Annotated in this window: 49 protein-coding genes, 1 tRNA gene and 2 pseudogenes; 25 read left to right on the top strand and 27 right to left on the bottom strand. The window is 69.0% G+C overall.

Going from position 1 to position 57,671, the window contains the following annotated elements:
- The first annotated feature begins 38 nt into the window (after window positions 1-38).
- The gene (gene pyrG / locus FB455_RS30155) at window positions 39-1,769 is read left to right on the top strand and encodes a CTP synthase (protein WP_145755600.1); all 1,731 of its coding nucleotides are present in this window, start codon (window positions 39-41) and stop codon (window positions 1,767-1,769) included.
- Between the two features lie 34 nt (window positions 1,770-1,803).
- Window positions 1,804-2,409, top strand: a complete 606-nt coding sequence (locus FB455_RS30150; protein ID WP_013285591.1) for an NUDIX domain-containing protein — start codon at window positions 1,804-1,806, stop codon at window positions 2,407-2,409.
- Window positions 2,410-2,472: 63 nt separating this feature from the next.
- Here the strand turns inward: FB455_RS30150 and FB455_RS30145 are convergent, their stop codons facing one another.
- Window positions 2,473-2,724, bottom strand: coding sequence for a TM2 domain-containing protein (locus tag FB455_RS30145; protein ID WP_030274369.1), 252 nt, complete (start codon window positions 2,722-2,724; stop codon window positions 2,473-2,475).
- Between the two features lie 288 nt (window positions 2,725-3,012).
- Between FB455_RS30145 and ald the strand changes: the two genes are divergently transcribed.
- The 9 genes from ald (at window position 3,013) to FB455_RS30100 (ending at window position 11,592) form a co-directional block, all read left to right on the top strand.
- A complete protein-coding gene (gene ald, locus FB455_RS30140) occupies window positions 3,013-4,128 on the top strand; it encodes an alanine dehydrogenase (RefSeq protein ID WP_013285593.1) in 1,116 nt (371 codons plus the stop codon).
- Window positions 4,129-4,139: 11 nt separating this feature from the next.
- Entirely contained in the window at window positions 4,140-5,111 is a 972-nt protein-coding gene (locus tag FB455_RS30135; protein WP_145755599.1) for a site-specific tyrosine recombinase XerD, read from the top strand.
- A 194-nt stretch (window positions 5,112-5,305) separates the two neighbouring features.
- Window positions 5,306-6,229 (top strand): ParA family protein, encoded by a 924-nt coding sequence (locus tag FB455_RS30130; protein WP_013285595.1) that lies wholly within the window; start codon window positions 5,306-5,308, stop codon window positions 6,227-6,229.
- A 41-nt stretch (window positions 6,230-6,270) separates the two neighbouring features.
- On the top strand, window positions 6,271-7,350 hold the full coding sequence (locus tag FB455_RS30125; RefSeq protein WP_145755598.1) for a segregation and condensation protein A: 1,080 nt from the start codon (window positions 6,271-6,273) through the stop codon (window positions 7,348-7,350).
- Between the two features lie 4 nt (window positions 7,351-7,354).
- Window positions 7,355-8,359 (top strand): SMC-Scp complex subunit ScpB, encoded by a 1,005-nt coding sequence (scpB, locus tag FB455_RS30120; protein WP_145755597.1) that lies wholly within the window; start codon window positions 7,355-7,357, stop codon window positions 8,357-8,359.
- Window positions 8,346-9,116, top strand: a complete 771-nt coding sequence (locus tag FB455_RS30115; RefSeq protein WP_013477403.1) for a pseudouridine synthase — start codon at window positions 8,346-8,348, stop codon at window positions 9,114-9,116. Before scpB ends, FB455_RS30115 begins: the two co-directional genes overlap by 14 nt.
- Window positions 9,117-9,287: 171 nt before the next feature.
- Window positions 9,288-9,968: a (d)CMP kinase gene (cmk, locus tag FB455_RS30110; protein WP_013285599.1), complete on the top strand. Its 681-nt coding sequence runs from the start codon at window positions 9,288-9,290 to the stop codon at window positions 9,966-9,968.
- Window positions 9,965-11,371, top strand: coding sequence for a ribosome biogenesis GTPase Der (gene der / locus FB455_RS30105; RefSeq protein ID WP_013285600.1), 1,407 nt, complete (start codon window positions 9,965-9,967; stop codon window positions 11,369-11,371). The genes cmk and der overlap by 4 nt, the downstream gene beginning before the upstream one ends.
- Before the next feature lie 147 nt (window positions 11,372-11,518).
- Window positions 11,519-11,592 (top strand) — tRNA-Pro (locus tag FB455_RS30100).
- A 114-nt stretch (window positions 11,593-11,706) separates the two neighbouring features.
- Here the strand turns inward: FB455_RS30100 and FB455_RS30095 are convergent.
- From FB455_RS30095 to FB455_RS30085, 3 genes are all read right to left on the bottom strand, one after another.
- A complete protein-coding gene (locus FB455_RS30095) occupies window positions 11,707-12,918 on the bottom strand; it encodes a site-specific integrase (protein ID WP_145755596.1) in 1,212 nt (403 codons plus the stop codon).
- A gap of 3 nt (window positions 12,919-12,921) precedes the next feature.
- Entirely contained in the window at window positions 12,922-13,131 is a 210-nt protein-coding gene (locus FB455_RS30090; protein WP_030504821.1) for a helix-turn-helix transcriptional regulator, read from the bottom strand.
- A gap of 780 nt (window positions 13,132-13,911) precedes the next feature.
- A complete protein-coding gene (locus FB455_RS30085) occupies window positions 13,912-15,834 on the bottom strand; it encodes an acetate and sugar kinases/Hsc70/actin family protein (RefSeq protein ID WP_145755595.1) in 1,923 nt (640 codons plus the stop codon).
- A 162-nt stretch (window positions 15,835-15,996) separates the two neighbouring features.
- Here FB455_RS30085 and FB455_RS30080 point away from each other — a divergent pair, with 162 nt between their 5' ends.
- Both FB455_RS30080 and FB455_RS30075 read left to right on the top strand, forming a co-directional pair.
- Entirely contained in the window at window positions 15,997-18,717 is a 2,721-nt protein-coding gene (locus tag FB455_RS30080) for a LysM peptidoglycan-binding domain-containing protein (protein WP_145755594.1), read from the top strand.
- A 403-nt stretch (window positions 18,718-19,120) separates the two neighbouring features.
- On the top strand, window positions 19,121-20,530 hold the full coding sequence (locus FB455_RS30075) for a RelA/SpoT domain-containing protein (RefSeq protein WP_186466471.1): 1,410 nt from the start codon (window positions 19,121-19,123) through the stop codon (window positions 20,528-20,530).
- A gap of 283 nt (window positions 20,531-20,813) precedes the next feature.
- Here FB455_RS30075 and FB455_RS30070 read toward each other — a convergent pair whose 3' ends face one another.
- The 18 genes from FB455_RS30070 to FB455_RS29980 all read right to left on the bottom strand — a co-directional run bounded on the left by FB455_RS30070 (window position 20,814) and on the right by FB455_RS29980 (window position 39,420).
- Window positions 20,814-21,842: a C40 family peptidase gene (locus tag FB455_RS30070; RefSeq protein WP_145755592.1), complete on the bottom strand. Its 1,029-nt coding sequence runs from the start codon at window positions 21,840-21,842 to the stop codon at window positions 20,814-20,816.
- 203 nt (window positions 21,843-22,045) lie between these two features.
- Entirely contained in the window at window positions 22,046-22,414 is a 369-nt protein-coding gene (locus FB455_RS30065) for a hypothetical protein (RefSeq protein WP_486481618.1), read from the bottom strand.
- A gap of 184 nt (window positions 22,415-22,598) precedes the next feature.
- Window positions 22,599-23,588 carry a DUF932 domain-containing protein gene (locus FB455_RS30060; RefSeq protein ID WP_145755591.1) on the bottom strand — a complete coding sequence of 330 codons (990 nt, stop codon included), beginning with the start codon at window positions 23,586-23,588 and terminating at the stop codon, window positions 22,599-22,601.
- Between the two features lie 70 nt (window positions 23,589-23,658).
- Window positions 23,659-24,888, bottom strand: coding sequence for a MarR family winged helix-turn-helix transcriptional regulator (locus tag FB455_RS30055; RefSeq protein ID WP_145755590.1), 1,230 nt, complete (start codon window positions 24,886-24,888; stop codon window positions 23,659-23,661).
- A gap of 171 nt (window positions 24,889-25,059) precedes the next feature.
- On the bottom strand, window positions 25,060-25,653 hold the full coding sequence (locus FB455_RS30050) for a hypothetical protein (protein ID WP_145755589.1): 594 nt from the start codon (window positions 25,651-25,653) through the stop codon (window positions 25,060-25,062).
- 12 nt (window positions 25,654-25,665) lie between these two features.
- Window positions 25,666-26,394, bottom strand: a complete 729-nt coding sequence (locus FB455_RS30045; protein ID WP_145755588.1) for a hypothetical protein — start codon at window positions 26,392-26,394, stop codon at window positions 25,666-25,668.
- A gap of 87 nt (window positions 26,395-26,481) precedes the next feature.
- Entirely contained in the window at window positions 26,482-27,177 is a 696-nt protein-coding gene (locus tag FB455_RS30040; RefSeq protein ID WP_145755587.1) for a hypothetical protein, read from the bottom strand.
- Between the two features lie 308 nt (window positions 27,178-27,485).
- Window positions 27,486-28,337, bottom strand: coding sequence for a replication-relaxation family protein (locus FB455_RS30035; RefSeq protein WP_145755586.1), 852 nt, complete (start codon window positions 28,335-28,337; stop codon window positions 27,486-27,488).
- Between the two features lie 202 nt (window positions 28,338-28,539).
- On the bottom strand, window positions 28,540-31,005 hold the full coding sequence (locus tag FB455_RS30030; protein WP_145755585.1) for a type IV secretion system DNA-binding domain-containing protein: 2,466 nt from the start codon (window positions 31,003-31,005) through the stop codon (window positions 28,540-28,542).
- Window positions 31,002-32,753, bottom strand: a complete 1,752-nt coding sequence (locus FB455_RS30025) for a TraG/VirB4 family ATPase (protein ID WP_145755584.1) — start codon at window positions 32,751-32,753, stop codon at window positions 31,002-31,004. Before FB455_RS30025 ends, FB455_RS30030 begins: the two co-directional genes overlap by 4 nt.
- Window positions 32,750-33,643 (bottom strand): PrgI family protein, encoded by an 894-nt coding sequence (locus FB455_RS30020; RefSeq protein ID WP_145755583.1) that lies wholly within the window; start codon window positions 33,641-33,643, stop codon window positions 32,750-32,752. Before FB455_RS30020 ends, FB455_RS30025 begins: the two co-directional genes overlap by 4 nt.
- 3 nt (window positions 33,644-33,646) lie before the next feature.
- Window positions 33,647-34,627, bottom strand: a complete 981-nt coding sequence (locus FB455_RS30015) for a conjugal transfer protein TrbL family protein (protein WP_145755582.1) — start codon at window positions 34,625-34,627, stop codon at window positions 33,647-33,649.
- Window positions 34,628-34,629: 2 nt separating this feature from the next.
- Window positions 34,630-34,920, bottom strand: a complete 291-nt coding sequence (locus tag FB455_RS30010) for a pilin (protein ID WP_145755581.1) — start codon at window positions 34,918-34,920, stop codon at window positions 34,630-34,632.
- Window positions 34,921-35,463: 543 nt separating this feature from the next.
- Window positions 35,464-36,000 (bottom strand): DUF6985 domain-containing protein, encoded by a 537-nt coding sequence (locus FB455_RS30005; RefSeq protein WP_145755580.1) that lies wholly within the window; start codon window positions 35,998-36,000, stop codon window positions 35,464-35,466.
- A gap of 66 nt (window positions 36,001-36,066) precedes the next feature.
- On the bottom strand, window positions 36,067-36,756 hold the full coding sequence (locus FB455_RS30000; protein WP_486481617.1) for an SMI1/KNR4 family protein: 690 nt from the start codon (window positions 36,754-36,756) through the stop codon (window positions 36,067-36,069).
- 569 nt (window positions 36,757-37,325) lie between these two features.
- The gene (locus FB455_RS29990) at window positions 37,326-37,742 is read right to left on the bottom strand and encodes a hypothetical protein (protein ID WP_145755579.1); all 417 of its coding nucleotides are present in this window, start codon (window positions 37,740-37,742) and stop codon (window positions 37,326-37,328) included.
- A 171-nt stretch (window positions 37,743-37,913) separates the two neighbouring features.
- Window positions 37,914-38,555 (bottom strand): DUF7003 family protein, encoded by a 642-nt coding sequence (locus FB455_RS29985; RefSeq protein WP_145755578.1) that lies wholly within the window; start codon window positions 38,553-38,555, stop codon window positions 37,914-37,916.
- Window positions 38,556-38,691: 136 nt separating this feature from the next.
- The gene (locus FB455_RS29980) at window positions 38,692-39,420 is read right to left on the bottom strand and encodes a hypothetical protein (protein WP_486481616.1); all 729 of its coding nucleotides are present in this window, start codon (window positions 39,418-39,420) and stop codon (window positions 38,692-38,694) included.
- 316 nt (window positions 39,421-39,736) lie between these two features.
- Between FB455_RS29980 and FB455_RS29975 the strand changes: the two genes are divergently transcribed.
- The 12 genes and pseudogenes from FB455_RS29975 (at window position 39,737) to FB455_RS29925 (ending at window position 51,607) form a co-directional block, all read left to right on the top strand.
- A complete protein-coding gene (locus FB455_RS29975) occupies window positions 39,737-40,312 on the top strand; it encodes a hypothetical protein (RefSeq protein WP_486481615.1) in 576 nt (191 codons plus the stop codon).
- Window positions 40,305-41,147 carry a DNA methyltransferase gene (locus FB455_RS29970; protein WP_145755576.1) on the top strand — a complete coding sequence of 281 codons (843 nt, stop codon included), beginning with the start codon at window positions 40,305-40,307 and terminating at the stop codon, window positions 41,145-41,147. Before FB455_RS29975 ends, FB455_RS29970 begins: the two co-directional genes overlap by 8 nt.
- Window positions 41,148-41,577: 430 nt before the next feature.
- Window positions 41,578-42,612 (top strand): DUF4192 domain-containing protein, encoded by a 1,035-nt coding sequence (locus FB455_RS29965; RefSeq protein WP_145755575.1) that lies wholly within the window; start codon window positions 41,578-41,580, stop codon window positions 42,610-42,612.
- A 5-nt stretch (window positions 42,613-42,617) separates the two neighbouring features.
- The gene (locus tag FB455_RS29960) at window positions 42,618-43,070 is read left to right on the top strand and encodes a hypothetical protein (RefSeq protein WP_145755574.1); all 453 of its coding nucleotides are present in this window, start codon (window positions 42,618-42,620) and stop codon (window positions 43,068-43,070) included.
- 232 nt (window positions 43,071-43,302) lie between these two features.
- Window positions 43,303-43,581: a hypothetical protein gene (locus tag FB455_RS29955; RefSeq protein WP_145755573.1), complete on the top strand. Its 279-nt coding sequence runs from the start codon at window positions 43,303-43,305 to the stop codon at window positions 43,579-43,581.
- Window positions 43,582-43,822: 241 nt separating this feature from the next.
- Entirely contained in the window at window positions 43,823-44,506 is a 684-nt protein-coding gene (locus FB455_RS29950; protein WP_145755572.1) for a GGDEF domain-containing protein, read from the top strand.
- Window positions 44,503-45,807 (top strand): AcrVA2 family anti-CRISPR protein, encoded by a 1,305-nt coding sequence (locus tag FB455_RS29945; RefSeq protein WP_145755571.1) that lies wholly within the window; start codon window positions 44,503-44,505, stop codon window positions 45,805-45,807. Before FB455_RS29950 ends, FB455_RS29945 begins: the two co-directional genes overlap by 4 nt.
- Before the next feature lie 615 nt (window positions 45,808-46,422).
- Window positions 46,423-46,599 (top strand): hypothetical protein, encoded by a 177-nt coding sequence (locus FB455_RS34465; protein WP_186466470.1) that lies wholly within the window; start codon window positions 46,423-46,425, stop codon window positions 46,597-46,599.
- A 170-nt stretch (window positions 46,600-46,769) separates the two neighbouring features.
- Window positions 46,770-48,269, top strand: a complete 1,500-nt coding sequence (locus FB455_RS29940) for a hypothetical protein (protein ID WP_145755570.1) — start codon at window positions 46,770-46,772, stop codon at window positions 48,267-48,269.
- A gap of 124 nt (window positions 48,270-48,393) precedes the next feature.
- A pseudogene (locus FB455_RS34955) lies at window positions 48,394-48,976 on the top strand (TRM11 family SAM-dependent methyltransferase); the annotation flags it as partial.
- 231 nt (window positions 48,977-49,207) lie between these two features.
- Window positions 49,208-50,884: an Eco57I restriction-modification methylase domain-containing protein gene (locus FB455_RS29930; RefSeq protein WP_145755569.1), complete on the top strand. Its 1,677-nt coding sequence runs from the start codon at window positions 49,208-49,210 to the stop codon at window positions 50,882-50,884.
- 3 nt (window positions 50,885-50,887) lie between these two features.
- On the top strand, window positions 50,888-51,607 hold the full coding sequence (locus tag FB455_RS29925) for a PaeR7I family type II restriction endonuclease (protein WP_145755568.1): 720 nt from the start codon (window positions 50,888-50,890) through the stop codon (window positions 51,605-51,607).
- Window positions 51,608-51,631: 24 nt separating this feature from the next.
- Here FB455_RS29925 and FB455_RS34460 read toward each other — a convergent pair whose 3' ends face one another.
- From FB455_RS34460 to FB455_RS29895, 5 genes and pseudogenes are all read right to left on the bottom strand, one after another.
- Entirely contained in the window at window positions 51,632-51,781 is a 150-nt protein-coding gene (locus FB455_RS34460; RefSeq protein ID WP_186466469.1) for a hypothetical protein, read from the bottom strand.
- Window positions 51,782-52,027: 246 nt separating this feature from the next.
- Window positions 52,028-52,492: pseudogene (locus tag FB455_RS34950) on the bottom strand (IS701 family transposase); the annotation flags it as partial.
- Window positions 52,493-52,502: 10 nt separating this feature from the next.
- Window positions 52,503-52,988 carry an IS701 family transposase gene (locus FB455_RS34945; RefSeq protein ID WP_486481614.1) on the bottom strand — a complete coding sequence of 162 codons (486 nt, stop codon included), beginning with the start codon at window positions 52,986-52,988 and terminating at the stop codon, window positions 52,503-52,505.
- A gap of 442 nt (window positions 52,989-53,430) precedes the next feature.
- Window positions 53,431-55,893, bottom strand: a complete 2,463-nt coding sequence (locus tag FB455_RS29915) for a DEAD/DEAH box helicase (protein WP_145755567.1) — start codon at window positions 55,891-55,893, stop codon at window positions 53,431-53,433.
- 1,237 nt (window positions 55,894-57,130) lie between these two features.
- Window positions 57,131-57,421, bottom strand: a complete 291-nt coding sequence (locus FB455_RS29895) for a hypothetical protein (RefSeq protein ID WP_145755566.1) — start codon at window positions 57,419-57,421, stop codon at window positions 57,131-57,133.
- Window positions 57,422-57,671: the final 250 nt, after the last annotated feature.

Below are 57,671 nucleotides of genomic sequence, written 5' to 3'. Positions count from 1 at the left end.
GGTTCGCACGACCGCTACGGACGACACGGGAGCAGGCCTTGGCCCCAACAGCACGGACGACCAGGCACATTTTCGTCACCGGGGGCGTCGCCTCCTCGCTGGGTAAGGGCCTCACCGCCTCCAGCCTCGGCAGTCTGCTGACCGCGCGCGGACTGCGCGTGGTGATGCAGAAGCTCGACCCGTACCTGAACGTCGACCCCGGCACGATGAACCCGTTCCAGCACGGCGAGGTCTTCGTCACCGAGGACGGCGCCGAGACCGACCTCGACGTCGGCCACTACGAGCGGTTCCTCGACCGGGACCTCTCCGGCAAGGCGAACGTCACCACCGGCCAGATCTACTCGGCGGTGATCGCCAAGGAGCGGCGCGGGGAGTACCTCGGCGACACGGTTCAGGTCATCCCGCACATCACCAACGAGATCAAGGCCCGGATCCGCGGCATGGCCGACCCGGACGCCGACGGCCAGGTGCCCGACGTGGTGATCACCGAGGTCGGCGGCACGGTCGGCGACATCGAGTCGCTGCCGTTCCTGGAGTCGATCCGGCAGATTCGCCACGACCTGGGCCGGGACAACTGCTTCTACCTGCACGTGTCGCTGGTGCCGTACCTGGCGCCGTCGGGCGAGCTGAAGACCAAGCCGACCCAGCACTCGGTGGCGCAGCTGCGCAGCATCGGCATCCAGCCCGACGCGCTGGTGCTGCGCTGCGACCGGGAGATCCCGGACAAGGTCAAGGAGAAGCTGTCGCTGTACTGCGACGTCGACCGGGAGGCGGTCACCGCCGCGCCGGACGCGCCGAGCATCTACGACATCCCGAAGGTGCTGCACAGGGAGGGCCTCGACGCGTACGTGGTGCGCCGGCTCGGCCTGTCGTTCCGCGACGTGGACTGGACCCGCTGGGACGACCTGCTGGAGCGGGTGCACCAGCCCCGGCACACGATCACCGTCGCGCTGGTCGGCAAGTACGTCGACCTGCCCGACGCGTACCTGTCGGTGAGCGAGGCGATCCGGGCGGCCGGGTTCGGCCACCGCGCCCGGGTGCAGCTCAAGTGGGTGCCCAGCGACGACTGCGTGACCCCGGCGGGCGCCGCCGCCGCGCTGTCCGGCGTCGACGGCATCGTGATCCCCGGCGGCTTCGGCGTCCGCGGCATCGAGGGCAAGGTCGGCACCGCCCGGTACGCGCGGGAGAACGGCATCCCGCTGCTGGGCCTCTGCCTCGGCCTCCAGTGCATGACCATCGAGGTGGCCCGGCACCTGGCCAACCTCGACGGGGCGAACTCGCTGGAGTTCGACGAGGAGGCCGTGCACCCGGTCATCGCCACCATGGCCGACCAGGAGGACATCGTCGCCGGGCGTGGCGACCTGGGCGGCACCATGCGGCTCGGGGCGTACCCGGCGAAGCTGGCCGAGGGCTCGATCGTCGCCGAGGCGTACGGCAGCACCGAGGTCAGCGAGCGGCACCGGCACCGGTACGAGGTGAACAACGCCTACCGCGACCAGCTCACCAAGGCCGGTCTGACCATCTCCGGCACGTCGCCGGACGGGCGGCTGGTCGAGTTCGTCGAGCTGGACCGCAACCTGCACCCCTTCTTCGTGGCCACCCAGGCGCACCCGGAGCTCAAGAGCCGCCCCACCCGGCCGCACCCGCTGTTCGCCGCGTTCGTCGGCGCCGCCGTGGCGTACTCGCAGGCCGACCAGCTGCCGGTGGACCTGGACGGCGCGTCGAAGAAGGCCGGCGGCGGCGGTGGCGCGAAGGCGTCCGCGAAGTGAGCGGCCGGTCCGCGCGGGCGCGCGGGGAGGCGGCGTGAGCGGCGTCGAGCACCGGTACGAGGTGACCGGCCGCCGGGAGATCTGGTCCGGCCGGATCTTCTCCGTGGTCAGCGACGACGTCACCATGCCCGGCGGCGGCAGCGCGACCCGCGACTACGTGCGGCACGTCGGCGCGGTCGCCGTGGTGGCGCTCGACGACGCCGGTCAGGTGGTGCTGATCCGCCAGTACCGGCACCCGGTCGGCCGGCACCTGTGGGAGCTGCCCGCCGGGCTGATGGACGTCGGCGGCGAGGACCTGGCCGCCGCCGCGCTGCGGGAGCTGGCCGAGGAGGCGGACCTGACCGCCGGGCGCGTCGACGTGCTCGTCGACCTGCACAGCTCGCCCGGTTTCGCCGACGAGGTGGTGCGGGTGTTCCTGGCCCGCGACCTCGCCGACGTGCCGGCCGATCAGCGGCACGACCGGCACGACGAGGAGGCCGACCTCCAGGTGGTCCGCGTGGACCTGGACGAGGCGGTGCGGATGGTGCTGGCCGGCGAGATCACCAACGCGTCCTGCGTGGCCGGGCTGCTCGCCGCCGCCCGCGCCCGCGACACCGGCTTCACCGAGCTGCGCCGCCCGGAGGCGCCGCTGCCGCGCTGATCCGCAAACGACGAGGGGCCGCCCGGCGCACTGCGCCGGGCGGCCCCTTCCGTGCGCCTGTGGTCAGTCGCGCAGAGGGCGTCCCTGCCCGTCGACACCGCCGTTGACGAGGATCAGGATGCCGTCGACGAGGCCCCAGATCGCGCCGAAGCCGCACGTCACGAGCGTGACGATGAGCTGGATGACACCGGTCTTGGTGTCGCCCATGTAGAACCGGCCGATGCCGAAGCCGCCGAGCAGGATCTGAAGCACACCCGCGACGACCTTGCTCTTGTCGGAGACGCCCTGCGGGTACTGCTGATAAGGAGTGGTCATGAGCGGACACAATAGTGATCGGTTCACGTCCTGTCGGCCTCGCCGCTCAGCCGATGGGAAGATGTCATCGAACTTTGTCCTCTCGGCGGATGGCGTCTCCACCGGGCAGTCCGAGGCATGCCTGACACACCGTCAGGACCAGCGGGCACCGGATGTCACAGTGTCGCCGCCCGTGGGCTTCCCACGGGCCTAGACTGCCGCCGGCGGGACAGGCGGACCGCGCCGGCAACGGAGCCGGCGCGGCCGCGCAGTCGGGGGTGAGCCGCCCCGGAGGAAGGTGTCTGCATCGTGAAGGTCGGAATCCCCCGCGAGGTCAAGAACCACGAGTACCGGGTGGCGATCACGCCCGCCGGCGTCAACGAGTTCACCCGCCACGGCCACGAGGTCTTCGTGGAGGCAGGCGCCGGAGTCGGTTCGAGCATCACCGACGACGAGTTCGCCGCCGCCGGCGCGAAGATCCTGGCCACCGCCGACGAGGTGTGGGACACCGCCGATCTGGTGCTGAAGGTCAAGGAGCCGATCGCCGAGGAGTACCACCGGATGCGCGAGGGGCAGGTGCTGTTCACCTACCTGCACCTGGCCGCGTCCCGCGAGTGCACCGACGCGCTGGTCGACCGGAAGGTCACCGGCATCGCGTACGAGACGGTCGAGCTGCCCGACCGCTCGCTGCCGCTGCTCGCCCCGATGTCCGAGGTGGCCGGCCGCCTCGCCCCGCAGGTGGGCGCCTTCTACATGATGCGTACCGGCGGCGGGCGGGGCGTGCTGCCCGGCGGCGTCTCCGGTGTGTACGCGGCCAAGACCGTGGTCATCGGCGCGGGCGTGTCCGGCCTGAACGCCGCCGCCATCGCGCTGGGCCTGCAGTCCGAGGTGCTGCTGCTGGACAAGAACGTGGCCCGGCTGCGCCAGGCCGACGCCATCTACCGGGGCCACCTGCAGACCGTCGCCTCCAACGCGTACGAGATCGAGCGGGCCGTGCTCGACGCGGACCTGGTCATCGGCGCGGTGCTGGTGCCCGGCGCGAAGGCCCCGAAGCTCATCTCCAACGAGCTGGTCTCCCGGATGAAGCCGGGCAGCGTGCTCGTCGACATCGCCATCGACCAGGGCGGCTGCTTCGAGGACTCGCGCCCGACCACGCACGCCGACCCGGTCTACAAGGTCCACGACTCGATCTTCTACTGCGTGGCGAACATGCCCGGCGCGGTGCCGAACACCAGCACCTACGCGCTGACCAACGTCACCCTCCCGTACGCCCTCGAACTGGCCAACCAGGGCTGGCAGCAGGCGCTGCGCAACGACCCGGCGCTGGCGCTGGGCCTGAACACCCACGCCGGCAAGGTCGTCTACGGCCCGGTCGCCGAGGCGCACGGCATGGACGTGCTGCCGCTGGACGAGGTGCTGAGCTGACCGAGACCGCTGTGCGCGCGGCCGGCGCGGAACCCGCGCCGGCCCTGCGCCGTGCGGTCCGGACCTACCTGGACCACCTCACCGTCGAACGCGGGCTGTCCGCGAACACGCTCGCCTCGTACCGCCGGGACCTGGACCGCTACCTCGCCACGCTGGCCGCGGCCGGGGTGGACGACCTGGCGGCCGCCGGGCCCGTGCAGGTCGAGGCCCACCTGGCCCGGCTGCGCGCGGGCGACGACGACCACCCGCCGCTCGCCGTCTCCTCCGCCGCCCGCGCGGCCAGCGCGGTCCGCGGCCTGCACCGCTTCGCGCTGCGCGAAGGGCTGGCCGGCGCCGACCCCAGCCGCGACGTCCGCCCGCCCGCGCCGCCGCGCCGGCTGCCCCGCGCGCTGCCCGTCGACGGGGTCCTACGGCTGCTGGAGGCCGCCGGCCCGCCCGGCGCCACCGGCGACCCCGCCGCCCGCGCGCTGCGCGACCGGGCGCTGCTGGAATTCCTGTACGGCACCGGCGCGCGCATCTCCGAGGCGGTCGGCGCCGCCGTCGACGACCTCGACCTGGACGCCGGAACCGTGCTGCTGCGCGGCAAGGGCGGCCGGACCCGGCTGGTCCCGGTCGGCGGATACGCGGCCGACGCGCTGCGCGCCTGGCTGGTGCGGGGCCGCCCGGCGCTGCTCGCCGCCGGGCGCGGCACCCACGCGGTGTTCGTCAACGCCCGCGGCGGCCCGCTCACCCGGCAGGGCGCCTGGACCGTGCTGCGCAGCGCCGCCGCCCGCGCCGGCCTGCCGGTCGACGGACCCGACGCGGTCTCCCCGCACACGCTGCGCCACTCGTACGCCACCCACCTGCTCGACGGCGGCGCGGACGTGCGCGTGGTGCAGGAACTGCTCGGCCACGCCTCGGTGACCACCACCCAGGTCTACACGTTGGTGACAGTGGAACGGCTGCGCGAGGTGTACGCGACAGCCCATCCCCGGGCTCGCTGAGCGCCGGCGTCGGGACACCCGGCCGGCGGGCGGCCGACACGCCGACCCGCTACCGAACGTGCTGCTGGCCGGTGGCGTACAGTCGGCATCGGCGCGGGCCTCCAGGTACGACGGACCGGGGGTGCGCAGCGGCGCCGCGAGGGACGTCGGACGGCTCCGACGCCGGGTGGTCGTCGGGAGGGGGCAACGAGGACATGGCAGGAAACGGTGACCGTGCCGAGACCTGGACGTCGGAGCTCCGTGAGCAGCAGGCGACGCTCGGTGCCGATCTCGGCCCCGCCGACCCGGCCGCGTACACCATGCGCAAGCCGATCCCCGAACCCATGCCGACCGACCGGCACGGCCCGGCGCGGATCATCGCGATGGCCAACCAGAAGGGCGGCGTCGGCAAGACCACGACGACCATCAACCTGGGCGCGGCCCTGGCCGAGTACGGCCGCAAGGTGCTGCTCGTCGACTTCGACCCGCAGGGCGCCCTCTCCGTCGGGCTGGGCGTCAACCCGCACAATCTGGACCTGTCGGTCTACAACCTGCTGATGCAGGACGACGTCACCGCCGAGGACGTCCTGATCAAGACCGACGTGGCCGGGCTGCACCTGCTACCCGCGAACATCGACCTCTCCGCCGCCGAGATCCAGCTGGTCAACGAGGTCGCCCGGGAGATGGCCCTGGCGCGGGTGCTGCGCACCATCCGCAAGGAGTACGACTTCATCCTGATCGACTGCCAGCCCTCGCTGGGCCTGCTGGCGATCAACGCGCTCACCGTCGCGCACGGCGTGCTCATCCCGCTGGAGTGTGAGTTCTTCAGCCTGCGCGGTGTCGCGCTGCTGCTGGACACCATCGACAAGGTGCGCGAGCGGCTCAACTTCGACCTGGAACTCGAAGGCATCCTCGCCACCATGTACGACAGCCGCACCACCCACTGCCGTCAGGTGTTGCAGCGCGTGGTCGAGGCGTTCGGCGACAAGGTCTACCAGACCGTCATCACCAAGACGGTGAAGTTCCCCGAGTCCACGGTGGCCGGTGCCCCGATCACCACCCTCGACCCGGCCTCCTCGGGCGCGCGCAACTACCGGCAGCTCGCCCGGGAGGTCATCGCCGCCCAGGCGGACCGGTAGGTCGCACGCCGGCCGCCCACCGCGTCGTCTACGGTTTCCCGGTGACCGCACCGCCCCTCGACCCGCCGCACGGCACCGGCGACCCCGCCGTCGCCGCGGAGCTGGCCGCCGAGGTCGACGGTGTGGTGCCCGCCGATCCGGGCACCGCCAAGCAGACGAGTGGCTTCACGGTCCGGCTGGACAACTTCACCGGCCCGTTCGACCTGCTGCTCCAGCTGATCAGCAAGCACAAGCTGGACGTCACCGAGGTCGCGCTGCACAAGGTCACCGACGAGTTCATCGCGTACCTGCGCGCCATGGGCGACCAGTGGGACCTGGACGAGACGAGCGAGTTCCTGCTCGTCGCCGCCACCCTGCTCGACCTGAAGGCGGCCCGGCTGCTGCCCTCGGCCGAGGTCGAGGACGAGGAGGACCTGGCGCTGCTGGAGGCGCGGGACCTGCTGTTCGCCCGGCTGCTGCAGTACAAGGCGTACAAGGAGGCCGCGGCGCACATCGCCGAGCTGGAGGCGGTAGGCGGCCGGCGCTACCCGCGGGCGGTCACCCTCGAACCGCGGTACGCCGAGGCGCTGCCCGACCTGGTGCTCGGCATCGGTCCGGAGCGGCTGCGCAAGCTCGCGGTCAAGGCGATGAGCCCGAAACCGGTGCCCGAGGTCTCCATCGCGCACGTGCACATGGTCCGGGTCAGCGTCCGGGAACACGCCGGCATCATCGCCGACCGGCTGCGCCGCGCCGGGGTCGCCACGTTCTCGCTGCTCTGCGCCGACTGCGAGATGACGCTCGAGGTGGTGGCCCGGTTCCTGGCGCTGCTGGAGCTGTACCGGCAGGGCCTTGTCGCGTTCGTGCAGGAGCAGGCGCTGGAGGAACTGACCGTCCGCTGGACCGGCCCGGTCGACGGCGAGGCGGAGCTGACCGTCGACGAGTACGCCGGCAGCCCCGAACCCACGACCACGTCCGTCCCCGCCGCCCCGGCCGACGCCGCGGCTGCTCCGGCAGACGTTGGCGCCGGGGTGAGCGACGCCGCCGGATCCGCCGCCGTGCCGGGCGACGTCGCCGCAGATGCCGCATCCGACGCCGCCGTGCCCAGCGAGGCGGCGGACGAACACGCACCGACGCAGGAGTGAACGGATGAGCGACGAGGAACGCCGCGACTCCCTGGCCGACCAGGCCGCCGCATGGGTGCCACCGTGGGAGCGCCCCGCCCCGCCCCGGCCCGCCCCGGACGATTCCGACGCACCGGCCGAGCACCCGGACCCCGACATCCCGGACACCACCGATTCCCGGGAAGCAGATCTCGACGCGACACCGGATTCCTCGGCGGATCTTGGAAGCGAAGGGCCCTCAGAGGGGCCCATTCCTTCCAAGATCGCCACGGTTCAGGGGGATCTTGGTACGGGGACGCCCCTCGGAGGGCGGGACCGTACCAAGATCTCGGGAGAGGCCGGGACGGACGACGCCGGGGGAGACGTCGGCCTGCCCGCGCGGGACGCGGCGCCGGGGGCGGGTGGGGGAGCGGGGGCTGAGGGCGTACCCGCTAAGCGAGGACGGCGGCGGGCCGCGCCGGAACCGGTGCCCGCACCGGTCCTGGACGACGCGGAGCTGCGCGGCGCCCTGGAGGCGATCCTGCTCGTGGTGGACCAGCCGGTCAGCGAGCTGGTCCTGGCCGAGATCCTCGAACAGGCCCCCGAGCGGGTCGGCGCGATGCTCGACGAGATCGCCGCCGGGTACACCGCCGCAGGGCACGGGTTCGACCTGCGCCGGGCCGCGGGTGGCTGGCGTCTCTACACCCGGCCGGAATACGCGACGTACGTGGAACGGTTCGTACTGGACGGGCAGTCCGTGCGGCTGACCCAGGCCGCGCTGGAGACGCTCGCCGTGGTCGCCTACCGGCAGCCGGTGACCCGTTCGCGCATCTCGGCCATCCGGGGTGTCAACTGCGACGGGGTGCTCCGTACCCTGGTGGGTCGCGGCCTGGTCGAGGAGTGCGGCACCGAAGCGGACAGCGGCGCCTACCTCTACCGGACCACCACCATGTTCCTGGAGAAGCTGGGGCTGAACTCGGTGGACGACCTGCCGCCGCTCGCCCCGTTCCTTCCCGACGACGTAGAAGAGCTTGCCGATGCGACGCGATGACCGTGCCCCGAAGCCCGACGCCCCCGTGTACGAGGGCGCCGAGCGCCTCCAGAAGGTGCTCGCCGCCGCGGGGGTGGGTTCCCGGCGCGCCTGTGAAGACCTGATCTTCCGGCGCCGGGTCACAGTCAACGGGCGGGTGGCGCAGCTCGGCGACAAGGCCGACCCGGCCCGCGACGTGATCGTCGTCGACGGGGAGCGGCTCCAGGCCGACGTCCGCCTGGTCTACGTGGCGATGAACAAGCCGCGCGGGGTGGTCACCACCATGGCCGACGAGAAGGGCCGCACCGAGCTCGCCGACTTCATCGGCGCGCGGCTGGAGCAGCGGGTCTACCACGTCGGGCGGCTGGACGCCGACAGTGAGGGCCTGCTCCTGCTCACCAACGACGGCACCCTCGCCCACAAGCTCATGCACCCGTCGTACGAGGTACTCAAGACCTACCTCGCCGAGGTGGCCGGGCCGATCCCGCGCAACCTGAGCAAGCGGCTGACCGCCGGCGTCGAGCTGGAGGACGGGCCGGTGAAGGTCGACGGGTTCAAGGTGGTCGACACGCTTGGCAAAACCGCCCAGGTGGAGCTGACCCTGCACGAGGGGCGCAAGCACATCGTCCGGCGCCTGATGGCCGAGGTGGGACACCCGGTGAGCCGTCTGATCCGTACCTCGATCGGTCCGATCAAGCTCGGCGACCTGCGCACCGGGCGGATGCGGCGGCTGACCAACGCGGAGGTCGCCGCCCTGTTCAAGGCCGTGGGTGACTGACCCCGACGATCGGGGTACGGCTCCCGGTAGGCTTCGACGCGGTCCGCGGGCCGGCACACGCCGGCCCGGTGGGACGCCCGCGCGGCGCGGGCATGATTCAAGACGGAACATCCGCTCAACGGCGCCCGGCACACCGGGCGACCCGCGAGGTACGGGCTGAGGAGGACAACGGTGGAGGAAAACGTACCGGCCGGGCGATGCGTGGTCGCTGTGGACGGGCCGTCCGGTTCGGGTAAGTCCACCGTGTCGCGGCGACTGGCCACGGGCCTCGGTGCCCGTTACCTCGACACCGGCGCCATGTACCGGGCGCTGACCTGGGCGGTCCTGCGCTCCGGCGTGGAACTCACCGACGCCGAGTCGGTGGCAAAGGTCGCCGCCGAGGCCGACCTCCGCATCGGCACCGACCCCCAGGGGTACGCCGTGACAGTCGACGGCACCGACGTGTCCACCGCCATCCGCGGCGCCGAGGTGACCGGAGCCGTCTCCGCGGTGGCCGCCGTCGCCGCCGTACGCGAGCTGCTCGTGGACCGGCAGCGGCGGGTGATCGCCGACGCGGGCCGGATCGTGGTCGAAGGCCGGGACATCGGCTCGGTGGTCGCGCCGGACGCGGACCTGAAGGTGTACCTGACCGCCTCCGAGGCGGCGCGCGCGAAGCGGCGCAGCGCCGAGGACGCCGCCGACGTCGCGGCGACCGCCGCCGACCTGGCCCGCCGGGACCGGCTCGACTCGACCCGCAAGGTCAACCCGCTGCAGCAGGCCCCCGACGCGGTGGTGCTGGACACCACCGAGCTGGGCATCGACGAGGTCGTGGCGCGTCTGCGGGACATGCTCACCGAGCGGGGTGCCGCGTGAGCGAGGACTTCGAAGGCTGGGTGGAGTTGCGCGAGCCGGAGGCCGACTCCGGTGAGCCGACCGGCCCGCAGCCCGTGGTGGCAGTGGTCGGCCGCCCCAACGTCGGCAAGTCCACGCTCGTCAACCGCATCATCGGCCGTCGGCAGGCGGTCGTGGAGGACATCCCCGGCGTGACCCGGGACCGGGTGCCCTACGACGCGCAGTGGAACGGCCGGGCGTTCACAGTCGTGGACACCGGCGGCTGGGAACCCGACGCCAAGGACCGTGCCGCGGCCATCGCCGCCCAGGCCGAGATCGCGGTGGTCACCGCCGACGTGGTGCTGTTCGTGGTGGACGCCATGGTCGGCTCGACCGACGTGGACGAGGCCGCGGTGAAGATGCTGCGCCGCAGCGCCAAGCCGGTCATCCTGGTCGCGAACAAGGCCGACAACACCACCATCGAGATGGAGGCGACCTCGCTGTGGTCGCTCGGCCTCGGTGAGCCGTTCCCGGTGTCGGCGCTGCACGGCCGCGGCTCCGGCGACCTGCTCGACGCCATCCTGGACGCGCTACCCGAGGCGCCGAAGATCGTGGAGAACCGGCCGCGCGGCCCGCGCCGGGTAGCCCTGGTCGGCCGCCCCAACGTCGGCAAGTCCAGCCTGCTCAACCGCTTCTCCGGCGAGGAGCGGGCGGTCGTCGACTCGGTCGCGGGCACCACAGTCGACCCGGTCGACAGCCTGGTCGAGATCGGCGGCGAAACGTGGCAGCTGGTCGACACCGCCGGTCTGCGCAAGCGGGTCGGCAAGGCCAGCGGCACCGAGTACTACGCCAGCCTGCGCACCGCCTCGGCGATCGAGGCGGCCGAGGTCGCCGTGGTGCTGATCGACTCCAGCGAGGTGATCAGCGAGCAGGACCAGCGGATCCTCACCATGGTGGTCGAGTCCGGCCGGGCGCTGGTCATCGCGTTCAACAAGTGGGACCTGGTCGACGGCGACCGCCGCTACTACCTGGACAAGGAGATCGACCGGGAGCTGCGACGCATCCCCTGGGCGATCCGGCTGAACCTGTCCGCGAAGACCGGCCGCGCCGTCGACAAGCTCGCGCCCGCGCTGCGCAAGGCCCTGGCCAGCTGGGAGACGCGCATCCCGACCGCGCAGCTCAACCAGTGGCTCACCGCGCTGGTCCAGGCCACCCCGCACCCGGTACGCGGCGGACGCGCGCCACGCATCCTGTTCGCCACCCAGGCCGGGGCGGCGCCGCCGCGGTTCGTGCTGTTCACCACCGGGCCGCTGGACGCCGGCTACCAGCGCTTCGTCGAGCGCAAGCTCCGCGAGGAGTTCGGCTACGAGGGCAGCCCGATCGAGATCTCGGTACGCCCGCGCAAGAAGCTCGGCCCCGGCGGCCGGGGCAAGGCCCACGGCTGACCCCTGGTCGCCGCTTGTTGCCGCACGCCACCCTCCTAGGACGCTCTAGGGGGTGTGGCGCGCGGCGCGGGAGGGGCCTCTGCGCACGGTGCGAAGATCCTGCGCTAAGCTGTACCGGCTGCCGCGGGGGAGACCTGGCGGGGGCATCGGGACGTGGCGCAGCTTGGTAGCGCACTTGACTGGGGGTCAAGGGGTCGTCGGTTCGAATCCGGCCGTCCCGACAAAGAAAAAGCCCTGACCAGCGGGAACACTGGTCAGGGCTTTGATTTTCTTCGATGGAGATTTGAACCGCCCCCCGAAAACCCCCCGCTTACGCGGTGCGGCAACCAAGTTCGTCATCGGTGTGCATCGTTCTCTCCTGGCGACGATCCTTGGTTGCTCGGGTGGCTGCCGAGCCGTTCGAGGATGCCGGACACGTCTGGGGCTTCTACCGGCTTGGCGATGTAGTAGGTGTCGGTGACCTCCTCGCTGGAGTGCCCGAGTTGCGCTGCCGCGCTCTTGGTATCGATCTCCTCCTTGATGAGGGTGGCGACGGTCTTTCGGAAGGTGTGCGGGGTGACCCAGTCGAGGTCGGCTTCGGCGCGGGCCTGGCGCCACTGACGGCGGACGTTGTTGGGGGAGAGCCAGGTGCCTCGTCGGGAAGCGAAGATCGCGTCGTGGGGGTTGTCCGCGGCAGTGAGTTTGCGGGCCATGAGCATGCCGACCGCGAAACGGGGGAGGACGACCCTGCGGTAGCCGGCGTCGCTCTTGGTCCAGGGCTGTCGGAAGAAGCCCTGGCTCTTGATGAAGACCAGCGTTCCGCAGATCGTCAGGGTTGGTCGTTCGGCGGCGAGGTCCAGGTCCTCCCAGCGGAGGGCCAGGATCTCGCCGATACGGCCGCCGGTGGCGAGCATGAGGTCGACGACGTCGGCCAGGTCGCCGCTGTGCCGAGGCCCGGGCTTACCAGGGATCGGTCGCTGCCATTCGCGGATCGCCGTACGGACGGCTTGGAGTTGCTCGGCGGACAGGACGACGACGGTGCGGCGGGGTTTACGGAGTCGGCCGGTGTCGCGGACCGGGTTGGTGGGGATGGCGCCGTGGCGTACGGCCAGAGCGAACATCTGACTGAGTACGACCTTCACGCCTTTGGCGGCTGAAGGGCGGTCCTTGGCGATGTCGCGCAGGAACCGGTCGAGGCGTCCGACGCTGGCTTCCCGGATTCGGAGGTTGCCGAGGGCTGGCAGGATCGAGGTGCGAACGCTGGTCGCGTATCGGTGGATGGTTTGTGGCGCGATGCGTTCCTCGGCGGTGATCTCTTCGACCCATAGTTCGGCGAGGGCGCTGATGCGCGTTTCGCGGGTGATCTCGTCGTCGGTGGGGGTGGCACGGTCGCGGAGTTTGACCTTCAAGGCCCGTTCGGCGGCCGGGCCTGTGGTGTCGGTGGCCTCGATGTCGCGGGTGATGCCGTCGTAGTCGCGGAACCGGGCGCGTGCCCGGAATCTCTTCGGACCGAGTTTCTCGATCCGGACTTTTCCGGAGGTGCCGATGGCCAGTTCAGGTCGGGCCATGGTTCACCGCTCCGCGTCGGTGTGGTCTTCGAGCCAGCGCTCGACCTCGCTGCGCCGGTAGCGCAGGGTGTTGCCGACGCGGATGGCGCGAGGGCCCTTGCCTCGGCTGTGCCAGGCGTAGAGGGTGTTCTTGGGCTTGCCCAACCAGGCCGCGAGGTCGTCGATGGTCAGGAGCGGGTCTGGCCGCCATTCGGAGGCGGCGGGGCCGTTCATCGCCCGTCCAGGACGTCGGTCGAACCGGGCTGCCAGCGCGGCGTCGTGCGGTTGGCAGTCGGCCGGCGTGGGTCGGCACCTGGTCTGAATTCCGGGCCGGTTCGGGGTCGGGGCGGGCATGGATCGTGCTTCCTTTCGTTGGCCCGGCGTTGCTGGGGCCGGGGGTGAACGGGGTCGTCGCTACGACCCGCGGGTGCGGCATCTGACAGCTGTGGCCGTCTATCCATCCGTTGTGTCCCCCAGGGGTCAAGCCAAGGGCTGGGCTTGTCCTCGAAGAGGCATCGCAGGCTCGGTGTCGATCGCGGACGGACGGCGTCCCCCTGGTCCTGCGGACCGCTGGATGGCGGACAGAGGGCGTCAGTCGAGCCCTCGCTCGCCATTTGCGAGACGCGGTGCGTCCCCGTACCGAGCTGGGTGTGGAAACGTGCGATCCGGGGCGCGGTGCTCGCTCGCCCGGTCATCTCGATGCAGATTGGGAAGTTCTGGAGTGTTCTCATCGTCAGTTGCCTTTCGGTCAGGCTGATGTGTGGGTTGGTGCTGGTCGTGGTCTGCGATATCCGGGCGCGTGGAACCGGTGACCTCCTTGCGTCAGAGGGCATGCGTGGCTGGCCCGCCGAGCAGAGAGGCTCGGCAGGCTGGCTGGATTGAATGGACGGCCCGCCGAGATCGGCGGGCCGTCATCTGTTGGAGCGCTGCCTGGTGCTCACGCCGGTGGCGCCGTCATTGGCCGGACAGCGGTGAGTCCCGAGGGTTGGCGCCGTTGTTTGCTCTGACGACTCGTCAGGCGGTGTGGCTGCTGCCCGCGAGTCGGCGCAATGCCTGCCCGGCGCCGGGGTAGGCGAGCCGCAATGTGTAAGCGGCGAGTTGGACGGCCCACCAGGTGAGGGCGACGAGGTAACCGACCAGCAGGGCGCTGCTGGTGTCGCTGGTGAAGACGATGGCGTAGCCGATGGCGAGGCCGGGGACCGTGATGGTGCGGGTGGTGCGGCTTCGGCTGGTGGTCAGGGCGGTGGCGATGCCGAGCAGTGCTGCTCCGGCGCTGCCGATGAGGCCGGGCATGCCAGTCAGGTCGACCGGTGGGGTGAGGGTGATCGCCGCGCGCATGAGGCAGATGCCGGTGGCGGCTACGGCGGCGGGCAGGGCCGCCGGACGGGTGCGCGCGAGCCAGTTGGACAGTTGCGGAGCCGCAATGCGGGGAGCGGTGGCGGCGATGATCGCCGCGCAGACAGCGAGGGGGAGCGCGGAGCCGAGCGTCCATTTCAGGTATGGCTCATAGCCGAACTGGACGGCGGTGCCGGTGGCGAGGCCGTAGAGGGCGGCGGCGGTTGATCCGCCGACGGCGGCGGCGAGGTATCCGCGTCTGATGAGGTGGCCGGTGGTGGGTCTAGAGGTGGCTGCGTCGGTGGTGCCGGCGAGCCAGGTGGTGGGGGCGAGGTGCGCCACGGCGAATGCGGTGAGCATGGTGAGGGCACCGGCGACGCCCAGTTGAGGCAGGGAGAGGCGGACGCCGACGACCTGGACGGAGTAGGTCGTGACGATGTCCGCGGTGAGGATGGTCTGTAGGAGCACGGTGAGCGAGCAGACGCCGAGGATGATGGCGCTGGTCAGGTCACGGACGCGGAGCCGAACTCGTGGCAGTGCGGTGTCGTTGGCGGTAGTTGCTGTCTGGTGATGGGCTGCGGTGAGCGCTAGGGCACCGTCAGCGAGGGCGTGGGAGTGACCGTCGAGGGCGATCGGAGTGTGCCCGGTGACGGCCACGAGGCGTTCCTGAAGGCCCGGGATTGCTCTGGCTTCCCGGTGGATCACGTGGCTGAGGTGCTGCTGGCCTATGTCGGCGGCGTCGAGGATGCCTTGGACGGCATTGGCGGCATCGTCGAGGAGGGGCTGCGCTGCGGCGGTGACGTCGTCGCGGGTCAGAACGGCCGGTGGGCGGGGCGAGGGCAGGAGAACGGGTGCGCGTTCCTGAGTTGAGAGGGCGGTCCTGGCCTGGCGGATGGACTCCAGTAGTGCCGCGTCGGCTGGCTCGGGTGTGGCCTCTTTTTCGGTTCGTTGTGGGGGGTCGTCTGCGATGCTGCGGGTCAGGACGTGCTGCGCGAGGTCTCGGTCCAGGTCGCGGCTCGGGCTCACCTGGCGGGTGGCGAGTTCCTGGTACCCGTCGCGGCTGACTTGCAGGACGGTCAGCGTGATTGGACGCCGCTCGGCGTCGCAGATCAGCAGACATGTGCCATCCGGGACGTGGCCTGTCGTCGCGTAAGCGGCGAGTGCTGCTGGCGCGGTGACCATGGCCGGTGCGGGGAGGCCTGCCCGGGCTGCCGCGTCGGTGAGATGCCCCCGTCGGCGCGGTCCCCAGGCCGACGGGATGGTCACGGTCAGAGCGGCGACCGGTACGGCGACTTGGCGGACTGCCTGGTCAGCGACGTACCACAGCTGCCCGGCGAGCAGCTGTACGGCGTCCACCGGCGGCTCGGCGTCAGCCGCGTGGAGGAGGTCCACCGGGTCGCGGATGAACTGGTGGCCTACCGAGGGCTCCGGCAGCCCGTTGACGCCGGGGTGTAGTTGACCGGCGGGGTCGATCACGATGCCGTGCGGCATGACGATGCGGCCGTTGAGCAGGACGGGGATCCGGGTGCCATCGCGGTCGACGGTGGCGGCGATTGCCGACGACGTGAGATCGATCGATAGTCGCGTGCCCCCGCTTGGCATGCGAGGCAGTCTCTCCCGACCGGGGAGTGGATCGTCAACCACGTTCTCGTCCCGTGATCGATTGTGCGCGCATGGTGAGAATCCTTCCTGAGGAGATGGCCTCGATGGGTATCGCCGTGTATGCGAGAGGAAAGGGATCTACCAAGCGGGGGGACGGACAGGATGTCGCAGCAATCCCCGGACAGCGGCAACCGGCTAGCCGAATACGCGCGTCCCACGGTCTACGTCCCGCCCGCGTCGACACCGCCGCGCGACACAGCGGGGCGGGTGTCCTCCGTGATCCGATCAGTCAGGGCGACCGTAGCCACGGTCGTGTTCCTGGCCGGGGCACCGGCGCTGCTTGTGTCCCTTGACGGCAACCCGCTAAGGAGATGGCCGTCCTGGACGCAGGTGGTGGCATGGTTCGATCAGCCGAACGAACGGTTCACCTCGACCGTCCTGGCCGGCGCGGCCGTCTGGGCGGTGTGGCTGTTATGGGCCGTGCTCGCGCTGCTGCTGATCGCCGAGCTGATCGCGCTGGCAACCCGATGGCGGATCCCGGTGCTACGGCTTCCCGCACCACTGCACCGGCTCGTGTTCGGCCTGGCCGGCACCGCGGCGATCGCCGTCACCTCCGTCGGCCAACTGAACACCGGCGGCGTTCGACCACCGGCGGCGGTCGACGCGGCCGAGGCAGTAGCTGTTCCTCAGCAAGCTCTCGCGCAGGGGCCGGCACTGATTCAGGTCGGCAACACCCGCTACCTGTACACCGTCGAGCGACACGACACCCTGTCGAAGATCGCCAAGCAGTGGCTCGGTGACGCCGGCCGCTGGCCGGAAATCTGCCGCATGAACAAGCACCGCCATTTTCTCCAGGTCGGCGGCACACTGCGTGACTGCGACTTGATCTACCCGGGCTGGGAACTGCGGCTACCCGCCGATGCTCAACCCCCACAGACCGCCATCCCGGGCCGCCCGCGCTCACCGCGACCTGGCACCGTCGCCCCATCCCCGCCGCCGAGCAACCCGCCGGAAGCCCCGCAGCCCGCCGATCCACCCACACCGGAAAACCATGAGACGGCTGCCACGCCCAGGAGCTCTTCGCCGACCACACCCACCGCACCGGACTCCGGGTCACCCACCGACGCTCCCACGCGGCCTTCGTCCTCGCCGGAAGCCGACGGCGCGCAACGCCCGCAGGACGCCGACCACCAGCGGGGTTTGCAGCTGACCTCCGCGGAGTGGCTTCCCTGGTCCCTCGCCGCCGCCATCAGCGCGGCGGCTGCCCTGGTGTGGCGGCAGCGCCGGCGCCGCTACACCGGTGACCCCCACGACGACCCACCCACTCACCTGCCGCCCTCGGTGGCCGAGCTACGCCGTGCCGTGGCCCGAAACCCCGAACTCCCGCACCCCGACGACGGGGCACCAGTGGCCGCCTTCGTCCCGCTGCCGTCCGGTGGCGTCGGCCTCGTCGGCGACGGCGCAGCTCCCGCCGCACGCGCCACCCTCGTAGCAGCGCTGGCGTCCGGCGACCCGCAACACCCCGACGCGCGTGGCGAGGTCGTCATCGACGCCGCCACCCTGACCACGCTGCTCGGCACCGAAATGACCACCGTCAGCTCATGGCCGCGCCTGCACATCACCGACACCCTCGACGACGCACTCACCACGATCGAGACCCAGCTGCTGCACCGCAGCCGCCTACTCGACGAACAGACGCTGACCGACCCCGACGAGCAGCAACAACCCAAGACTCCGGAAGCAGAGGTTCTGCCTCCGGTCGTCCTCATTGCAGAGACACCAGCCGTAGCCGCCGCAGCCCGCGTCAAAGCGGCTCTGGCCGCGGGCGCCAGCAGGCAGGTATTCGGGGTACTGCTTAGTGAGTGGCACTCCGGCGTCACCATTGACGTAGCCCCAGACGGACACACCACCCTCATATCCGGTCAGCTAACCGAACCGCTACCGCCGCGCCTACCCGTGCTCGAACCCACCACAACGATCCAGACCCTGACCACGCTGCGAGAAGCACAAACCGGAGAACCTCCAGCGACAACCTCGCCAGCCGTACCGGCCACGGTCATTGCCCTGCACACCAGCCGGAACGACGCGGCATCTCAGGATCAGCCCGCAGCGACTGCAACTCCCTCCGCCGCTGTCGTCGGGAAGGCCCAACTTCGGGTGCTCGGCCCGCCGCGAATCGAGGACATCACCAAACCGGGACGACCCCTGCGCGCCAAAGCCCTCGAACTCGCCGTCTTCCTGGCCTGCCACCCCGACGGCGTCACCACCCGCGACATCGGCGAATACCTCGAACCCGACGCCCGCCTCAGCCAAGCCGACCAACGCGTACACACCAACGCCTCGAACCTGCGACACGTCCTCGGCCGTGCCGGCACCGCCGAGACAAAAAACGCTTACGTCATCAAAACCTCCGGCCGGTATCGACTCGACCCGACGACGGTCGACGTCGACGTTTGGGCTCTGCGTGACCTCATGCGTCGCGCCACCATCGCCACCGGAGTGCGCCGCCATGAACTGTTGACTGCCGCTTGCGAGCTCTACGACGCGCCACTGGCCGAGGGGAAGGACTACGAATGGCTCCAGCCCCACCGCGAGACGGTGCGCCGCTGGGGCACCGAAGCCCACCTACTCCTCGCCGAAGACCTGCTTAAGCCAGACCCGCAGGCCGCATCTGACCTCCTGAACCAAGCCGTCGCCCTAGACCGGTACAACGAAGCCCTTTACACCAAGGCTATGCACGCCCGGCACGCCCTCGGCGATGCGGACGGCATTCGTACTCTTCTGCGCGCCCTGACGAGAGTGCTCGCCGACCTGGACGCTCAACCGAGCGAAGACACTATCGCCCTAGCCGCCCGCCTCGGGGCGGAGTTGGACCATACCTGACCTCAACATTTCACAACCCCACGATCCGTGTGTCCAGGAACAACGACATGACGCATCGGGGAGCCGGCCGATGCAGACCGGCGCCCAACCTAACGACTCAAGCCTCGGCCTTGGCGGCTCATGGAGCTCAGGTGGCGTCCGGATCTGCCGAGTTCAGTGAATGTCAGCGACGGCTGTTGCAGCCGAGGTACTCCTTCTGGAATGGAGCCAATCGGGCCAACCTGGGCCAAACGCATCCCTGGCGCCCAACTCTCGTCCGGTAGTCAGCGCCTGAGAGAGGGTTGCCGATATGATCCGTGATCTACCACGCTTGGTTCGCTGCAGCACGTCGCTGCCAGCGCGGCAACTCGATGCCGTCTCCCCCGGGCGATCGACAGCGGAAACGGTACTTACGGAGGCTCCGTTGACAGACCTGATGCCGTTCTCATATGAAGATTTCAGGGAATGGTTCGACGACTACACCGACCGCTTCCTCGAGCCAGCCCGCGACTCCGCATACAAGGCATTGACCTCTCATCTGCGGTCCGAACTGACTGAGATGGAAATATCGCGCATCAAGGTGTCGCCGGGCCGGGTTAAGGGCAGGGAGCGAACCTGGCGAAAGCTTGAGCTGCCCAAATACAAGGCGCGCATTGATTCACTCGAAACGATACCATCTATTCTCGATGACCTGGTAGGCCTCCGTATTACCTGCAACAACAGGTCGGACGTGCAGCGAGTAATGGACATCGTCCGTGACCTAGACGTCTATGCGGAAGGAATGGAGCCGGTCCTTTGCCAGGAGCAAGGCTCATACCGCGACTATCTCGAGAAACCGAAGGCCAGTGGCTACCGTGCTGTGCACATCAACCTACTAACTTCGGTACCGGCTGGCCTCAAACGCAAAGTGATTACTTGCGAGCTTCAGGTTCGCACACTTCTGCAAGACGGCTGGGGCGAGCTGACGCATGAGGATACCTACAAACCCGGCAGTGCCACTCCACCCCTCGTCGGACTGCTGAGTCGCAGGATGGCGGACCTGCTGGCAGCAGTGGACGATATTGCTCAGGACATTCGCGACGAGCTCGACCGACTATCGGGACAGAATATCGAGAACGCCGCCGTTGTGCACAAGCCGTCGGGAATCGCTTCCATTGATTCGGTCGCGCCGAGGATCATGCCTCTTGAGCCTGCACTCGAGACCGCAGTTGTGCGCTACTTGGCCGATCGGGTCGGAGACTTGGAACATCCCATCGATCTGGCAAGCCTGGCCTGGGAGTTGGCGCGGGAATTCGGGCAAGAAATTAGCAACGGCTGGTTCGGGAAAGGATCATTCAAAGACTTCCTGACCCAGTCTGTTCCGGACGCCCGGGTGATTAATCAACCGCCGTCCTTCCTTCTTCCGAAAGATTTCGATGGAACCGCGTTGCTTAGGAACATCGAAGCGCATCGCGGCCTTCCAACGACGGCCTTCCTCTTCAAGCAGGTCGACGGTGGATTTCCATTGCTGTCACACGAATCGTTGGCTGCTGCCTACGAGCGGCTCGCTGCGGCCTCGCAGGTTGTCGACTGGAGCGATCCGGAAACGACGGTGATTGGTCGGCTCAACGAGATGACGTTGCGAGCGCGAGATATGAATGACGAAGAACACTCGATCTCCCGTGCGCATTTGGATTACATCGCGAAGTCGTTATTGTTTTCGAGGAAGCTGGACGGGCCGCTCTCAGAGGAGCAGGTCCGATCCGTTTTTCGCGAGTCGTCTATTAAGCGCATCGGTGACATCGTCAAGCTCAGCAAATCACAGAAATTGGCGTTGAAGAAGTGGCTCGGATAGACGGGACTTGCAACCCCGCAAGCGGCTTTGAGGGCTACTTTGAACAGCGCAATTTCTGGGCTAATGGAGTTAGCGCCTATCACTACCCGACAGTTTCGTAACGTACACACTCTTCTGCCGCGATCCGGTCGCCAGTCCGCGTCTACCGATCATCCGTCGTGAGTGTCGAAACCGGATCGTCGAGTCGCACATCAGTCGAAGGTTGAGCAGATGCGAGGGCCACGGCGCCCGGCAAGCGGCATCCGGCGGCATCGACTGCCCCGAACCCAGGAACGTGCCCTTCTCACGCAGGCTCCTGGACGATTCGTCGGATCTTGGCGATCTGGTCGATCCAGCTGCTCAGCTGAGTGATCTTGACGACGTCGCCGGTCTGGGGGGCTTGGATGATGAGTCCTTCGCCGAGGTACATGCCGACGTGGCGTGGGTGGGCCGGGGTGCCGTTGCTGCCGGGGATCAGGATGAGGTCGCCGGGTAGCAGGCGGGTCGGGCTGGCTACTGGTGTGCCGGCGTTGGCCTGGTCGGTGGTGATACGCGGAATGGACACGCCGGCTGCTCGGTAGGCCGCTTGCATCAGGGATGAGCAGTCGCACTGTTTGTGGGGGTCGTTGGAGTGCGGGTCGGAGCACGAGCCGCCGAAGTAGTAGGGCGTGCCGAGCTGGCCAACTGCCCAGAACACCGCGGTTGTCACCGCTGGCGGAGTCTCGGAGGGCAGCGTGAATCCGGCCGGTAGGGCGGCCAGTGCATCGGCGGTGCAGTCTGCGAGGGTGCTGGTGAGCTGCTCTACCAGGCGGAGGGCATCGTTGGTCCATCTGGCGTACGCGTCGGGGTAGGCCGAGGCTTGGACCGCCTGGGCGGCCTGGGTTAGCGGCATCGATTCCCAGCCGGAGATTGTGAGGAGCTTGTCGAAGAACTTGCCTGCTTGATAGGCGGGTTCAGACAGTTGTGCGACGGTGCCCCATCCCCGGCTTGGGCGTTGTTGGAACACCCCGATGGAGTCGTGGTCGTTGCGGGCGCCTAGATGGGGCAGATTGCGGAGGCGGGATTCCTGCATGGCGGTGGCCACGGCGATGACCCAGCCCCATCGAGGGATGCCCTTGGTGACGCCGGTGTCGACGATGGTCGCGGCTACGTCAAGTTGCTCGGCATCCCAGGCGCCGACGGTAGACGGTCGCCCGGAGGGATACATGTTAGGTATCACGGCGGTGCCGCACCCCCTGGAGCCGCCGCCCATGACGGCCGTCAGCAGGAGCATGGGCAGGCCGAGGCAGGCAACGACGACGAGGCTGACAATGCCGGTGATGGCTCTGGTCATGGCGGCGGCCTTTCAATACGGCTGGGGATAGCTGATCGGACAGGGACAGTCGGGAGCGTGCTCATCGGCGGCGGAACGGACAGGTGCGCGGAGGGCTTCCAAGGTGGTGAAGCGGAGAATGACCGTGGGCCGCCCACGTGGGCGGCCCACCTCAAACTGCTCGATCAGCCGATGAACGTGAGGCGTGTCAACACCGGCTGACCTCACACCCCTGTACCTCGGTCGTGCCTGGACCGGTCCTTGGTCGTCTGGTCCTGAGTGATGTGGCGGTAGATCGCGATGCATCGGAGGATCAGCTCGTGTGATGGCAGGGTCAGTAGCCGCTGCCGTTTGTCCTCGCGAAGCTTGTCCCAGATGAGGACGGTGACGCTGGCAGACCACACGTCCACAAGCACACCGTCGATCTTTGCGTACTGCCGGGCGGCGACGATGCGTCGCAACGTGTCGATGAGCGTGGCGTCGCCCGGCGGATGGTTGGCGTCGTCGGGGCGGGCGGCCTCGGGCAGCAGGGTGTAGCAGTCCTCGCAGGTGTAGTCGATGCGCGGCGGGTGGTCGGCTTCCCACCGCTGCACGTCGGTGGCGGGTAGGCCACATACCGACTGCCGCAGGTCGCGGGGGTGGCGGAGGTGGCCGGTCATCGGCGGGCCCTCGGGTATGCATCGAGCCCTCGGGCGCTGGGCGGAGTCACGTGAGGTGTCCGTTCCTTCGGGCCGGGGCAGCGGCGCGGTGACCGCTGCCCCGGAGACGGGTGTGCGGTCAGATCTTCAGTAGGTCGAAGGCGGCGACTTTCAGGTCGCCGGTGTTGCCGGTCAGCACCCGGTTGGCGCGGACGAGGTCGTTCTTGGCGGGCTGGTAGTGGTCGAGGTATTCGGTGATGGCCTGGTATCCGGCCCACCGGCTGCCGGTGATGGCTTTCTGGGTGTCGGCCTCGCGGATCAGGTACTTGAGGGTGCCGAGGCGTTGCTTGGCGTTGTTCTTGGCCTGCTCGGACGCGGTGTCCTTGACCGGCCATACCTGCGCGACGACGTTCTCGAACTCCCGCATGGTCAGCTCCGCGTTGAGCATCCGTTCGGCGGCCTTCTCGAAGGTCTCCATGTATGTCCACATCAGGCCCAGGGCTTCGCGGGCCTGGCTGATCTGGGAGTTGACGTTGGAGGTGTGCCGGAAGGTGTAGTGGCCGACGGCGTGCTGGAAGGCGGCGCGTTGGGTGTTGGCGCAGACCACCCGGATCGGGCTGGCGTCTACCCGCAGGGCGGCGCTGCCGTCGTGGGAGGTGGTGCCGATGAGGTACAGGTCGAGGCGGTCCACCCCGGCGATCTCCATCGCGTCGGGCAGCTTCATCGTGACGAACACGCTCTTGCCGCGGCGCAGGCTGCCGGCGGTTTCGAAGTGGGCGCCGCCGACCTGATCGACGAGCCGGTCGAGCATCTCGGCGCACTGCTCGTTCTGGACGACCGTGTAGTCGGTGCCGACGATGCCCAGGTATTCGGTCTGGCCGGTGACAGGGTTTCGGCGTACGGTCATCCGCTTGTCGTCGGCGGGGACCTGCACCTCGGCGCCGTTGACGATGTCGATGCCGACGGTGCGGATGGTGCGGACGCCCCAGTCGCCGAGGCGGGCGGCGGCCATGATCTCTTCGGCCTTCATCGTGTCCTGGGTGACGGTGCCGAGCTGGTGCCAGGCCGACAGGCGTGCGCTGGCAAAGGCAGTCGTTCCGTCGGTGTAGGTCTCGAGTTCGTGCGGCACGGGATGCTCCTCTCGATGGGCTGGCGGGGGCCGAGTACGTGGCTCGGCCCCCGCAGGGAAGTGGCGTTGGTCAGGACTGGTCGGTGCTGCCCGCGTCGGTCTCGACGGGGTTGTCGCTGTCGGGTTGCGTCGGGTGGACGAAGGTCAGCGGCGCGTCGGAGACCAGGACGATCCGGCCGCTGGCGGCGGCCTTGGTGCAGTTGTTTCGCACGGCCCCGGAGCTGATCGCGCGGCCGAGTTGGCCGGCGAGCACGGTGGCGATGTCCTGCGGGGTCATCTGCTGGCCGGGGTTGGCGGCCAGGACGTCGAGGGTGAGTTTTTCCAGTTCGCCGCGGCTGAACGGTGGGCTGCCGTCGGCGTTGACGGTCCCGTCACCGCGCGGGCCCGTGCTGCGGGCGACGCGCGGCGTGCGGCCGGGTGCGCGCAGCGGCATGGCGACGACGTGGGTCTCGCCGTCTGCGTCGACGACGTGCAGCGTGCCGTCCGGTCGGATCAGGGGCAGCACCGCCGCTGCAGCGATCGGCATGCTCGTTTGGCCGCGGATGACCTGGGAGCACAGCGGGCAGCGGGGCGGCTCCGGGTTCGGGTCCACCTCACTGGCTCTGGTCGGGCCTGCGACCCACCGCTCGGGCAGGCCGGGCAGTCGACGGGCGGCGTCGGCCTGTTCCATCGCGGTCAGCAGCCGGGACGCGGTGGCGTGTCCGATGCCGCTCTCAGCCACGATCAGGTCGATGGTGGCGCCGGCGTCGCCGTAGTCGGCCAGGACTCCCTTGATGGCCATGACCTTGCGGTCACCGGGCCGCGCCGGCTGCACCGCAACGACGGCGGAACTCTCACCGGCCTCGCTGCTGTCGTCGTCGCGTCCGCGGCTGTCGTCGTGATCGGTCTCGTCTCCCGCCTCATCCGGCGCCTTGTCCGCGTGATCCTCGCGGGATGGATCAGCTGCGCCGCCGTTGGCAGGTTCGCTCGCCGAGGTGTCGAGATCCGATCCGATGAGCTGCTCGCTTTCGTCCGCGGCGGCGGTCTGCTGGTCGCCGAGATCGACGGCAGCGTCCGGTTCCGCAGCGGCGGCGCCGTCCGGGGCGGGCAGGGCCCACCGGGTGGACACGCCGCCGGCCGCATCGGCGTCGGTGTCCACCGGAACGATCAAGCCGGCGTCGGCCAGGGACTTGAGTGCCTTGTCGGTGGTCGAGCGCGCCTTTCCGGCGCGGTCGGCCAACTCGTGGACATCGCCCTGGCCAAGATCGGTCAGGGCGTCGAGGACAGCCTGCGCTGCAGGCGTCAGGGACAGGTCTTTCATGGGGTTCCTCTCTTGGAGACGTAGTTCAGATAGCGGCGCGAGTGAGGCCGCCCGGATGGTGAGCCGGATCGCGGGTGACAGCCGGGGCGGCAGGCGCGCGTCGGGAGCGCCGTGCCGTGCGAGGTGTGCCATTCGTCGCCCGGTGAAGGGCGCCGCGATGAGACCGGTCGATTACCGGCCTGAGGTGGTGGATGCGCCTGCCGCGGGCTGCAGGGTGTAGAGGCGGCCCTGGGTGCGGTCCCGGTAGATGCCGGCGTCGCTGTGGGACAGCCGCACCGAGCTGACGCTGCCGGGCGGCCGACACCGGGCGTCGGAGCTGCCCACCCTGATGTGGGCGGTGTGTCCGGCGAGATTCTGCGCGCGGCAGGAGTCGGTGTGCGGCAGAACGACCAGCACGGTGTCGCCGGGGTCGACGTAGCGCCGCCGTACCTGCTGCCCAGGGTGGGTCAGCGCGTAGGCGGTCCGCGTCTCGTCGCCGATGAGGGCGTCGATCCGAGCGCGAGTGTTGCCGTACTCGCCGGCCAGGGTCTGGATCGTCTTCGCCGATCCCGTGATAGCGGCGGCGGATGCATGTAGGTCGTCTTCGTTGAGGAGTCTGGTACGCAGGTGGTCGACGGCGAGCAGCAGCTCGTCGCGTAGGTGCCGGAGATCGTCGGCGGCCTCGGGTAGGTGCGCGGCGGCGGGGACGGGGTCGACGGCGTGTTGGTCGAGGGTGCGGCCGGTCGCCGCAGTGATCCACCGCTCGACCAGGTTGAGGTGCGGCATCACGCTGCCCCGTCAGTCGGTGAGGTGGACGAGTTCGGCGGGGGTGAGCTGTGCGGGAGTGCGGTTGTGCCAGGCGTCGGAGTGGCGCAGGTTCCACCAGCGCAGCAGCGTCCGGCAGGCCGAGGTGAGCTCACCCCGGATCGGCAGGGAATACACCGTGGCGAGCGGAACCTGATGCGCACGGGCGATGTAGGCGGTCGGCGCCCATCCCCGTTCGGTGCGAGTGACTTCGCCGACGATGCGCTGCGGGTAGGGGATGTCGAAGGCGGCGGCGGCTTCGGCGTCGGGTATCACCAGCCACGTGTCCGGATCCTTGCGCTGCAGGGTCGCCACGCCACGCGACGGGTCGCAACGCCGCAGAAGCAGGTGTCGCTCGTCGCCTTCGTTCATCGGCCGGTGGTTGCGCCAGGCTCGGTAGCAGGCAGTGAGCGTGACGCCGAGGACGGTGTGCCGCTCGCGGGCGGCGAGAGCATCGGTGACGACCTGGTGGTGACCGGGGATGTACAGGCCGGGGTGCGCAGCCAGTCCTCGTCGGCCTGTTTCGGCGAGTGCACCCAGTCGGGTGAGGGCCTGGTCGAGGTTGGTGGTGCTGTCGGTGAAGTCGAGCGCGGTCTTGTGCAGGAGGCGGGCGAGGTCACCGATCGGTTCGGCGGTGGCGGTGTCGTGGCGCCACTGTTGCTCGGGCAGAACGTCGTTGGTGTCGGCGGCGATGCGCCGCAGCACCGGATCGGTCAGGAACATCAGGGGTCTCCTTCCAACGGTGGGACATGGCGAAGGCCGGTCGCAGCAGGGCTGCGACCGGCCGTGGTGTTTCGGGTCCGGGGGGTGTCAGGCGATGGTGACGGCGCACAGCCGCGCGCGTGGGTCGAGGCTGCGCAGGTAGGCGCAGGCGTCGTTGAGGAAGCGGAACCGGTCGGCGACGGAGCCGCCTGCCGGGGTGAGGAGGCGACCGTCGGTGGTGATCAGCGCATCGCCGACCAGGGCGATGCGCCAGTGCAGGCCGGTGTAGGTGGCTTCGCCGGCTTGGTAGGCGGGCAGCTCGTACGGGTCGAGGTGGTGGGCGAGCATCGCCAGGACGCGGGGTTGCTGCTCGAAGCGTCGGCGGGCCTCGTGGGCGCTGACCTTGGCGGGATCGGCGTGGTGCTGGGCGAGGTAGTCCTCGAACGGCCGGGCGACGGGAGTGGTCGCGGCGACGTGGGTGTGCCAGGCACGCCAGCGCAGGGCGGCGTCGTGTGCGGCGGTGGCGGCGGTGCCGGTCAGGTCGAGGCGGCTCTTGCGGCCGCCGGCGGCGATGGTGATCGCGCCGAAGCGGCGGGCGGCGTCGAGCAGGTAGTAGCCGATGAAGCGGGTCAGCCAGCCGATGAGGCGGCGGTGTCGGACGCGGTAGCGGCGCGACGGCGTGCCGTTGGCCTGCAGAAGGTCGTGGACCTTTTCGGAGGCGGCGAACCAGTCGGCGTCCTGGCCGGGGGCGAAGCAGACGGTGATGACCTGGTCGGTGAGGGACGTGTTGGTGGGTGCGGGCATGACGGGGTGCTCCCTTCGCGAAGGCGCGGTTCGACTGCGGGTGTGGTGGTGCCACCGGGATGCGGCGTCTGTGGCGGAGTGCTGCCGGGAAAGGCGCGGGGCGGGGTCACGGGGCCGACCGGATGGTGGGCCGAGGGGTGCCCCGCTGGCGTGGGCAGATCCGGGGAGAACAGACGGGCTGCGGTGCGAACAAAAGAGAAGAAGCTGCACCGTAGCGTCGTGACCTGACAGCACGCCCTCGACCAGTAATCGTGATCATGTGCTTCACCTGCGTTGACAGGTTCCGGCGGGTCGGCTGACAGGTCATGTCAGAGGACGAAGACTCCGTCGTCGAAGTTGGGGTTGTCCGCCACCGGCTGACCATGGTCGGTGGGTAACTGCGCGAGCCCGACTCGGCCGGTGGCGCCGACCGGCAGCCACACCGCTTCGGCTGGGTCCGTGTCATGGGTGGCGGTGGCGACGAGGACGTCGCCGCGTCGCCCGCGCAGGAGCCGGTGCAGGTGTTCCTCCCGGGCGGCGCTGCCGAGCCAGAACAGCACCGGGTACCGGATGCCGACGCGTCGGGTCAGGGTGGCGTAGCGGTCGAGTTTGCCGATCAGCCGGCCCAGCGGCTCGGTGCCGGTGTCGGCCTCCAGCCAGAACCCGACGCTGGCGCCGGCGGCGGTCCAGATGCCGTGGCCGTCGGCGGTGATGGTGCGAAACTGCCGGGTGGTGCTGCGTTCCGACCACCACCGGTCCAAATGCGTCTCCGGATGGCGCCGGGTGTGGGCCTTGAGCCGGACGAAGAACTCGTTGACGGTGAGCAGGTGGGTCAGGGTCGGGCTGGCCGACACCCGTTGCACGGCTTGCCGGCTCGCCCGCGCGGTCGGCTCGGGGCGCTCGTGGGCGGCGGCCTGGAAACGACGCCCGTTGTGGCCGAGGGTCCAGTGCCACGGATGGCTGCCGCCGCCCGTGCGCGCGAACCGGAACCGGTCCAGCAGGCCCAGCCCGTACAGCTCGCTGAGGCGGATCTGGCAGGTACGTCGGGCCAGGAAGAACAGCTGGTGGATCTGATCGGTGGTCAGGACCTGATGGTCGTCGAGGAGGTGGAGCAGTTGCCGGTCCCGGCTGGTGATGTGCGGGTAGATGGCGAGCAGGTCAGCAGAGCGTGATTGCGGCATGGGTACCCCTGCAGAGAGAGTCCCGGTAGGGAGTCTGGACGAGTTGATCTCGCGGACAGGCCGACGGCAGGCCAGATACGGGCAGGTCAGGCACCTGACAGGCCGGCGGGGGAGGGCTCGGGTGAGGCCTCGTCTCCCGGACACCCCCAAGCGAGCCCTCACCGCAGCACCCGGACGAGGCCCGAAACGAGCAGGCCTTTGCTCAGCGCTCCCGGCCGGCCATCCGCCGTTTCATCGCCGAGCGGGCGACCTGCTGCATCGGCGGCTCACCGTCGGCGCGGCGGTGCGCGGCGGCGCACTCCTGACGGATCGCGGTCGCCTCACCCACCACCTCCGCCGGCGGGTTGGTGGTGAACGTGAACGCAGGCAGCTCGCGGTTGCCGACCAGCAGCCGCGCGGCGGCGGTGTAGACGTCGAGGTGGGCGAGGTCGTGCTCGTCGAGCTCCGGTCTGGTGTGGCGCGACAGCTCGCGGGCGTCGGCCGGGTCGACGTTGAAGAACAGCTTCGACCGGGCATTGGCTGACACCGCCGCGGCGACATCCTTCGGCAGCTGCGCCAGGTCCTGGTGCGCCAGCACCAGACCCAGCCGGAACCCTCGCGCCTCGGCCAGCATGTCCCCGACCGAGCCGGGCAGGGTCAGAAAGTTCTGACACTCGTCGACGTACAGCACGGCGTCGCGGCGCTGGTCCTCCGGGACGCTGGCGCGGGCGATGGCGGCCTGCCAGACACGGGCGACAATCAGCGAGCCCAGAATCCTCGTCGTCTCCTCCCCGAGCACCCCCTTGGGCAGCCGGCACAGCAGCACCCCACCGTCGAGCACCCCACCCATGTCGAACGAGCTGTGCGCGTTGCCGATGACCGACTTGACGAAGTCGCGCAGCAGAAACGCCCGCAGCCGGGCCAGGACCGGGGCGATGACCTGCCCGCGGAACTGCTCGTTGATGCCGTCGTACCAGACCCAGAACCCGCCGAGACCGTCCGGGTCGTCCAGGCCGTGGGTGAACCGGGCCCGGAAGTCCTTGTCCTGCAACAGCGACGGCACGAGGCTCAGCGTCGGTTTGGCGTGGCGCATCAGCGTCAGGCACGCCACCCGCATGGTGTCGTCCATCCGCGGCCCCCACTGCCCCTGGAATATCTTCGCGAAGATTCCCACCAGGTTGTCGACCGCCAGGTGCGGGTCTCCTCGGTCATCGAGCGGGTTGAAGCAGCCGGGGTTCTCCTGGTCCGGGTCGATGATCACGATCTTGTCTGCGGAGGTGGCGGGGAGCCGGTCGAGGATGTCGGTGATCAGGTCTCCGCGCGGGTCGATGACCACCGTGCCCCGGCCGGCTTTGATGTCGCCGAGGATCATGTTCAGCAGCAGCGTGGACTTCCCGACGCCGGTCTTGCCGACCACGTGCAGATGCTGGCGGGCGTCGGTGACGGTCAACCCGACCTTGTGGCGGCCGATCTGCGCGCGGCCGAGCATCTTGACTCCACGCCCGCCGCCGGGGACCTGCACGGGCGCCGGCACAGCCTTCGCTCGGGCGCGGTCCAGGCCGGGCACGGCAAGGTCTTGCGGCAGCGCGGCGAGGGCCGCGAGTTCCGCCACGGTGGCCAGGAACCCCCGCCGCAACCGGCGCCCGGCGAGGGTGGCGGCCGGGTGGGGCATCTTCATGCGCCGCAGCCGGTTCGGGCCCGTGTACGTGGCGGCGGCCGAGGCGATGGTGTGCCCCAGCCCGATCAGCCGCTCACGGGTCTGCCTGGTCCGCTCCGTGTTTGGTGGTGTGGTGTCCGGGTCGCGGGCGACGGCGAACCGGACCGCGATCTCGAAGTGCGGTACCCGCACCGCCTTGTCCACGACCGTGCGGGCCTCAGCCGCGGCCACCGGATCCCGCTCGGCCACCCGACCCGCCGCAGCCGAGGCGCGCGGCGGCCTGGACGGGCCCGGCGTGAACACCTCGAGCAGCCACAGCAGCGGCTCGACGGCCAGCCTCGCCATGCCCGACACCGCCCGCGCGGCCAGGTCCGGCCGCCTGTGCGGGTGGGTGGCGGCGGTTGCCGCGGCCCGGCGGGCGGCGCGGACGCGGCGGGCTCGCGCCGGCCGGGCGAGGACCTGCACGCAGGCGTGCTCGCGAGGGCCGACCTCGGCGCCGGCGGCGAGCAGCGCCCGCAGCGGATCAGTGTCGTGGTCGCCGCGCAGCGGCAGCCCATCGGGGTGCTGCGGCCAGTGCGCCCCACCCACCCCCTCACCGACCAGCGGCGGGATCGGCGCGGCGGCATCTGCGGTGGTGATGGTGGCGGCAGGCCAGGCCGCGCGGACAGCGGCCTCGACCGCGCCGGGCGGCACCGTGCCGGGCACCCAGACCCGGATGATCAGCGCGCGGCCGGTCCACGTGTACTCCCAGCCGACATGCGGGTAGCCGAACACCCGGCGGCGCCACACCGACGGCGTCAGGACGCCGGTGAGGGTGGTCCAAAACGCTGCGGCGGCCTCGGCAGTGACCTGCGGTGGGGCAGCGACGGTCAGCCATCGCGCACCGGCGGTGAACCGCCGGTGCCGCCAGGCGAGCACCTGGTCATGCCCGAACACCGCCGCGACAACGATCGCGGCGGCGACGAAGGCCAGCCACGGCCGGGCGAGCACCCAATGCCCCATGTCGGCGGGCCAGCCCGGGGTGACGGTCACTCGGTCTCCCCGATGCCCGTGACGGCGATCGTGTGCTCCGCGGCCGACCCGACGGCACGGAACGGGATCCGCGACCGGCCCGCGACGAGCAACCCCTCACCCCGGGGCGAGGCCAGCAGCAGCCGCGCCTCACCCGCGGTGAGGTTGAACGCCTCCACCACAGCGTCGATCGACTGGGTGCTCTGCCGCATCAGCACCTGCGTCGCGGCGTTGGACACCACGGCGAGCCCCAGGTCGGTCGACAGCACATCAGCCGCGTCCTGCGTGACGACGCACAACCCCGCCGACCGCTTGCGGGCCGCCTTCGCCATCCGGAACAGGAACCGCGCGCCCTCGCCGTCGCGCATCAGCAGCCAGGCCTCATCCACCACCACCAGATGCCGACCCCGGCTAGTGCCGGCCGGCGGGGTGTCGATGCCCGACCAGATCGAGTCGAGCGCCAGCAGCGTGCCGATGGTCCGCAGCTCGTCGGGCAGGTGTCGCAGCGACCAGACCACCAGGTGCCCATGCGGGACCGTGGTGGTGGGCCCGTCGAACAGGCCGGCGAAGTTCCCCACCGTCCAGGGAGCGAGCCGGGCGGCCAGCTGCCCGGCCGCCGGATCATCGTCCCCGGCGAGCACCTCGGCCAGGTCACGCAGCAGGGGAGCGGGCTTCGTCCAGGTGCCCGGGTCGGCGTTGATGCCGGCGCGGGCGTAGGTGGCGGTGATGGCCCGGTCCAGGGCGGCACGTTCGGCCGGCGGCGGGGCCGCACCGAGCATGACCGCGATCAGCGTATGCAGGTACAGGCCGCGTCGGGTGAGCGTGTCCGGCCGCCGGTCATCGGGCAGGTCAAGCGGGTTGATACGCACCCCGGGCACGCCCAGCTGCACCACCGTCCCACCGACGTGGTCGGCCAGCGGCGTGTACTCGTCCTCAGGGTCGATGACGCTGACGGTCGTGCCCTCATACAGGTTGCGCAGAACGTCGAGCTTGACGAAGTAACTCTTGCCCGCCCCGGAGCGAGCGAGGACGACCGAGTTGTGATTGTCCTGCGCCCACCGGTTCCACACCAGCACCCCGTTGGAGGTCGTGTTGACCCCGTACAACACCCCCTCCGCCAAGGGAATGCTGCCGGGGGTGGGGGCGGGGAGGTCCGGCGAGGCGAGGGGAAACGCCGCCGCGAGAGCGGTGGTGTCCAGCACGCGGCGCATCCGCAGCGGATCCACCCCGACCGGCAGGGTCGAGAGCCAGCCCTGCTGGTGACGGAACGTCGCCGGCTGCAGGTCCAACAGCACACTCGCCGCCGCCGACTTCACCCCAGCGGTGAGGGTGGCCAGGTCGTCGAGGGTGCGAGCGTGGAGGGTGACGTAGATGCCGACCTCGAACAGCTTCGCCGCCCCGCGGGCGACCCGCTCAGCCAAATCCGCGGCATCGGCTGCGGCGGCCTCGACCATCGGATCGCCCAGCCGCCCGGCGTCGGCGTCGAGCCGACGCGAGGATTCGAGGCGGGCGCGTTGCCGCTTCAGCATCGGCGAGGCCAACTGCGGCACCACCGGGTCCAGGTGAACGGCGACGTCGACGCGCCCAGGGTAGGACAGCAGCGGGTCCAGCCACGCCGGGCCGACCTCCGCCGGGTAGCCGCACACGACGTAGGTGGCGGCGTAGCCGTCACCAACCCGCACATGCGACGGTGTGACCGACAACGCGGCCGGCCCCGGCACACCCTCTACGCCTCGGACACTCTTCTTGGGGGTCTTCACCAGGCTCATGTGCTGCTCCGCAGAGTGATGGGGACGCCGGGCACCGCGCGCGGGCCGGGCACCGGTGGGGAGAACGGGTCGACCGCGCCCGCGAGCGCGGCGCACACCGCAGACCCGTCCAACACGGCGGCGTGCACGCCGAGCCCGGACAACGCCCGCACCGCGGTGTCGCCCGCTCGCGCGCCGGTGACGACCGCCAGGACCTGCCGGCGCAACGGATCACGCTCGCCGTCAAGCTTCAGCAAGAACGCGGCGTGGTCCTCGGCGGCGGCCTGCAGCGCCCGGTGCGGCAGGCGCCGGGCGTTATCGGCGACGGACCGCGCATGTGCGGCCAGGTCGTGGCGCTGCGCGGCCACGACGATCTGCGCCGGCCCGGTCAAGCCATTGAGGAACCGGCCGAACCCGTCCAACAACGCCCCCTGCTCCCCGCCGGTGCGCAGGTGAATGTTGGTGGTGCCGCAGGCGATCACCACCTTGTCACTACCCGCGCTGGTGAGCACACCAGCGGGGCTGACCGCCGTCACCGGCGACCGCAACAGCGCCGGCACGATCGGCTTCCCCTCCACGGCCGCGCCCGGGACCGCGCGGGCCGTCCCGGGTGTCAGCACGCGAGGGCTGTGCGAGAGCGTGAAGGCGTGCCGCAGCCACACGTCCAAGGGCAGGCCGTCGCGGCGGCCGAGCGCCACCACGACCGCGACCGCGAACACGACAGCACCGCCGACGAGCCACACGGGCCGCGGCAGCAGATGCCCGAACGACCGGTAGACACCGGCAGCGGCCAAGCCGACGCCGCCAATGATGCCGAGCTGACGGAAGGTGAGCCCGAACGCGACCCGGTCCGGCTCGTTGACGTTGGCCGGCACCACCGCACGCGGCACCGCCTCATCCAGATTGCTCATTGATCACTCCGGGCTGGGGTAGACGCCGGGCATGTGGCGGTAGGGCGGGCGGATGGGGTTGCTCGACGCCAGCGGCGTGCGCCGGACCGGGGCGGCTCTGAGCCGGCCCAGGTTGCGGGTCATCCCCTGCAGGGCCACCGTTCGCAGGACGACGCCGCCGATGCCGACGCTGCGGCCCTGCTGACCGGAGAACCGCCGCACCAGACTCGGAACCTTGACCGTCATCCACAGCACGACGACCACGAGCAGCAGGTTCAGGGTGTCGGAGCCAGGTAGACCGAGCAGGACTGGCAGGTTCCCCCGCGGATCGATCACCAGGTTGACGCCGGCCGAGAAGGTGACCGCCTGGATCGTCGGGGTGGCCAGACAGCTCAACACCGACCGCCACCACAACTGCGCGACCCCCTCGGTCCAAGGGGTCGCGTGGCACGCCAGGGCCACCGGCGCAACACCGGCCAACACGACCAGCACCGCGATGCGGGTCAGCCAGCCGCCGACGAGCAGGAACATCAGCACCACGATGAGCAGCCCGATGATCAGCATCAGCAGGCCTGAACTCGGATCCCCCATCGCGGAGGCGAGCCGCGCCTTGACGAAGGTGACCGCCTCGGTCGTCGGGGCGTCCACCCCGGCAAGCGACACGGTCAACGCGTTCGCCACCTCAATGAGCACGCCGGTCAACGGAACTGCGAACGCCGACAGGACCAACCCGACCACGAGCCGCGGCACGAGCTGCTTGACCGTGTAGCGGGTCTCGATGGAGTCGCCCAGCATGACCGCGGCGCCCGCGGCGACGATCGCGAGGATGAAGCAGGCGTCGACCACGAGGGCGCTTTTCCCGGCGATCGACTGCACCTGCGGCAGCCCGGTCACATCCGGCGACACGAAGATCGAGGACGTCAGGAAAGCCAGCAGGCCACCGAGGAGATCGATTACTCGCTCGGCGAGCCAGCGGACCAGATCGTTCATCACCCAGGTGGTCATCCTCAGCCGCCGAGGATGCCCTGCAAGACCTGCAGGATCACCGGGGCCAACACCGCCAAGGCGTAGCCGACCAACGCGGACTTGAAGTTGCCCTTGGCCTGCTCGACCTGGGCCGGGTCACCGCCGGCGGCCATGTACCGCAGACCACCGATGACCAGGAACATCGTCGCGACCAACGCGATGATGCCCATGATCCAGCCGGTGATGTTGGAAATGACCTGATTGATGGAATTGACCGCTACCGGCTGTGGCGCGGCGGCGATCTCCGACAGGACGGACAGCGTCAGGTGCATGACGGCACTCCAGAACGGTTCTGTGTGCCGCCCGGCGGGAACTTGACGAAGGGCTGATGTGGGGTCGGTGGGGGCGCTCCTCCCTTGCGGTCTAGCGCAGGGATAGCGGTGTCAGTACGCCGCGCCAGCCATGCCGAACTCACCTCAGACCCCGCCGCGCAAACGACCCCCGCCGGGCGGGCATGCCATGGAGGACATGCACCGCCCAGAACGGGGCTGTCAGACAGATCGAACCCGCCTGCCGCCTGTCACGCCCCGACACGACCAGTCAACGAGCGGGCAAACATTCGACCCTTGACCCTGCTCGAGCCGGCCCGGCACCCGCTCAGCGCAGGCTGCTGATGCGCCTACAACGCGCTCAACTGCCGATGACAGTTGCATCCGATCTTGGCAGTTGGCAGGGTCCCAGCTCGCAGGGTTCGTCATCTGGATCCGGCACAGCGCCGCCTGCGCTCCTGTCGCCTTCAGTCGACTCCCGAAGTTCTGTGGCGCGGCCTCTGTCGCTTCGAGTGCATCGAGCGCGGCCCAATCTAACTGCAACCGTCACCGGGAGCGGTGGTACACGACGCCGTCGAGTTCGTCGTCGGCGTGGGCGGCCGAGTTGGTGAGGTGGCCATCGTACGGTCCAACCTTGGTCACCGTGGCGCCGTCGCGGAACACGATCTGCAGGCCGTGCTCAGGTTCCCAGGCGCACTCGCATTCGACCGAGACATAGACGTGCTGATCGCCGTTGGAATCGCGTACGACGATCGGCTCGTTGCCGAGCTGGACGTGGGCCAGGACGTCTTCGGGGCCGCTGATCTCGACGTGCCACTCGTCGTCGCCAACGGCCAGGATGTCATCCAGGACGTCGCGGTAGTAGGCGTAGATCGACGACGCGGCCTCGGCCAACGCCGAGTGGTCGAGCGCGAGGAAGTTGCGAATCGCGGCGTGGAAGTCCTCCTGCGCCGGGTCGTCGTCGTAGCCGTCGATCATGATGAGGCAGGGTCCACCGCCTAACACCGGCACCGGTATCGGCGCACTGCGATACCAACCCAGATCGGCGTCCTTGACCACCGTACCGAGATCGGGAATCTGCACGCCCTCACCGTAGTGGTCGCTGTGGGGCCGACTCTGATGAGGCGTCCGCATTTGCCGCCTTGCGTGCTACAGAGCGTTCCGGCTCCATCGGGACTGGGTCTGCTCTTCGGCCTGTTCGAGCCAGCCTCGGTACCAGCGCGTGAAGCCTGTCGGCTTCCCGTCGGGCTCGTGCAGAGGCAGGAACCCGCCGTCGCTGGCGGTGTCGTCGCCCCACATCTGACCGCGAGCTGGTCCGCTGATGACGAGGGCTTCGCGGTAGGCGCAGCCAAGGTGACAGAGATAGAGCAGCCCGATGGAGTGTTCGGGCGAGAAGACGACAGCTTCGTGCTGCTGCCAGTAAGCGTCTTCAGCCTCGTTGAACTTGTTTTCGGAGTCGAAGTCCGCCTCACCAGGGGGATCGGGCAGGTCGTCTGCGGGGTTGAATGCTTCGGTGTGCGGGAACGGCCGGCTCAACGTCTTCAGGTCGGTGAGTTCGGCACCGCCGCCTTCCCAACGCCAGCGGCCGTCTATCCGATGAACGGGAAAGAGGCCGTACGCCGGGCCTGCGCCCCCGCGACTGACCTGCAGGAGGAAGGAACGGTACTCGGCAGGTAGCTCGACATCTAACTGTGATTCCAGCTCGGCCAGCTCATCCGTGGTCAGAGGAGGCTCGCGTCGCCACTGATGACCGCTGGCTCCGAAGACCATGCCGGCAAACGGGTGCGTCGACAATCTGGCCAGGCGATCGGGTACATCCGACCAATCCGAGAGGATCACGGCAACACCCTAGATGTGGTGCTGCGGGCGCGTTCTCATGCCGCGTATTGGGCGCGGTGACGGGGCCTGTTGCGCCCAGGAATCACGGAGTGTCAGCTGAAAGGTGGCCGGTCGACGACTTCTACGTACACGATCAGGTTGTCGACCACATCAAGGACGAGCATGCCCGACCGGTCCGGGCTGAGCCCGACGTTCCGGTGGCCGGCGCCGTAGGCGCCGTCCGGTGGAGGCTGCGTGTAGAAGCTCTGGCAGAAGGCGTCGCGGCAGCCACATGCTGGAGGATTCGGAGGTCGGCGACCTGCCCCGCCAGGTCATCCTCGTCGGCTTCACGGAGCGCGCCGGCAAGTTCCGCTGCGAGTCGCGGCCATCGGTCGCTGACCAGTGCGGATTCTTCGTGCGTCATCGCCTGCGACGGCAGACGGCGAAACCCTCTTCGTCGCTCTCATCCCCGCCGCGCGTTTGCGGGTGCCCGGCGTCGTTCACGCTCAGCCGGCCGGCTCGGCGTCCGCTCCGTCGAGGCGCAGCTCGGCTACGAACTCGGAGAAGGTTTCGGCGACCGTTCGCCAGGCCTAAGGCGCAGAGCTGGTCCAAACATCGCTGGCAACGACTCGTGGATCAGCCGAACTCGTTCGGTAGTCGAGCGCAATCGCGGTGTCGTCACCGGCGTACTGCGCCACGGCGATGAAGAAGGCGCGGTCAACGTCAAGCCACGGGAGTTCGACCGCACCGGTTGCCGTCGGTTCTCGCGCGCATCGGAACAGCTCCGCCGTTTCGTCATCCTGGATCAGGCGGTCGAGCGACTGTGACTCCCGCTCCATCTGCTCGATGCTGCCGAGAAAGTCCAGCAGATCGTGGAACCAGGGCATGACCCGAGCGACAGCAGGCTCGCCCGGATGGTTCCACCTGCCCTCCCGCAGGAGAACGAGTAGCAGGTCAGGAACAACGAGACCGCGGACCCGAACCGTCGCCGGATAGTCGTCCCGCACGCTCGTCCCTTCGTGGTCAGCGCGGCTTGCTCGTCGTCTCGTCGGGTATCCGCTCATGCCGCCGACGGGCGCGGCCGGTTCACCGCAGCCATGGCAGGGCGGGATCACGAGCGCAGACGGTACAGGTCATAGGCTCTTCTGCTACGAGGTGAGTGGCTTGGTCCGGCCCGGCTACAGGCTTCCCGAGTCCGGCCAGTTGGACCAGTGGGTGTTGGGCGGCAGGCTCGGCGCGTATCGCCTGAGGTCGCCGGTTGTCAGGACATCGGCAATCTGGCGGAAGGTCTCAGACTCGCTGGGTCGTAGCCCGCCGGCCAGGTCGGGGTGGTTCCACTGGTCCAGCCGGAGCACCTCGGGTATGTCGACCCGGATTCGGCGCCGCAGTTCTTCCTCGTCGGCTAGGAGAAGCTCACGGTGGCGTGGAACGAGCCGGCGCAGCACGTCGACCAGGTCCTCGCCCGGCTCGGCGGCAAGGGCGATCGTCTGCCCACGAACCACTACCGGTCCTCCCTGGTAGGTCTCGGGCTCGTCGGGATCTTCTATCTCGTTCCAGTTGTCGACTCGGTCGAGAAAGTCACCGTTGCCATAGCCAGGTTCGCCGCTGGTTAGGCAGTTGCCGAACACGTGGAGCACGTCGGTGAGGTTGCCGGCCCGTGGCGAATAGCCGACCGCCTCGACGATGAGGGCCCACTGCTCAGCGTCGCGATATCCATGTAGCCGAACGTCAACAGCGTAGTTGTAGCCGTGGCCCAGGTCCGGAAACAGGAACTCCTCGGCTGCGGCGTCGAACTGTTCGAGGACCTCGACCGAGCGCATAGCCGAGCAGTGTAACCAGGCACGCCCGTGACCGGAGAGGCCCGCAAATGCCGCCTACGTGCGGAAGAGGCGCGGGTTGGTTCCTTGTGGGTTTCATGCCGCTGGCGCCCCGCCCCGGAGGGTTCGACAGCCATGGTCAGTGCCTGTGAGGTCGGTATCCGGAAGGAATCGGGCCGGACAGGTCGCCCCGGCTGACAGCGGCGGCCACGAGGTGCTCGGCGCGACGTCGGCGCATCCGCAGTGCAGGTGCGGTCACGCCTTGTTCGGCGGCCAGGTGCTCGATCAGGGCGTTGCCGAAACGGGTCGCACTGATCAGTTCGGCCGTGTCGGGGGTGATCAGGCCGACGGCAGTTGCCCGGCCGAGCAGTAGATCCGGGTGCCCGTAGGGCATTCTGGGTGTCCGCGAGCCGGTTGCAAGCTCGGGTGGCAGTTCCTCACTATCGTCGACCTTGACGACGGCGACTGCGGCGCGCCAGGCGGCCCAGCACAGCCGGAGCCATAACCGCGGCGGCGCCAGGTCTGCGGTGCGCAAAGCGTTGAGGAAGCCAGCGAGGACTTCGGAGTCCACATCGTCGGCGTGCCTCGGCCTGCCGCGGCTGATCCTTGCCGCAAGGTGCGTCAGCGCGGGGAGCGCGACGCCGATCGCGCCTACGACCCAGGCCGGTCCCCACGCGCGGGCGTGGTGGGCCAGCTGTCGCCACAGCACGTCGGTGGTGTCGCTGCTGTGATGCTCGCTCAGCAGCAACGTGCGTAGCTCGTCCAGCGGCAGTGGTCTGTCCGGCAGGCCCGGCACCGGCCGTGCGTCGAACATTAGCGGTGCGGGTTCGCAGGTCAGCAGTTCGAACGCCTTCTCGGCGGTGGTCAACGCCGTGTGGGTCGGCGTCGCGTACGTCGTTGGTGCCACAGTGAGGTCCCCTCGATCGGAGGACGTCGCCTGTTGCGACGTTCCCGAGGCCCTCGATTGGGACAGCTCGACCTGACACCAAAGTCGGTTGTCAGGGTCGGACGGGGCGTGTCCGACCCTGACAGGTTCACACCTCAGGGCGGGCCGTGCCTGCTGACCGGGCGCCGCTTGCCGTCGAGCTGATGGATCCTGTCAGACCAGGGGTGGGTTCGATCGGCCTGTCAGCGTGGTCCTGGGAATCGTCAGTACGTCCGCCGGTCCGGGGGCCACCGTGCCTATGACCGACAAGAATCCACGTCGCGCACCCGATCCTGTGGGGGATGTGGTGCCCGGCGACCCGCCTGTGCCGATCACCGTGTGGCCGGTCCCCGCGCCGCAGGTGGGGGAGACCATGTCCAACGCGATGGGTGTGCGGCTGGTCCACAATCTCAGCCGCCGATCCGATCTGATCATTGACTTGGCGGTGGGGCCGCAGTTGGCCCGCGCGATTATCGGCACGCAGCGCCGTGCTCATCTGATCCTGACGGGTCCCGGAGGGCGGGGCTCGGAACCGGCGGCGCTGATCGTCTCCGGCTGGCCGCCTCACGAGGCTGCCGTGCCGGAGGAGTTCTTCACCCGCTGCCGTGCGAGTCTGGTGCCTGGTGGTTGCGTCGCGGTGCTGCTGCCGCACGAAGACGTTGCCCTGCCTGTCGACGTGGTCGTCGCCGCCAAGCGCACCGGACTGATGTATCTGCAGCACATCGTGGCTGCTGACCGTCCGCCCCGGCGCGGCCTGCGCGCCCACCTCGACATCCATACCGACGTGCTGATCCTGACCAGAGGCACCATGCAGCTCGGCGACGGCCATGGGTGACTCGCTGCCGGTCACCTCGGTGTGGCTGACCTGCCAGATACCCGCCCGTGACCAGCGGCGCGGCCGGTACGTTCCGACGACGTCGAGCCATCCGGCCAAGATGCTCCCCCACGCGGCTGCTCATGCCATCGCCACCTACAGCCGGCCGGGGGATCTGGTGTTCGACCCGATGTGCGGCTCGGGGACCACCTTGGTCGAGGCCATGCACCTCGGCCGTCATGGACTCGGCATCGACATCGAACCTCGCTACACCGCCATCGCCGAGGCCAACATCGCTCTTGCCATGGGGCAGAACGCCCCGGGGACCGCGCGGGTGTTCACCGGCGATGCCACAGGCCTGCTCGACCTGGTGCCCGCCACCGTCGTCGGTCAAGTCGCGCTCGTGCTCACCTCGCCGCCCTACGGCCGCGGCACTCATGGACTGGTCCAGACGACGAGCGCCGGCGTGCGCAAGCGAAACCACCACTACGGGGACCGGCGCAGCGGAAACCTTGCCTACGGTGGTTGGTCGCGTCTGCTCGACGGGTTCGCCGCGATCCTCGCCGCCAGCTACCGGCTTCTGCGCCCCGGCGGGATCGTCGTGATCACCTGCCGGCCGGTGCGCCGCCAGCGCGACGACCTGATTGACCTGCCTGGCGAGCTGCTCACCGTCGCCCGGTCGGTTGGGCTGATTCCGGTGCAGCGGTGTGCGGCGATGCTCGCCGCTGTCCGCGACGGGCATATCGTCCACCGGGCGAACATGTTCGTGCTGCTGGCTGTTCGCCGCGCTCGCAACGACGGCATTCCCATGCACTTGATCGCGCACGAGGACGTCCTTGTGCTACGGCGACCATAGACGCCTCCGTCGGTGCCGCAGCCGAGCTACCAGCATCGCGGCGGTTGGGCTGTCAGATCCTGACAGATGGCCTGGTCTGACACGTCGGGCCCTGCCTCTGGGAGCCCGAATAGCCTGAGGGCTCCTTCTTTCTCTTCCTCTCGCGCTCGTCTGACGCGTCCGCGATGGCATCGCGCCCACCGCTCCCGGTCGGCCGCCACCGCCAGCCTCAGCACGCCGCAATCCGTCAAGCCCGCTCGCGCCCTTTGGTGATCGGGAGCCCCATCCGTCGGTCAGGCGGCCACCACTCGGGTGGCCGCCGCTGCCGTCTGTCACCAGCCGGCCACCGCCGCCGGCACCACCAGCCGGCATCAGGTCTTCGCACCCCGCCCGGCCCGCGTGCCGTCGGCAATCCCATCCCCTCGACCCGAGTCACATCGTGGAGGTCATCGTGTCGTCACCCGAGAACAAAGTGACAGTCCGCTCGCCGGCCGATCTGGCCGCTGCAGTGCCCTACCTCATCGGTTTTCATCCCAGCGACGGCAGCGTCGTCGTCATCGCCTGCAACGGCCGACGGATCGCCTTCGCCGTACGTGGGGACCTGCCCGCCGGCTCAGAGTACGCACACCAGCTGGACGCCTTCGCCGATCAGCTCATCTCCGTCGTGCAGCGGCAACAACCGCTCACCCACGTGGTGATCATCGGCTACGGCACGCCGGACCCCATCGACCCGACGCTGCGCGCCCTCGACGACGCCTTCGTCGCCGCCGGACTGCCCGTCGTCGACTTGCTGCGGATCGCTGCGGATCGCCTGTTCAGCCTGATCTGCGCCAACCCTGCCTGCTGCCCGCCCCAGGGAACCCCGTTCGACCCCATCGCATCAACGGTTGCGGTCCGGGCGACCATCGCGGGCGTCGTTGTTCGGCCCGACCGGGCGTCGGTCGCTGGCCAGATCACGCCGGTGCGCGGCGCCGCGCGCGACGCCATCCAACGGGCCAGCCGCGAGGCGCGCATCCGACTGGAGGCATTGCAGGCCGTCGGCGGCACCACGGTGTATGAGGCCGGTGAGCAGGCCGTCCGCGACGCGCTAGGCCGGCACGACGCGGGAGCGCGACTCACCGATGACGAGGTGGCGTGGCTGACCACGTTGCTGGTCGACCGGGACATCCGGGACCTCGCCGTCGGCCTCACCGAGCCACACAGCCGGCACGTCGACTTCTGGGCCGACATCACCCGCCGCGCCGACGAGCCACTCGTACCGGCGCCAGCCACCCTGCTCGCCGTCACCGCCTGGCGCTGCGGCGACGGTGTCCTCGCCGCCATGGCCGCCGAACACGCCCTCCACATCGACGGCAGCTACCAGTTCGCCGACACGGTCCTTCAAGCCCTACAGGCCGGGGTGCCCCCGACCGTCGTCGAGGAGGTCCTCGCCGACGTCGATTCCGACCCCCTCGCTCTGCCCGACGACCCGATGGAACAGGAGTAACGATCATGGATCCCGTTCGCGCCATCCTGCTGGCCCTCGCCGGCAGAGCGGAAGAAGCGCGGTTGCGCTGGTATGCCGAGCGTGCCGCGCTGCGCGCCCGCGGCGAGACACCCACCCACGGCAACGCGTGGCCCTACAGCGTCCAAGCCGACCTCTGCCTGATCACCGCCATCACCGCAGCCGACCTGCCCGCGAACTTCCGTCTCTACGACACCTCGCTGTCCCGAGATCCTCTCGCCGCAGCCGCGCAACTCCGCGAGGTCGCCTCCGCCTACGACCACAGCGGCCCGATCGAGGCCGAATACGAAGCAGCCCGACTGGCCTACAAGCAGGCCTTTGCCGAACCGCTCACCCCACAGGAACAGCACTACGTCGGCCTGCTCGCCGATTTGCCCGCCGCCCGCCGAGACAAGATCATCGAGGCGGCGGAGGAACGTCTCCGACACCGTCCGGCTTGAGCCCCAGCTCGCCGCGACGCCTGCTACGAGGGAGGTCAGTCTCCCGTCGCGCCCACCGCAGTACGCGCGTGACAGGCCCGAGCGGCGCCAGCCTTTCCGCCGGGGTCAAGAGCAGGGGAGTGCGGCGCCGGAGCGCCAGTGCCGCTGGCGGCCTCCGGGCGGCCTTCGACAGCCAGCAGGTCGTGGGAGGCAGCGACTCGGCAACGCCGCGAGATCTCCGCGAAAGGAACCCATGAGTCTCTACACCCTCATGCCCAAGCCGGGCTTCGACCGGTACACGATCCAGGTCGGCTGGAGCCCACACCGCACCTATGTCGCCACCCTCGTCGACTTCACCTGGGATCCGGTGACCGAACCCGATCGGCAACCCGACGTCATCCACCTCGGCCGGGTCGAGACCATCCTCGACCCGGCCGAAGTGCTCTCGGCCCTTGAGCCCTACGCCGAGATCCCCGCCGAGCTCCCGGCCAGACTCCGCGCCGACCAGGCCGAACACCCGGTACGCCGCTGACACCATCTCGCGACCAGTCACGAGGTGACGGGCTGCTGTCGTACCTGAAGTGTGGTGCGACGTGCCTTTGTCCGATACCGCTGGCCTGACCCTGGCCGAACGCTCTGGCCACCAGTGCCGCGAGTCCTTGCAGCAAGAACCAAAACCGGCCCGCCGCAGGCGGGCCGTCGTCGTATCAAGACCCGGGACGCGCCGCCTGGAAACGACCGCGTCCCGGGTTCTCCAACAAGGGAGGACCCCAGTGTCCCGACCACTGCTCATGATCGCCACCGCTGTGGTGGCCTACACCCTGGGCCGGCTCACCGACTGGCCGACCATCCACCGCCTACGCCACCAGCTCGCCGACACCCACCGCTCGATGCTCTACGACCCGCTCACCGGCATGCTCAACCGCGCCGGCCTCCACGCCGCCCACGCCGCCCTCGCCGAACCAGCCCTCGCTCAGCCGATCACCGTCGCCCTGATCGACCTCGACGACTTCAAAACCGTCAACGACACCCACGGCCACGACCTCGGCGACGACCTGCTCACGGCCATCGGCGAGCGCATAACCGACCTTGCCGAACTCTACGGCGGTGCCGCCGCACGGCTCGCCGGCGACGAATACGCCGTCCTCCTACCCACCCACGCTGGCGACCCGGACCGCATCGCCGACGCGCTCGCGACGATCATCGCCGAGCCCGTCGCCCTCGGTGCCGACGAGCACTCCGTCACCGCCAGCATCGGCCTGGCCATCGTCGAAGCCACCGACCCGCTCACCGACGTCGCGCTCCACCGGGCCGACGTCGCCATGTACCACGCCAAGCGCAACGAGCGGATCCGTCACGCCACCTACCAGCCAGGCATGACCATGCCACCCGCGCCCCACCGCCGCGGACCACGCCTGCGCGAGCGCCGACGCCCGATCGACGGAGCCCCAGCATGACCGCCCCACCCGAAGAGATGGCCTGCCGCACCTGCCTGGTCCCGCTCAACACCCTCGGCACACCACCCACCCACGTCCACCCGGTCCACCTCGCCACCGACGGACACGCACCCGTGCCCGTCCCGGTCAGCCAACTCGCCACCGTCCGCCGGACCTGCGACTTCTGCGGCGACCCCTACCCGATCTGGACGCTGCACGGCGCAAACGTCACCGCCGTCGCCATCGGCTCCACCGCCACCCTCGTGCAGAACTTCGGCGAGACGTGGGCAGCATGCGCCACCTGCCAAACCCACATCGACGACGGCCGCCCAGACCTGGTCGTCGACCGAGCCGTCCAAGCCCTCGACGTCGGCACCAACCCGGAAGTACGAGGGCGCATCCAGGAACTGCACCTGGCATTCCTCGAAGCCCGCCTCCCCGACCGCACGCTCCTCACCACAACCCCCTGGCCAGCGGCATCCATCGCAGCGAAGGACCTGCCCAAGGTGCGTGACCGGCTCACCCACCTCTACCGAGGCAACGACGACGTGCCCGCTGCGCTCGGGCTCACCGGAGCGCGCGGCCAGATCGCTGACGGACTCGACCAGTCGCGCCTCTACTGGATCGACGACGACTTCACCGACCTCGCCGAACACGCCGCCACCCAGCTCACCGCCCTCACCATCGGCCACGACCTCGGCCCGCCGGCAAACGTACTCATCACCTGGTCGCGGCCCGTGACCCAACACCAGATCACCGCCGCCTCCTGGACCTTGGCCAACGACGGCTGGCAGGTGGTCCTCTACCGCGCCATCGGAGCCGGACTCGACGGCAAACCCCTGCAACGGCTCCGGGAGCAAATCGGCTGGCTCGTACCCATGACGGCCGCTCACCTCACCGAGCAACATCTGATCGATGCCGACCACCCCGCAGCCGCCCTGTTCGCTACATGGCTGCTGATCACTCAGAAGGCCGCAGAGGTCGACGTCGCGAGAGTCGACAAAACCATCGCCAAGGCCTATGCCCGTACGAAGCGGGACCAACCAGAGGTGCGCATCGTGCGGATCCGCGGGCGCCGCAGCCCGAGCGACGCAGCAGAGACGACGCCGGGGGAGCACGGCCGGCGTCAGAGTAGCCGGTTCTGGGTTTCCGGCCACTGGCGCAACCAAGCCCACGGCCCAGGCCGATCGCTTCGCCGCCCGGTCTACATCAACCCATTCCTGAAAGGGCCAGCCGAGTCACCGGTGAAGCCCAGTACCACCGTTCGCATGCTCAGCAGCCACAAACCGCAGGGTGAGGAGCCGACCCCACGACCAGCGTGACCTGATGTCAGGTGGTGGCAGGGGCCGGTCCCCTGTCACCACCAACAGCAAGGGCCACCTCTGCGTACAGCAGCCTCCACGGCGAGACCAACGACCGACACTCACCAGGCACTGTGCCGTGGGAAGGCAAGGATGCGCCTCTACGACTCGGCGATGACGAGGCTTCGTCGTCCGGGTTCCGGCCGAGTAGACGACTACGTTCACACCGAAGAGGTCACTGGTTCGATCCCAGTATCGCCCACCGTAAATAGTTGCAGGTAGCGAGCCCGTCGCCGGAACCACCGGTAACGGGCTTTCGCGTTGTTGTCCCTTAAATTGGGAGCAGATTGGGAGCAGCACCAACCGGCTCGCGACCCTAACCTCGGGAAACGCGGCACTCCTTGCCGGCCCAGCAACATGCTCGTAGATCCCCGCCAGCGGCGTCACGGCGGCGTACCCGGTCGACCACGGGTGTCGTTGTCCAGCCGGTCGCCCACCGTCTCCTCCGACGGCTGGCCCTGGTCGGGTTGGGCGATGATCAGGCATCGTGGGGGTGAGTCACACCGCGGCGGTGAGCCGGCCCGGCTGCGGGTGAAGCTTGTTCCACGGCCGCTGTGGGGCCGCAACCTGCGAGACGTGCTGCCACGGTCGGAGTGGCAGCGACTGCGCCGCCGGGCGCTTTACCAAGTCGGCGAGCCCTGCGGGCTGCATGTGCCCGGCGGTGGGAACCTGATCTGCCACGAGCAGTGGACCTACGACAACGCCACCCGCGCCCGGACTCTCATCGGCGTCGATCCACTGCCGAGGCTGTGATCTCGTCACGCACCTCGGCCGCGCTGGCGTCGTCGGTGGCCCGCTGCTCGTCGGGCGGGCTCTGCGTCGCCTCGCCAAACGCAACCGCTGGACGCCCATGGAGGCCCTAACCACTACCAGGCCGCCCGCACTGTTTGAGATGTCTCGCCGCTTTCCGCATCATGGACGCCATGCCTTCCGTTCCGAGCACGCGCTACGCGGACTTCGTCGCCGCCTCTCGGCGCGTCGCGCCGTCGGTCATGCTGCCTGTGCTGGCGGAGGCATCGATCCAGCAACTCCGCGGCAGCAGCGTCTACCGTCCGCGTACGGACGAGGTGATCCAGGCGTGGATCATCGCGGCGGCAGCTCGGGAGAACATCGCTTATGGCAACGAGTTCCGGCAGCAGAGGGTGACCCGCAAGGACCTTCTGCGGCTCCGAAACACGTACCACGAGATGCACGACCCCTTCCTCAACGCGGCTGGCCAGCCTGATGCCGTGGAGTCGTTGATGGTCCGCACGGTGTTCGAGCAGTTCCCCTTCGCTCATTCCCGCTTCGAGGATCTGTCGCGCATCCTGCTCCTGTTCGACCGGGACTACTCCTCGCTGAACTGCGAGGTACTCTCCGTCGCCGCGTGGCAGGAGGTCCTGGGCGCTCCGCTGGAGAGGTTCATGCGCTCGGCGTTCTTCATCCTGGTCGGCGCTCTGTGTAATGGTGGACGATTCGAGCCGGACTGGCTGTCGATGCCGCACTTCGCACCGGTGTTTGACGCGTACGACATGGTCCCCGCCGAGGTTGTAGAGGTATTTGACCGGGTGTTCGTGGCCGACTTCGGCGATGTGCGTGCCCAGGCGGCAGCGAAACGCAACCCTGATCCGCATCTGCGGCGATTCGACCCGAACCCTTTGCTGGGGACGCCGTTCGTCCGCATGCCCGACGGCACCAACTTGGCCCCGTGCGTGCACCTGGTTGCGCAGCGGGTCAGCCCGGGTTCGCTGTACTACGTCGGCTGGGACAAGTGGAAGAACAAGTTCACCCGGGACCTAGGCAAGGTCACGGAGGCCTATGTCGGCGAGCAGCTCGACCTGATCAACCCGCCCGTCCTCCTGCACGACGTCGAGTACAAGAAGGGCCAGCGCGCCTCCGACTACGTGATCGGATACCCCGGCCTCACGATCATCGTGGAGGTCAAGTCGGCCCGCGTGGCCCACCCCGGCAGGCTCGACATGGATGGGTACCTCGCTGACGTCGAGAAAGACGTCGGAGAAGCGATGAAGCGACAGATCAAAGCCACGGCGGACCTCATCAAGGCCGGGCATCCAGCCTTCCGAGGGATCGACCCGGGCGCCGAGATCCGCGGCATAGTCGTCACAGCGGAGCCGCACTACATGCTCAACAGCCCGATGTTCCGCTCCTTGCTGCCGGACTCCGGCTACCCAACCGTCATCCTGTCCTTGAGCGAACTGGAATTCGCAGTATCAGCCGCCCTGGTAGGTGACCCGGCGGGTCTGCTCCGCGCCCTGACCGACTGGGGCCCTAACGGCATCGACGCAAACGGGGTGGCTTCCGCGCACGCCGCCCATCTCGGCGAGCCGAAGCCTCGCAATCCACTCCTTCAGGACGCCGCCGCGCGCGGCTGGGCGAAGATGCTGGAAGTGGGATCGGCAGCATCGTCCGGTGAGACGCCATGAGCACTCGGAGCACCCCCCACGGGTCGCGTGCGGGAGGGCGTCTGTCTCTGTCCGGGTGATTCGCACCTGCGCACGTCAAACGCCAAGAGCAACGCCTACCTGGCCGCCATGGGCCGGCGGCCTCGACCTGCGACGCGGCCGATACACCCCCGAGTCGTTGACCCACCCCGCAAAATGCTGCCGACCATCCCCCCGATACGCCATCCGCACCTACACCAATCCCGGTGACGTTGTCCTTGACCCATGGCCGGCATCGGCACCACCGTCATCGAAGCCATGCGCCTCGGTCGTCACGGCGTCGGCGTCGAGTACGAAGCCGAATGGGTCGCCAAGGCGCCGACAACATCCGCCACACCGTCCAGACCGGGGCGCCGGGCCGGGGCGAGATCTACCACGGGGACTCGACTGCGCTGCCGGCCAGCCTGCACGATCAGGTCTCCCTTCTGATCACCTCACCGCCCTACGGATCATCCACCCACGGCCACGGCCGTACCCCTGGCCCGAGACGCGGCAAGGTCTGCAAGATCAACCACAAGTACGGCGGCGTGGACAACCTCGCCTACCGCAGCCAAGGCCAACTCACCGACGGGTTCACCGCAATCCTTGCCGGCTGCCGGGCTCTGTTGCGGCCCGGCGGGCATGTCGTCGTCACCGCCGGGCCCTACCGCCACCATGCGGTCCAGGGACTCATGTTCGCCTGCAGCCTGCTGTACCGCCTTGACGAGGAGGCCGCGTCGCTCGAGGCGGATGCGTGACAGCAAGCCGTCCGGCTTCCGCACCGCATCCGGGTGTGATCCGCAGCCGTTGCGGATCACGCTGCGGGACACGACGAACTCCGACACGGATGGCCTCCCCATCGATGTCAACCCCTCTGGGTAACCTGAGATCATTGCTCGTATACGAGCTGAAGTGACGAATCGGGCGAGCAGAGGAAGACAGTGAGCGTAGTCGAGCAGGTGTTTCTGGAGCGCGACGCGGTCTTCCCAGTGAGTTACGGCGAGGTGTTCACCAGGCGATGGGTCGTCGACGTGCTGCTCGACCTTACGGGCTACACGGCTGATCGCGACCTCGGCGGCCTCTACCTCATTGAACCGTCCTGTGGCTCAGGGGCATTTCTCGGGCCCGCCGTCGAGCGTCTGATCGCCTCCGCGAGCTCCCACGGGCGAGACCTCGCGACCCTGGCTGATGCGATCCGTGCCTACGACCTGCAGCCCGAGCACGTTCGTACGTCGCGGGCTCTGTGCCGGGATCTCCTCGTTGCCGCGGGCGCAGCACAGCCGACCGCGACGTCGCTGGCCGCGACCTGGGTCCGGAACACTGACTTCCTGCTCGACGATGTGGGAGACCGCGAGGCCGATGTCGCCATCGGCAACCCGCCCTACATCCGCTACGACGACCTCGACGACGTGACCGCCGCCGCGTACCGCCGGACCTGGTCCACGATGCGCGGCCGTGGGGACATCTACGTTGGTTTCATCGAACGCTGTCTCGCCATGCTCAAGCCGGAGGGCCGACTCGGCTTCATCTGCGCCGACAGGTGGATGCGCAACCAGTACGGTGCTGCGCTGCGTGAGCTTGTCGCGGCGCGCTACTCGGTCGAGCACATCTGGACGATGCACGACGTCGATGCGTTCGAGGCCCAGGTATCCGCCTACCCGGCGATCACCGTCCTCGCGAACAGGCCGCAGGGCCCTGCGGTCGTTGCGGACACGACCGCGGATTTCGGAGCGGCGCAGGCGTTCGCACTCGCGAAGGCCGCCTCGGACAGTTCGTTCCACGACTTTCTCGACGTCGGTGTCAAGGCGCACCGACTGCCGCACTGGTTCAACGGCGGATCGCTCTGGCCGACCGGATCCCCGGCCAGACTCGCCCTGATCGAGCTGCTCAACGACCAGTTCGGCCCGCTCCATGACCCGGCCACCGGCACCAGGGTGGCTATCGGGATCGCGACCGGCGCGGACAAGGCGTACGTCACCAAGGATCACGACGCCGTCGAGCCGGATCGGATGCTCCCGCTCGCGATGCGACAGGACCTGAAAACTGGCTCGTTCGCGTGGCAGGGCAACTACCTGGTGAACCCGTGGGACGCCGACGGCCGCCTGGTCGACCTCGCCGACTACCCCCGGATGGCGGCGTACCTAGGGAAGCACCCGGGCCTGAAGGACCGCTTCGTCGCCAAGAAGGCACCGGGCTCCTGGTACCGGACCATCGACAAGGTGAACGCCACGGTTACGGACAGGCCGAAGCTACTGATCCAGGACATGAAGACCAATATCCATCCCGTCCTGGAAACCGGCGGCTACTACCCGCACCACAACCTCTACTACGTCGTCTCCGACACTTGGGACATGGAGGTACTCGGAGGGTTGCTACTCTCCAGGGTCGCGCAGGCGTTCATCGAGGCCTACTGCGTGCGGATGCGCGGGGGAACCCTCCGGTTCCAGGCGCAGTACCTCAAGCAAATCCGCGTGCCGGCACCCGAGGCGATCCCTGGTGACATCGCCAACGCGCTCCGTGACGCATTCCGCAGGCGGGACGTCCTTGCGGCCACGGAGGCCGCAGCCAGGGCCTACGACATCGACCTCTCCAGCTTCGAGCTCACCGAAGGACTCTGACCCATGGCCCGTGATGTACAGCCGCTGCTGGAGAACTGGTGGAAGGCGAAGAACGCCGCCGTCGCCAAGCTGGCCGCCGACGGAAAGTTGAACACCGGGGCCCAGGCCCGCGACGCCAGGCACATGCAGAGCATCGCGGCGTTCGTCCGCCAGATGTTCATCGACGCAGGGCTCCCCGAGAACGAGGTGACCATCGACAGCGTCGTCCCCGGCTACTTCCGCCGGTCGAAGAACTGGGACGTCGTGGCGATGCACAAGGGCCACCTGGTAGGCGTCGTCGAGCTGAAGTCGCAGGCGTCGAGCCCGGGCAACAACGCGAACAACCGCATCGAGGAGGCCATCGGCAGCTCCGTCGACGCCAAGACCGTCCAGGAGATGACCAAGGCCTTCGGCACGCTCGGGGTCTGGTCCGCCTGGTGCATCACGTTCAACCGCGACTGCGAGAGCGGCGTACCGATCAAGCCAGTTCCACCGAGGCAGTTGCGCGTGCCGGCGATCGACCCCGCGTTCCAAAACATGACCTATGCGACCCAGTACGCGACCGCCATCGAGCGATTCATCTCGCAGAAGGTCTACGACGCCGGCTGGATGATCGTCACTTGGGTCAATGCCGACCAGACCGTCGGGTACGACGAGCCGATCCCGACGGCCACCGTGGAGACCTTGTGGACGCAGATCGAGGCTCGCGTGAGGTTCGCCAAGCAGGCTCTGCGTAACGCGTAACGCGTAACGCTGGCGTGCTGGCGATCAGCGCTTCACAAGCTGGTTGCCGTGGCCGTTGACCGCCACGTCGGTGCGGCGCACCGCCCCGGCCGTGGCGACGCGCGCCGTGCGGGTGGGCAGCCGCTTGGACAGCTTCACCACGTGGGCGGTGCCGTCCTCGGCGACCACGTTCACTGACCGACAAGCACCTCAGCCTGTCGTGCAGGGTCTGCAGCCGACCCGGTCCGGGTTGTTGAGCAGGTAGAAGCTGCATGCGCTGCGCGAGCGCTGCGAGTGGTGCTTCGGCACCTCGTCGTCGGCGCGACCGGCGACGGCGTCACCGACGTCCTCATCGCCCCTACCAGGGATTGTGCCCTCCGCCGTCGCCTCGATCCCCGAACTCCTGACCAACTTCGCTCAAAGGAGGGTTCGCTAGGCATTTCAGGATGGCTCCCCTAATTGCAGCGTTATGTGCCGGTACCAGGCGTTATACCGGCGGACCTGGTAGTGGTCCAGACCGACCTCGGTCTTGGCGGTCTGGAAGCACTCCTCGACCGCCCACCGGGTCCCCGCGATGCGGATGAGGTCCTCGTCCTGCGTGCCTGCGGGGCCGAAGCACAGGTAGTAGGCCAGGTCGGTGGGGTCGGTGATGCTGCGGCGGATCAACAGCCAATGCCCGTATCCGTCGGCGGTGCCGGGCAGAGAGGCCACGGCCCAGTCGTAGAGCCGTGGCCCTTTGGCGCCGTCGCCGCAGCTGTGGCGCTTCCAAGCCAGAGCCGGCGCGGCGGCGGCGAGGACGTCCGGACGGGAGTTGCCGGCCGTGGTCGGGATCCGCTGGTTGCGGGGCACGGCCAGGACGTAGCCGATGTGCTGCTGCTGCAACCACGTCCGGAACTTCGAGTCCTGCCCGTAGGCCTCATTCCGCGGTCATCCAGCGCGCCGGCAGTCCCGCCGCGACAGCGCGCTCGGCCATCCGCAGCCCCAGCGCAGGCTTCGTGGCGAAGCCGACGCCCGCCTCAATGCCAGCTTCCTCGCGGCGGGCGAGATCGTCGCACCAGCGGCTGGGCAGATTCAACTCCCGGTCGATCAGCGTGCGTCCCACAGGGCTGGCGTAGGCGAGGAACACCCCGAGCTGGCAGTTCTCCGTCCGTCCGGCCGTGCCGGAGTACTGACGCTGCACCCCGGCCGACTTGATCCCCTTCTTCAGGAACCCTGTCTCGTCGACGATCAACACCCCGTCGTCATGGCCGAGGTGCTCGGACACGTAAGCGAACAAGTCGTCGCGAACCGCGTCCGGATCCCACGAGGACCGGTTGAGTAGCCGCTGCATCCGATTCGGCGTGGTGTCGCTGGCGGCCTCGGCGAGGGTCCAGCCGTTCTTGCTCGCCAACGGCGACAGCAACCCGACCAGGTAGGCCAGCGCCGGCCGGCGAGGTTCCGCACGCCAAACCGGTGCGCGAACCGCGCCAGCAGATCATCCAGACCCGCTCGCCAGCCCACAATTTCATCGATCAACACAAGCACGGCAGCCTGCCCGCCCTACGACCAACCACAACAGACAGACGGTGCGACCACGTCACCCGTCCGCCGGATGGCATCGACATCCGCAGCTACAAGGCAGCCCCAACTCCGACGTTGACCATCCCCGTGAGCTGCGGCCAGTACGTGCCACTCGACGACGCGCTGCCGGTGCCGAAAGTCGGCGACGGCCGCGTCCGGTACGCCCGCTGGCACCCGGCGCCAGCGCACCGAACAACTCGAACGGAGGATCCATCGACCGCCCTGTCTGGCGAGGTGCTGCCCGCCGTCCCGACCCCCCACCGTGCCTTACCCCGTCGTCCGGATCAACCGTCGGAGACGGCTCGCTCGGTACAGTCGGACAACCACTGCGAGGGGAGGGCGCGTCGGGCCCGCAGCAGTTCCGCGACAACCTGCTCCGCGTCGACGGGCTGAAACCCCGCGGTCTGTGTCCGAATCGCTTCCCACGCCTCGATCAGCCGCCCCGCAAGGTCGAGAACCCGTCCCGGCGTGACGAGATAGGTCTCGGCGTCGGACACCTGTACGGCCGCCGGATGCAGCGCGTTCTGCGGTGTGACGATCAGGGTGACCGATCCGAGCGGGGCCGCAACGCCCTGCTGAGCTGCGGCGAAGTTGAGGTGGCCGCCCGCCTCACGGACGCGAGTGGCCTTGAGCTGGCCGTCCGGATTGGCGTCGGACTTCGCCTCCCACGCGACCCAGAGTTCGTCACCAAAAAGCCAGACGGCATCGGGTTCGGCGTCGCCACCGGTGCGCTTCAGGACTCTGGCACCGGCGAGCTCGCCGAGTGCAACTAGGGCTGCTTCGTACGGTGGGGCCTTGGTCTGGGCTAGCCCGTTCCGGATTGTCTGGACCTGTTTGGTGAACTGGTTAGTCCGGCCCGCTCGCATCGGGTTGATGGCGATCTGCAGTACCACCTCGAGGTCGACCGGGCTCAGGTCTGGCGGGGCCGGATTGACCAAGCTGGCGGCGTCGGTGGTGAGCTCGGACAACCACTTCGTTCCATGGGCAGCGGCACGCGCAGCGTCGAAATGGGTTTGCGCCAGGGAAAGCCAGTGCTCGCGGTTGTCGCGCCGCCCGGCGATGACCGCCCAGCTGGCGAGCAAGTAATGCCACAGGGCCTGGTATCGACGGATTTGTTGCCCACCGGCGACAGCCTCGACAACCTTCTTCGCCTGCTCGACAGCGCGCGGCCAGTCACCCTGCCAGGCGGCGTCGATCGCGGCGACCTCGTGCTCTACAGCGGCCGTGAGTTCGGCGGTACCCGGCCCGGCGGCTCGTGGCGCGGCATCGCGATCGGCGCGAATGCCTTCCTCCGCTTCGTGCCACTCGGCGTCCTGCGCCAGGAAGTGCGCCAGGTTCTCCGCCGCCTCAGTCGGGGAGATCCCGGTCGAGTAGTCCAGCCCGAAGACGATCTCTGCTCGCAGTTCGGGGTGCATCGTGGCCTGCACCTCCTTGCGGGCCACGAACTCCCAGAGGTCCTTGCCGAGTGCGAGAACGGCGGCGTAGTCGGCGCTGTTGCGGGTCGCCCTCCCCGCGCCCTGGGTGAGCCTAGTTCGGATCCGCTCGCTGAGGACCACCGTCGCGCTGAGGCTTTCGTGCAGGAAACGCTCCTGCAGGTGGGCACCCGCAGGCAGACCTGCCAGGATGACCAAACGGCAGGTCTCGTCGGGCAGGTCGATGCCGTCATAGCGGTTGGCCAGGGCCAGCAGTCCCACCGGAGCCTTGGCGAAGCCGTCGGGAGCCTCGGCGAACTGGTCCGCCCGCAGGATCGGCGTACCTGCGGGAACAATTGCGGCCAGCGCCTTCTCCATCGCGCGGTTGTTCGGCGCGATCAGCACGCCCTTGCCGAACGCGGTCAGCACCTGGCCGGTGAATGCATCGCGGCTCACCTCAGCGTCGAGGCCGGTGACCAGATCGGGGAAGCAGAAGAACCGCCGGCCGGTGCCTTGCCGTTCCCAACCTGTCGGCACCGGGATACGGGTAATCTTCCGTCGTCCGAAAGCGCGTTCGAGTTCGCCTCCGTCGCCGAGGGTCGCGGACATGTAGACCCGCTGTTTGGCGGCGGTAAACGCCTCGTGGTAGCTGGTCGGGGCTACCAGCGGGCGGATCAGGATCTGTCGACGGCTGACGTAGACCAGGCACGCGGCGTACTGGCCACGCAGCATCGCGATCGGGAACTTCGCCTTGTCAGGCAGCGCGCCCTGCGCGACGGCCTGGTCCAGCGCGCGCTCTAGGTCGTCGGCGGCCGCCGCGAGCTCAGCGACCCCGGCAACGTAGACCGGGGCGGGACCGGCAGCCTCCTGATCCTCGTGCCGGATCCGGCGTGCCAGGATCGGCGAGATGGCGCCGGCCCGCTCGAGCATGGCTAGCACCAGATCGAACGCCAAGGAGCCGCGGGTGATTTCCACGCTCCAGTTTCCGGCGACGAATCCCTCAGCGGCATGCGCATCGTCGAGGACCAGCATTTGCGCGTTGACGTGCGGGTTCGCGTTGAACACCGCGCTGTACGTGGCGAACCCGACGGCCTGGCCCTGGGTGAAGCTCGCCTGGTCGGCCGGACTCCACTTCCGGTTAGGCCCGACCAGGTCCGCGACCGGGATGCCGTAGATCCGGGCCTGGGTGGCGGCCTGGCGCGCCAGTTGCTGGGTGGGGGCCAGGAAGGCCACCCGTTCCCCGTACGCGCGCCGGCGCCAATCGGCGATCAGGCTGCCGACGAGCGTCTTGCCGGCTCCGGTCGGGAGCTCGAGCGCGACGTCGCCCTGAGACACGTGTAGCGGGTGGTAAGCCCTCAGGATGTCGGCCTGCCTGGACCACAGCTCACGTGGAGCATCTGGTCCGTGAGGGAGGGTTGGGTAAAGCGCCTCCGGAGATGCCGGCACCGATGCAGAAACCTTGCGCTTGGTGAAAGCCACACTGAAGGGAATCACAGCCCGGCCGCCCCCGGGAATCGTCCTGCGGTGCGGCGCCTGCAGGACAAGCAGTCACGCCGGCGGCATCGCCCGGTGGATCTGGTTTACCGGGGCGTGCAGAGCCGCGGCGAGTGCGTCCGTTTCGGATGCGCCGGCGGCTCGCTTGCCCTGCTCCACGAGGGCGTAGAGACTGCGACTGATGCCCCAGGCAGCGGCGACGTCGTTTCTGGTCAATAGCAGCCGAGCGTAAAGCGTAGCGAGCTTAGTCGATGTTCCGTGACGAGCGCAGGTGAGACGGATGCCAAGTCGTGGAGCTTCACTCTCCAGCGCTCAGCGACGTCAGGCCTTGTGGCGGGTCATGTCCAGCCCAGTTCCTCGGCGTTGCTCTCGAAGACTGTGGTCTGCGGCTGCTGCTGGCGGGCCAGACCGTGCGGGGTCGCACAGCCTCTCGTACATCGGCTCGAACTTGCCCTGCCGGGCGGCCTCGGCGGCATGAGTTGCGTTGTAGGCATTTGAGTGGCGGGGGATCGGGAAGTAGCCCACTACGTAGGTAAAGGGGTGCTGGTCCATCTTCCGACGCCAACACCAAGCCGAAGCCAAGATCAGCCACTATCGCCTGGATCAGGCGCCCGCCTTTCTGGCCTGCGGTCCCCTGGCAGGGGTCTGTCAAACGAACGTCTTACAGTCCCACGTATGGCACAAGTCGTCGAGCACCGCGCAGCACGCCGCAACCAGGCGTCCGCAACCAATGCCCCTGCTTGGGAGAGCTTCACGCAGACGTTCGGCGCCTGCTGCTCGGCACGCCTCGCACCACCGGCGATTGGCATGCCGCATTCAAGAACGTCGGCGCAGCCCTAAATCACCAACGAGAAAGAGGCACTCTCGCCCGTGGCCTACGGGCAGTAATCGCATTGCACGTGATCTTCCACTGGAACAGGCTCGGACCACCCGCCACCACCCAAGCCACCCTCGCCCAAGCGGCCCAGGAAGCCATTTTCGGCCTGCCTGATCCGCGCTCGTCAGGCTGAAGTCAGATGTACCAGGGACGAGAGGGGCATATCGCAAATGTTGTCAAGGCGGACGCACCAAGCCGTCCTCAACCTCGCCGGAACCAACGACGCCAGCCAGCTCCTAAGCCATCCTGCCCCGCCGCGGGCACCGGCTGCGCGTCACCGGTCAGAGGCTGAACCAGCTTCTCCGCCGCAGGAACGAACAGCAGCCGACGAATCTCCTCGGCGTCCTCCTCACGCCAGGCATCGAAGAGATCTAGCGTCGTGATCACCGGTTCGGCCTGAGCGGCCAGGAACTCGGGGCGGCCGTATGGCTGCCGACTCCGTTCCTGCGGGGCGACCCGGAGCTGGTGACCCAGGATCAGGGCGCCGCCCACCACTGGAGTGACACCTGCTAGCTTCTCCCACTCCCGAAGGTGACGAACGAGATCCTGGTAGGCGCGCTCCGGAGCGCTGCCACTGACACCCTTCACCTCGACCAGCCGCGTGCGACCGGCGTACGTACAGAGCAGATCAGCGTTCTTGGTGCCGCCTAAGGGACGTCTCGTAACTGGGTGAAGGCGTTGCGTGGGATGGGGCCGGTGGTCAGCCGGCGAGGATGATGTTGTGGAGGTTGGCGATGCCGGA

The organism is Micromonospora sp. CNZ296, assembly GCF_007827635.1.
This window is presented reverse-complemented; position numbering and strand designations above follow the sequence as displayed.

Excerpts from the sequence above, each read along its gene's own strand:
- FB455_RS29955 (WP_145755573.1), top strand. The coding sequence starts at position 43,303 with ATGAGTCTCTACACCCTCATGCCCAAGCCGGGCTTCGACCGGTACACG.
- FB455_RS30010 (WP_145755581.1), bottom strand. The coding sequence starts at position 34,920 with ATGCACCTGACGCTGTCCGTCCTGTCGGAGATCGCCGCCGCGCCACAG.
- FB455_RS30050 (WP_145755589.1), bottom strand. The coding sequence starts at position 25,653 with ATGCCGCACCTCAACCTGGTCGAGCGGTGGATCACTGCGGCGACCGGC.
- FB455_RS30025 (WP_145755584.1), bottom strand. The coding sequence starts at position 32,753 with ATGAGCCTGGTGAAGACCCCCAAGAAGAGTGTCCGAGGCGTAGAGGGT.
- FB455_RS29970 (WP_145755576.1), top strand. The coding sequence starts at position 40,305 with ATGGGTGACTCGCTGCCGGTCACCTCGGTGTGGCTGACCTGCCAGATA.
- FB455_RS30095 (WP_145755596.1), bottom strand. The coding sequence starts at position 12,918 with ATGGCCCGACCTGAACTGGCCATCGGCACCTCCGGAAAAGTCCGGATC.
- FB455_RS30115 (WP_013477403.1), top strand. The coding sequence starts at position 8,346 with ATGCGACGCGATGACCGTGCCCCGAAGCCCGACGCCCCCGTGTACGAG.
- FB455_RS29940 (WP_145755570.1), top strand. The coding sequence starts at position 46,770 with ATGCCTTCCGTTCCGAGCACGCGCTACGCGGACTTCGTCGCCGCCTCT.
- FB455_RS29960 (WP_145755574.1), top strand. The coding sequence starts at position 42,618 with ATGGATCCCGTTCGCGCCATCCTGCTGGCCCTCGCCGGCAGAGCGGAA.
- FB455_RS29945 (WP_145755571.1), top strand. The coding sequence starts at position 44,503 with ATGACCGCCCCACCCGAAGAGATGGCCTGCCGCACCTGCCTGGTCCCG.
- FB455_RS30090 (WP_030504821.1), bottom strand. The coding sequence starts at position 13,131 with ATGAACGGCCCCGCCGCCTCCGAATGGCGGCCAGACCCGCTCCTGACC.
- FB455_RS30080 (WP_145755594.1), top strand. The coding sequence starts at position 15,997 with ATGTCGCAGCAATCCCCGGACAGCGGCAACCGGCTAGCCGAATACGCG.
- FB455_RS30070 (WP_145755592.1), bottom strand. The coding sequence starts at position 21,842 with ATGACCAGAGCCATCACCGGCATTGTCAGCCTCGTCGTCGTTGCCTGC.
- FB455_RS30040 (WP_145755587.1), bottom strand. The coding sequence starts at position 27,177 with ATGCCCGCACCCACCAACACGTCCCTCACCGACCAGGTCATCACCGTC.
- FB455_RS30015 (WP_145755582.1), bottom strand. The coding sequence starts at position 34,627 with ATGACCACCTGGGTGATGAACGATCTGGTCCGCTGGCTCGCCGAGCGA.
- FB455_RS29975 (WP_486481615.1), top strand. The coding sequence starts at position 39,737 with ATGACCGACAAGAATCCACGTCGCGCACCCGATCCTGTGGGGGATGTG.
- FB455_RS30020 (WP_145755583.1), bottom strand. The coding sequence starts at position 33,643 with ATGAGCAATCTGGATGAGGCGGTGCCGCGTGCGGTGGTGCCGGCCAAC.
- FB455_RS30055 (WP_145755590.1), bottom strand. The coding sequence starts at position 24,888 with ATGAAAGACCTGTCCCTGACGCCTGCAGCGCAGGCTGTCCTCGACGCC.
- FB455_RS30045 (WP_145755588.1), bottom strand. The coding sequence starts at position 26,394 with ATGTTCCTGACCGATCCGGTGCTGCGGCGCATCGCCGCCGACACCAAC.
- scpB (WP_145755597.1), top strand. The coding sequence starts at position 7,355 with ATGAGCGACGAGGAACGCCGCGACTCCCTGGCCGACCAGGCCGCCGCA.
- FB455_RS30035 (WP_145755586.1), bottom strand. The coding sequence starts at position 28,337 with ATGCCGCAATCACGCTCTGCTGACCTGCTCGCCATCTACCCGCACATC.
- FB455_RS30085 (WP_145755595.1), bottom strand. The coding sequence starts at position 15,834 with ATGCCAAGCGGGGGCACGCGACTATCGATCGATCTCACGTCGTCGGCA.
- FB455_RS29925 (WP_145755568.1), top strand. The coding sequence starts at position 50,888 with ATGGCCCGTGATGTACAGCCGCTGCTGGAGAACTGGTGGAAGGCGAAG.
- FB455_RS30145 (WP_030274369.1), bottom strand. The coding sequence starts at position 2,724 with ATGACCACTCCTTATCAGCAGTACCCGCAGGGCGTCTCCGACAAGAGC.
- FB455_RS29985 (WP_145755578.1), bottom strand. The coding sequence starts at position 38,555 with ATGCGCTCGGTCGAGGTCCTCGAACAGTTCGACGCCGCAGCCGAGGAG.
- FB455_RS30130 (WP_013285595.1), top strand. The coding sequence starts at position 5,306 with ATGGCAGGAAACGGTGACCGTGCCGAGACCTGGACGTCGGAGCTCCGT.